Annotated in this window: 48 protein-coding genes and 1 pseudogene (2 of these 49 only partly in view); 17 read left to right on the forward strand and 32 right to left on the reverse strand. The window is 71.2% G+C overall.

The window, feature by feature from the left end:
- From IE325_RS08220 to IE325_RS08255, 8 genes are all read right to left on the reverse strand, one after another.
- Window positions 1-121: the start of a non-ribosomal peptide synthetase gene (locus IE325_RS08220; RefSeq protein ID WP_190069048.1), read on the reverse strand. Its footprint begins 5,477 nt before the window's first position; only the first 121 of its 5,598 coding nucleotides appear in the window; its start codon is at window positions 119-121; its stop codon lies off the left edge, out of view.
- Window positions 118-3,765, reverse strand: a complete 3,648-nt coding sequence (locus IE325_RS08225) for an ATP-binding cassette domain-containing protein (protein WP_190069049.1) — start codon at window positions 3,763-3,765, stop codon at window positions 118-120. The genes IE325_RS08220 and IE325_RS08225 overlap by 4 nt, the downstream gene beginning before the upstream one ends.
- An 11-nt stretch (window positions 3,766-3,776) precedes the next feature.
- Window positions 3,777-4,337 (reverse strand): DUF6817 domain-containing protein, encoded by a 561-nt coding sequence (locus IE325_RS08230; protein ID WP_190069050.1) that lies wholly within the window; start codon window positions 4,335-4,337, stop codon window positions 3,777-3,779.
- Window positions 4,334-5,317, reverse strand: coding sequence for a TauD/TfdA family dioxygenase (locus IE325_RS08235; protein WP_190069051.1), 984 nt, complete (start codon window positions 5,315-5,317; stop codon window positions 4,334-4,336). The genes IE325_RS08230 and IE325_RS08235 overlap by 4 nt, the downstream gene beginning before the upstream one ends.
- A gap of 34 nt (window positions 5,318-5,351) precedes the next feature.
- Window positions 5,352-14,576, reverse strand: a complete 9,225-nt coding sequence (locus IE325_RS08240; protein ID WP_190069052.1) for a non-ribosomal peptide synthetase — start codon at window positions 14,574-14,576, stop codon at window positions 5,352-5,354.
- Entirely contained in the window at window positions 14,573-14,812 is a 240-nt protein-coding gene (locus IE325_RS08245; protein ID WP_190069053.1) for an MbtH family protein, read from the reverse strand. Before IE325_RS08245 ends, IE325_RS08240 begins: the two co-directional genes overlap by 4 nt.
- Window positions 14,813-14,899: 87 nt before the next feature.
- Window positions 14,900-15,070, reverse strand: a complete 171-nt coding sequence (locus IE325_RS08250; RefSeq protein WP_190069054.1) for a hypothetical protein — start codon at window positions 15,068-15,070, stop codon at window positions 14,900-14,902.
- 375 nt (window positions 15,071-15,445) lie between these two features.
- Window positions 15,446-15,679: a hypothetical protein gene (locus IE325_RS08255; RefSeq protein ID WP_190069055.1), complete on the reverse strand. Its 234-nt coding sequence runs from the start codon at window positions 15,677-15,679 to the stop codon at window positions 15,446-15,448.
- 324 nt (window positions 15,680-16,003) lie between these two features.
- Here IE325_RS08255 and IE325_RS08260 point away from each other — a divergent pair, with 324 nt between their 5' ends.
- Window positions 16,004-16,993, forward strand: a complete 990-nt coding sequence (locus tag IE325_RS08260) for a helix-turn-helix domain-containing protein (RefSeq protein ID WP_229911711.1) — start codon at window positions 16,004-16,006, stop codon at window positions 16,991-16,993.
- Between the two features lie 18 nt (window positions 16,994-17,011).
- On the opposite strand, the gene IE325_RS08265 is transcribed toward IE325_RS08260, so the two are convergent.
- Window positions 17,012-17,257 carry a DoxX family protein gene (locus tag IE325_RS08265; RefSeq protein ID WP_229911712.1) on the reverse strand — a complete coding sequence of 82 codons (246 nt, stop codon included), beginning with the start codon at window positions 17,255-17,257 and terminating at the stop codon, window positions 17,012-17,014.
- A 42-nt stretch (window positions 17,258-17,299) separates the two neighbouring features.
- A complete protein-coding gene (locus tag IE325_RS08270; protein ID WP_190069056.1) occupies window positions 17,300-17,905 on the reverse strand; it encodes an NADPH-dependent FMN reductase in 606 nt (201 codons plus the stop codon).
- A gap of 114 nt (window positions 17,906-18,019) precedes the next feature.
- Between IE325_RS08270 and IE325_RS08275 the strand changes: the two genes are divergently transcribed.
- Window positions 18,020-18,679, forward strand: coding sequence for a TetR/AcrR family transcriptional regulator (locus tag IE325_RS08275; protein ID WP_190069057.1), 660 nt, complete (start codon window positions 18,020-18,022; stop codon window positions 18,677-18,679).
- A 22-nt stretch (window positions 18,680-18,701) separates the two neighbouring features.
- On the opposite strand, the gene IE325_RS08280 is transcribed toward IE325_RS08275, so the two are convergent.
- Window positions 18,702-19,499, reverse strand: a complete 798-nt coding sequence (locus IE325_RS08280; protein ID WP_190069058.1) for an SDR family oxidoreductase — start codon at window positions 19,497-19,499, stop codon at window positions 18,702-18,704.
- A gap of 14 nt (window positions 19,500-19,513) precedes the next feature.
- Window positions 19,514-20,428, reverse strand: a complete 915-nt coding sequence (locus tag IE325_RS08285) for an NAD-dependent epimerase/dehydratase family protein (protein ID WP_190069059.1) — start codon at window positions 20,426-20,428, stop codon at window positions 19,514-19,516.
- Window positions 20,429-20,539: 111 nt separating this feature from the next.
- On the opposite strand from IE325_RS08285, the gene IE325_RS08290 reads away from it, so the two are divergent.
- Window positions 20,540-21,499, forward strand: a complete 960-nt coding sequence (locus tag IE325_RS08290; RefSeq protein WP_190069060.1) for a D-2-hydroxyacid dehydrogenase family protein — start codon at window positions 20,540-20,542, stop codon at window positions 21,497-21,499.
- A 6-nt stretch (window positions 21,500-21,505) separates the two neighbouring features.
- On the opposite strand, the gene IE325_RS08295 is transcribed toward IE325_RS08290, so the two are convergent.
- The 4 genes from IE325_RS08295 to IE325_RS08310 form a co-directional block, all read right to left on the reverse strand.
- Window positions 21,506-22,366 (reverse strand): tyrosinase family protein, encoded by an 861-nt coding sequence (locus IE325_RS08295; RefSeq protein ID WP_190069061.1) that lies wholly within the window; start codon window positions 22,364-22,366, stop codon window positions 21,506-21,508.
- Entirely contained in the window at window positions 22,350-22,841 is a 492-nt protein-coding gene (locus tag IE325_RS08300) for a tyrosinase family oxidase copper chaperone (protein ID WP_190069062.1), read from the reverse strand. The genes IE325_RS08295 and IE325_RS08300 overlap by 17 nt, the downstream gene beginning before the upstream one ends.
- A gap of 107 nt (window positions 22,842-22,948) precedes the next feature.
- The gene (locus IE325_RS08305) at window positions 22,949-23,488 is read right to left on the reverse strand and encodes a vitamin K epoxide reductase family protein (protein ID WP_190069238.1); all 540 of its coding nucleotides are present in this window, start codon (window positions 23,486-23,488) and stop codon (window positions 22,949-22,951) included.
- A 60-nt stretch (window positions 23,489-23,548) separates the two neighbouring features.
- A complete protein-coding gene (locus IE325_RS08310; RefSeq protein WP_308437642.1) occupies window positions 23,549-24,316 on the reverse strand; it encodes a glycoside hydrolase family 16 protein in 768 nt (255 codons plus the stop codon).
- Window positions 24,317-24,463: 147 nt separating this feature from the next.
- Here IE325_RS08310 and IE325_RS08315 point away from each other — a divergent pair, with 147 nt between their 5' ends.
- From IE325_RS08315 to IE325_RS08330, 4 genes are all read left to right on the forward strand, one after another.
- Window positions 24,464-24,856, forward strand: coding sequence for a hypothetical protein (locus IE325_RS08315; protein ID WP_229911713.1), 393 nt, complete (start codon window positions 24,464-24,466; stop codon window positions 24,854-24,856).
- Between the two features lie 382 nt (window positions 24,857-25,238).
- Window positions 25,239-25,598 carry a hypothetical protein gene (locus tag IE325_RS08320; RefSeq protein ID WP_190069063.1) on the forward strand — a complete coding sequence of 120 codons (360 nt, stop codon included), beginning with the start codon at window positions 25,239-25,241 and terminating at the stop codon, window positions 25,596-25,598.
- 62 nt (window positions 25,599-25,660) lie between these two features.
- A complete protein-coding gene (locus IE325_RS08325; RefSeq protein ID WP_190069064.1) occupies window positions 25,661-25,981 on the forward strand; it encodes a hypothetical protein in 321 nt (106 codons plus the stop codon).
- A 63-nt stretch (window positions 25,982-26,044) separates the two neighbouring features.
- Window positions 26,045-26,365, forward strand: a complete 321-nt coding sequence (locus tag IE325_RS08330) for a hypothetical protein (RefSeq protein WP_190069065.1) — start codon at window positions 26,045-26,047, stop codon at window positions 26,363-26,365.
- A gap of 334 nt (window positions 26,366-26,699) precedes the next feature.
- Here IE325_RS08330 and IE325_RS08335 read toward each other — a convergent pair whose 3' ends face one another.
- Together IE325_RS08335 and IE325_RS08340 are read right to left on the reverse strand one after the other, a co-directional pair.
- A complete protein-coding gene (locus IE325_RS08335) occupies window positions 26,700-27,005 on the reverse strand; it encodes a hypothetical protein (protein ID WP_190069066.1) in 306 nt (101 codons plus the stop codon).
- A gap of 182 nt (window positions 27,006-27,187) precedes the next feature.
- Complete coding sequence (locus IE325_RS08340) at window positions 27,188-27,952, reverse strand: hypothetical protein (protein WP_190069067.1); 765 nt, start codon at window positions 27,950-27,952, stop codon at window positions 27,188-27,190.
- Between the two features lie 351 nt (window positions 27,953-28,303).
- Here IE325_RS08340 and IE325_RS08345 point away from each other — a divergent pair, with 351 nt between their 5' ends.
- The 8 genes from IE325_RS08345 to IE325_RS08380 are packed head-to-tail and all read left to right on the forward strand — an operon-like array spanning window position 28,304 to window position 37,641.
- A complete protein-coding gene (locus IE325_RS08345) occupies window positions 28,304-29,443 on the forward strand; it encodes a glycosyltransferase (protein ID WP_190069068.1) in 1,140 nt (379 codons plus the stop codon).
- Window positions 29,440-30,891, forward strand: coding sequence for an exopolysaccharide biosynthesis polyprenyl glycosylphosphotransferase (locus IE325_RS08350; protein WP_190069069.1), 1,452 nt, complete (start codon window positions 29,440-29,442; stop codon window positions 30,889-30,891). The genes IE325_RS08345 and IE325_RS08350 overlap by 4 nt, the downstream gene beginning before the upstream one ends.
- A gap of 6 nt (window positions 30,892-30,897) precedes the next feature.
- Window positions 30,898-32,250, forward strand: a complete 1,353-nt coding sequence (locus IE325_RS08355; RefSeq protein WP_190069070.1) for an O-antigen ligase family protein — start codon at window positions 30,898-30,900, stop codon at window positions 32,248-32,250.
- A complete protein-coding gene (gene murJ / locus IE325_RS08360) occupies window positions 32,247-33,923 on the forward strand; it encodes a murein biosynthesis integral membrane protein MurJ (protein ID WP_190069071.1) in 1,677 nt (558 codons plus the stop codon). The genes IE325_RS08355 and murJ overlap by 4 nt, the downstream gene beginning before the upstream one ends.
- Window positions 33,913-34,698 (forward strand): polysaccharide deacetylase family protein, encoded by a 786-nt coding sequence (locus tag IE325_RS08365; protein ID WP_190069072.1) that lies wholly within the window; start codon window positions 33,913-33,915, stop codon window positions 34,696-34,698. Before murJ ends, IE325_RS08365 begins: the two co-directional genes overlap by 11 nt.
- Window positions 34,695-35,837 (forward strand): glycosyltransferase, encoded by a 1,143-nt coding sequence (locus IE325_RS08370; RefSeq protein ID WP_190069073.1) that lies wholly within the window; start codon window positions 34,695-34,697, stop codon window positions 35,835-35,837. The genes IE325_RS08365 and IE325_RS08370 overlap by 4 nt, the downstream gene beginning before the upstream one ends.
- Entirely contained in the window at window positions 35,834-36,490 is a 657-nt protein-coding gene (locus IE325_RS08375) for a YveK family protein (protein ID WP_190069074.1), read from the forward strand. The genes IE325_RS08370 and IE325_RS08375 overlap by 4 nt, the downstream gene beginning before the upstream one ends.
- Window positions 36,487-37,641, forward strand: a complete 1,155-nt coding sequence (locus tag IE325_RS08380; protein ID WP_190069075.1) for a GNAT family N-acetyltransferase — start codon at window positions 36,487-36,489, stop codon at window positions 37,639-37,641. The genes IE325_RS08375 and IE325_RS08380 overlap by 4 nt, the downstream gene beginning before the upstream one ends.
- Here IE325_RS08380 and IE325_RS08385 read toward each other — a convergent pair.
- The 4 genes from IE325_RS08385 to IE325_RS08400 form a co-directional block, all read right to left on the reverse strand.
- Window positions 37,604-38,812, reverse strand: a complete 1,209-nt coding sequence (locus IE325_RS08385) for a glycoside hydrolase family 26 protein (protein ID WP_190069076.1) — start codon at window positions 38,810-38,812, stop codon at window positions 37,604-37,606. The genes IE325_RS08380 and IE325_RS08385 overlap by 38 nt on opposite strands.
- A gap of 95 nt (window positions 38,813-38,907) precedes the next feature.
- Complete coding sequence (locus IE325_RS08390; protein WP_190069077.1) at window positions 38,908-39,309, reverse strand: hypothetical protein; 402 nt, start codon at window positions 39,307-39,309, stop codon at window positions 38,908-38,910.
- Window positions 39,310-39,395: 86 nt separating this feature from the next.
- Window positions 39,396-41,051 carry an FAD-binding oxidoreductase gene (locus IE325_RS08395; protein ID WP_229911714.1) on the reverse strand — a complete coding sequence of 552 codons (1,656 nt, stop codon included), beginning with the start codon at window positions 41,049-41,051 and terminating at the stop codon, window positions 39,396-39,398.
- Window positions 41,052-41,205: 154 nt separating this feature from the next.
- Window positions 41,206-41,613, reverse strand: a complete 408-nt coding sequence (locus IE325_RS08400; RefSeq protein WP_190069078.1) for a DUF3224 domain-containing protein — start codon at window positions 41,611-41,613, stop codon at window positions 41,206-41,208.
- A gap of 131 nt (window positions 41,614-41,744) precedes the next feature.
- On the opposite strand from IE325_RS08400, the gene IE325_RS08405 reads away from it, so the two are divergent.
- Entirely contained in the window at window positions 41,745-42,338 is a 594-nt protein-coding gene (locus IE325_RS08405) for a dihydrofolate reductase family protein (RefSeq protein WP_190069079.1), read from the forward strand.
- A 137-nt stretch (window positions 42,339-42,475) separates the two neighbouring features.
- Here the strand turns inward: IE325_RS08405 and IE325_RS08410 are convergent, their stop codons facing one another.
- On the reverse strand, window positions 42,476-44,395 hold the full coding sequence (locus IE325_RS08410) for an AMP-dependent synthetase/ligase (protein WP_190069080.1): 1,920 nt from the start codon (window positions 44,393-44,395) through the stop codon (window positions 42,476-42,478).
- A 135-nt stretch (window positions 44,396-44,530) separates the two neighbouring features.
- On the opposite strand from IE325_RS08410, the gene IE325_RS08415 reads away from it, so the two are divergent.
- Complete coding sequence (locus IE325_RS08415; protein WP_190069081.1) at window positions 44,531-45,142, forward strand: chorismate mutase; 612 nt, start codon at window positions 44,531-44,533, stop codon at window positions 45,140-45,142.
- Here IE325_RS08415 and IE325_RS08420 read toward each other — a convergent pair.
- From IE325_RS08420 to iolC, 9 genes and pseudogenes are all read right to left on the reverse strand, one after another.
- Window positions 45,133-46,653, reverse strand: a complete 1,521-nt coding sequence (locus IE325_RS08420) for a vWA domain-containing protein (RefSeq protein ID WP_190069082.1) — start codon at window positions 46,651-46,653, stop codon at window positions 45,133-45,135. The two genes, IE325_RS08415 and IE325_RS08420, sit on opposite strands and share 10 nt — an antisense overlap.
- 148 nt (window positions 46,654-46,801) lie before the next feature.
- Window positions 46,802-47,665, reverse strand: coding sequence for an ABC transporter permease (locus IE325_RS08425; protein WP_190069083.1), 864 nt, complete (start codon window positions 47,663-47,665; stop codon window positions 46,802-46,804).
- Window positions 47,662-50,316, reverse strand: coding sequence for a CocE/NonD family hydrolase (locus IE325_RS08430; protein ID WP_190069084.1), 2,655 nt, complete (start codon window positions 50,314-50,316; stop codon window positions 47,662-47,664). Before IE325_RS08430 ends, IE325_RS08425 begins: the two co-directional genes overlap by 4 nt.
- A 212-nt stretch (window positions 50,317-50,528) precedes the next feature.
- Window positions 50,529-51,926 carry an APC family permease gene (locus IE325_RS08435; RefSeq protein ID WP_190069085.1) on the reverse strand — a complete coding sequence of 466 codons (1,398 nt, stop codon included), beginning with the start codon at window positions 51,924-51,926 and terminating at the stop codon, window positions 50,529-50,531.
- A 198-nt stretch (window positions 51,927-52,124) separates the two neighbouring features.
- Window positions 52,125-53,627: a CoA-acylating methylmalonate-semialdehyde dehydrogenase gene (gene mmsA, locus IE325_RS08440; protein WP_190069086.1), complete on the reverse strand. Its 1,503-nt coding sequence runs from the start codon at window positions 53,625-53,627 to the stop codon at window positions 52,125-52,127.
- Between the two features lie 14 nt (window positions 53,628-53,641).
- A complete protein-coding gene (iolD, locus tag IE325_RS08445; protein ID WP_190069087.1) occupies window positions 53,642-55,525 on the reverse strand; it encodes a 3D-(3,5/4)-trihydroxycyclohexane-1,2-dione acylhydrolase (decyclizing) in 1,884 nt (627 codons plus the stop codon).
- 112 nt (window positions 55,526-55,637) lie between these two features.
- A pseudogene (locus IE325_RS46990) lies at window positions 55,638-55,742 on the reverse strand (5-deoxy-glucuronate isomerase); the annotation flags it as partial.
- Between the two features lie 118 nt (window positions 55,743-55,860).
- Window positions 55,861-56,739, reverse strand: a complete 879-nt coding sequence (locus IE325_RS08450) for a Cgl0159 family (beta/alpha)8-fold protein (protein WP_190069088.1) — start codon at window positions 56,737-56,739, stop codon at window positions 55,861-55,863.
- Window positions 56,736-57,671, reverse strand: the 3' portion of a protein-coding gene (iolC, locus tag IE325_RS08455; protein ID WP_190069089.1) for a 5-dehydro-2-deoxygluconokinase. 15 nt of this gene lie beyond the right edge of the window; the window shows 936 of its 951 coding nt (coding positions 16-951); its start codon lies beyond the right edge, outside the window; its stop codon occupies window positions 56,736-56,738. Before iolC ends, IE325_RS08450 begins: the two co-directional genes overlap by 4 nt.

The raw sequence follows: 57,671 nt of genomic DNA on the forward strand, positions 1-57,671 counted from the left end.
GCCGCCGTACGGTCGCGGCGTCGAGCCGGATCTGGAGGGCCTCCACGGTCTGTCCCGGGTGGGCGGGACGGGCCCGGTCGGTCACGAGTTCCGGTGCCAGTGGCTCGGTGTCGTGGGTCATCGCACGCTCTCCCCCATGAGGGCGGCGGCGTGGGTCGCCGTCGCCACCTCCGTCACGCGCCCCGCGTCGAGGGCGACCACCCGGTCGGCGTCCGCCAGGGTGTCCCGGCGGTGCGCGATGGTGAGCACGGTCGTCTCGGCCAGTTCGCCGGCGAGGATGCGCTGGATACGCGCGTCGGTCTCGGCGTCGAGGTTCGAGGTCGCCTCGTCGATCAGCACGATCCGCGCCTGATGCAGCAACGCCCTTGCCAGACACAGCAGTTGGCGTTCTCCGGCACTGAGCCGGGCCCCGCCGCCGGACACAGTGTGGCCGAGCCCGTCCGGGAGCCGGCGGAGCCGTTCGGCCAGGCCGACCTTGTCCAGGACCGCCTCGACGTCGGCGTCCGGGAAGGCCCCGTAGGGGTCGAGGTTCTCGCGCAGGGTGCCCGGCAGCAGCACCGGGTCCTGGGGCACCACGGCGATCGCGGAGCGCAGGTCCGTCAGCCGCAGGGTGGCCAGGTCCACGCCGTCCACGAGGATGCGGCCCTTCTCGATGTCGACGAAGCGCAACAGCGCGGCGAAGAGGCTGGACTTGCCGCTGCCGGTGCGGCCGACGATGCCGACCTTCTCCCCGGCGGGGGCGTGGAAGGAGATGGCGTCCAGGGCGGCCGGGCCGCCGTCCTCGTAGCGCAGGGTGACGTCCTCGAAGCGAACGTCGCCGGTGCCGGGCCAGCCCTCGGGGGCGGCCTCGCCGGCCGTGGGTTCGGTGGGCAGCCGGGTGTACTCGTCGACGCGTTCGAAGCTGGCGAGCGCCAGGTCCATGGTCTGTACGGTCATCAGGCTCATGGCGAGCGTCTCGATCAGCGTGTACACGAAACTGATGCCGACACCGACGGTGCCCGCGCCGACCCCGCCCTGGACGACCAGCAGCGCGGCGAACCCGAACAGCACCGCCGCGCCGACCAGGTCGAGGCGCAGATTGAAGTAGCGGGACAGGGAGTTGACGGTGTAATCGGCGTAGTGCGCGGTGCGGACCCGCTCGCGGAAGGCGGCCTCGTAGCCCCGCACGCGTGCCGGGCGGCCCTCGATCGTGGTCACCCCGTCGACGGCCTCGGCGATCAGGGAGAGCACGGGCTCCCTGGCCTGCTTCGCCAGCCGTGACGACTCGACGGTGCTGGAGCGGGTACGGCGCTGCCAGCGTACGTAGAGCAGCAGCACCAGCGGGGTGAAGACCAGGGTGACGGGGCTGGTGACGCTGAGTGCGAGGAGCGGGATCACCATGCCCACGGCGATCTTGAGCGTGTCCATGGTGTATTCGGGCAGTTCGAGGTCGATCGTCTCGGTGTCCGCCGAGAACCGGCTGAGCACCCGCCCGGAGGGGTTCTTGTCGAAGAAGGACACGGGCGCGTGCAGCACCTTCTGCAGCATCCCCTTGTGCAGGGTCTGCCCGGCCCTGACGCCGCGGGAGAAGCCGAAGCTGAACAGGCCGCGGTCCAGCCACAGGGTGAGCAGGCCGATTCCGGCGAAGACACCGGCGTACAACAGGGTGTCCTCGCCCGCCCGTTCGGTCCACAGGCCGAGCCAGAAGGAGGTGGCGCCCAGCGCGCTCTGGCCGAGGACGGCCAGCGCGATCAGCGCCACGAGCAGCACACCGGGGGTCAGCACCCGCAGATAGCCGCGGTAGGTGTCGGCGAGCACCTTGCCACCCCGGATGGCCGGCTCGGCCTCGGCCACGGCGTCCTGGGTCTGCTCGACGTCCGGGCCGCTGTCCTCCGCGTCGGGTGTGTCGTGGGCGTGGGCGGCCTCGGTGATGGCGGGCAGCAGTTCCGGCATTCCGGCGGCCACCTCGTCGAACGGGCCCGCCGCGACCACCCGTCCCGCCTCCACCACGATGACGCGGTCGGCGCGGCGCGCGAAGTCGAGCCGGTGCGTGACGACGATCCGGGTGCGGTCGGCGAGGACGCCGGAGATCAGCTGGTCCAGGACCACGCCGGCCACCGAGTCGTCGACGGCGCTGGTCGGGTCGTCGACGAGGTAGAGGTCGGCGTCCTCGTAGGCGGCGCGGGCGAGGGCGATGCGCTGGCGCTGGCCGCCGGAGAGGTTGGTGCCGCGTTCGCCGATCACCGTGGCGTCGCCCCTCGGCATGGCGGCCAGGTCGGCCTCCAGTGCGGTGGCCCGCACCACGGCGGCGTACCGCTCGGGGTCGTGCGGCGAGAAGCAGCGGATGTTCTCGGCGACCGTGCCCTGCATGATCCAGGCCTTCTGCGGCAGGTACACCACGCTGCCGGACACGTCGGCGGTCCCGGCGACCGGCCGCATCGTCCCGGCGAGCGCGGCGAGCAGCGCGGACTTGCCGCTGCCGACGCGGCCGAGGACACACACCAGTTCACCGGGGGCGATCCGCAGATCGACCTCGCTCAGACAGGGTTCGGCCGGCTCGGAGGCCGGCCAGGCGAAGGCCGCGCCGGACAGCTCGACGCCGCCCTCGGGTGCCGTGGCGGCCGGTGCCGGAGCGGTGTCCGGTGCCGTGAGGAAGGCGGTCATCCGGCCGAGGGCGACCCGCCACTCGTTGCGCATGTCGAGGTAGCGCACCAGCTCGGGCAGCTGGGAACGCAGCACGGTGAGCACGGCGACGGCGGAGAACACATCGGCCGCGCGCAGTTCATGGCCGAGGGCCACATAGGTGATCAGGGTGATGCTGACCATCAGCACCGGTACGGCCGCGTTGACCAGGTAGAGCGTCGCGAGCCGCTTCTGCCGGCGCACCAGCAGTTCGCCCAGCACCGACCGCTCCCGGGTCACCGCCCGCTCCGCGACGTCCTCCCAGCCGTGCGCGCGCAGGGTGCGCATCGCGGCGAGGAACTCACCGACCAGGCCGATCCGTACGCCGTTGGCGTCCCGGATCCTCGGCACCAGCGCGTAGACCCGCTCGTTGGCGACGTGCGACAGGGCGAGCCCCGCGATCAGGACGGCGATCCCGACCAGACCGGCCCAGCCCAGCAGCACGCACAGGATCACGCTGGAACCGGCGATGCCGAGCGGCACGGCCCACGCCATGTGCACAAACCCGAGCCGTCCGATACGCATCGAGTCGGAGGCGACCAGGGTGATCACCTCACCGGCGGGATGGCCGGCGCGGGCCCCGCGGTCCATGCGCAGGTACTTGCGCAGCACCTGGTCGCGCAGCAGCGCGTTGACGGAGTGGGCGGACTTCCACGCCTCGGACCACTGGTGCTTGTGCGCCAGGGAGTCCACGAGGTGGAAGGCGCCCAGGCAGGCGGCGACGAGCAGCCCCTGGACCATGGCGTCGCGCCGGCCCTGCTCGAACCACTGGATCAGCTCGCGCACCAGCAGCGGCCCGAGGGTGGCGCAGGTCTGGTAGGCGAGGAAGATCAGAGCCGCGGCCCAGAAACGCCGCCGGTAGGTCCGGTACAGCGCCCCGCGCAGCCCGTCCGGCCGGTCGCTGCGCTCCGCGTAGGCCTCCTCGAAGCGCGGTGCGACGCGTTCGAGGTGGTCGTACGACGGCGGCGTCAGCGTGTCGGCCGCGGTGAGCCGGCGCTGCAACCCCGCCTTCACCAGGGGCGCCGGCCACCGGATGAAGAGGCGGGAGAGGAGTCCCGCGCCGCCCTCCTCACTGGGGCGGCCCGGGGTGTCGGTGAGTGCCACGTCGCCTCGTCTCAGATCGCGGGCAGGGTCAGCGGGTCGAACCCGTAGGCCTGCTCCAGTGCGTGCCGTACGGCATCGGGCAGATGGCGGCGCATCTCGTCGAACTCACGGGCCCGGCTGAGTTGTGCCGACTCCGGGAAGCGGGGCCGCTGTTCGAGCCAGTTGGCCACGGTGAGCGCGGCGAGGTCGGTGTACTGCCGGTCGGTGACGCCGATGTGCTCCCCGGTGCGGGTCTCCAGCAGGAAGGGCGCCCCGTCGAAGGCGGCGTCGAAGATGCTGCCGCGCGCCACGGTCCCGAAGAGATGGACCAGCAACTCGGCTTCGTCGCCGATGAGTTCACGGACGGCGGGCCGCAGCTCCAGGGGTACGGCGCCGGTCGGGAAGATCTCCGTGCCGTACACCGAGTGGAAGAGGCCGGCGTCGCACAGCGCGTCGCCGCAATCCCAGGCCCGCAGCAGGTCGTGGACGCCCTGCAGATGCGCCAGCAGGTCGGCGCCGGAGTGGGCGAGCGCGTCGGTGCCGTGCCGCTCCAGGAAGGCGATCTTGTCGGTGTGGCCGACGGGGGCGGTCATGACCGGGCCCCGTCGGTGGCGAGGGTGTCGATCGTGCCGGTCATGGCGACGAGGATCTTGCGGGGGCCCTCGAAGCTGGAACGCCCGTGGGCCATGGCCATGTTGTCGACCATCAGCAGATCATCCTGCTGCCAGGGGAAGGCGAGGGTCTCCGCGTCGTAGGCGGCCCGTACGGCGGCCAGGTCGGCCTCGGGGATGGGGCTGCCGTCGCCGTAGTAGGCGTTGCGCGGCAGGTCCGCCTCGGGCATGAGGTCGAGGAGGGCCTGGCGGGTGGACTCCTTGAGGTTGGAGATGTGGAACAGGTGCGCCTGGTTCATCCAGCCGGTCCGGCCGGTGACGGGGTGCTGGGCGACGGCCTGGCAGATCTCGGTGGTGCGCAGCGCCCCGTCGTCGAGCCATTCGAAGGCGATGCCGCGTTCCCGGCAGAACCGCTCGACGGCCGCGCGGTCGGACGTCGCGAAGGCGTCCTCCCAGGAGATGCCGAGCCCCGCCCGGTAGTTGCGGACGTAGCGCACCCCGTGCCGCTCGAAGCGCTCCCGCACCTCGGCGGGGATGCGCTCGTACACGGCGTGGCTGTCGGCGAGCGGGGTCTCCCCGCCCACGGGTGCGGCGACGGCGGCGTAGAACCAGATCCGCTCCGGCCAGAAGCTGGTGTAGCTCATCTCGTTGTGGAGCGGGATCACCTCGCTCGCCGGGTACTCGGTGGAGGTGTAGACGTCGCCTACCTTGCTGCGGGGTGTGGAGCCGTAGGTGTACTCGCCGAGTTCCTCGCCGAAGACGCGGACGAACCGGGAGAAGGCCGAGGGGTCCGGGGCGTCGAAGCCGCGCAGCAGACAGGCGCCCGCCTCCAGCAGCCGTGCCTTCAGCCGGTCGGCGTTCTCCGCCGCCCAGGTGGCGGGGTCGAGGCCCGGTTCGGTCGCCTCGTGGACGGCCACCCGGTCCCGGTCCGGGAACAGGCACCATTCCTTGACGTAAGACATGTGACGGGAGTTCCAATCGTTCGCAGGGTGGGGGTCAGACGCCGTCCGGCCGGACGAACGACCTGAGGGCGCGCGCCACCAGGTCCGCGAGGCGCTCGACCGTGGCGCGGTCGTGCAGCCGGGAGCTGTAGCGGATGGTGAGGCCCAACTCGCCGTCGGCGATACCGACGTTGACGATGAGGCGGTGCATCCGGGCCAGGTCCGGCACAGGTGCGAGCTCGCCCATGGCCGGCCCGAGCAGCGGTGACTCGTCCTGGCTCGCCTCGTACTCGCCCCAGTTGCTCAGCAGGATGTCCGGCTCGCCGAGCGGCGCGAGTTCCTCGGCGACCCGGTGACGGGCGCCGCCGTAGCGCAGCAGGCCGTAGCCGAGGCCGCCGCGTGGTACGGCCCTGACCTGTTCGGCGACCGCGTCGAGCACGGCGCGCGGGGAGGTGTCCGCGGGCAGCTCCAGCAGCCTCGGCGAGGTCGTGGAGAAGCGGCCGATGGCGCGGGACAGGTCCAGGTCCTCGCCGCCCGCCTCACGCCCCCGGGAGACCAGGTCGAGCAGGATCGACGTCTGCCCGGACCAGTCGGCGACGCCCTTCAGCAGGGCCGCCTGGAGGGCGTCGTTGAGGGAGAGCCGGTAGGTGCGCGGCATCATGCGGCGCAGTTCGGCCGTGGTAGCCGCGTCGAGGGCCACCTCCACCGATTCCTCGGAGGCCATGCCTCCCGTGCCGTCCTCGTGGTCCAGCGGCAGACGCGGCACGGGGCGCTCGGCGATCGCCGTCCAGTACGCGGCGTCCTCGTCGAGCTCCGGCGAGGCCGCGAGGCGGTCCAGGCGCCGCGCCCACTCGACGAAGTGCGCGGTCTGCGCGGGGAGTTGGGGTTGCCGCCCGGCGGCGAGGGCCAGATAGGCGCTCTGGAGGTCCTCCAGCAGGATGCTCCAGGAGCTGTTGTCCATCAGCTGGTGGTGCACGATCGCCACGAGTACGTCGGGCCGGTCCTGGCCCTGCTTCACCAGCGCGAAGTGGAGCAGCGGCCCGTTGCCGTAGTCGAGTTTGCGGTGCAGGGACCGGTCGAGCCGCCCGAACGCGACGCCGAGGGCGTCCGGTTCGAGCGCGGAGAGGTCGACGCTGGTGAACGGCGCCTGCTCGAAGCGCTCCTGGACCCGGACCGTGTACCGGCCGTCCTCCATCGGGAAGCAGATCCGCAGCGCGTCGTGGTGGTCCACGACCTGCGTCACCGCCTGCCGCAGGAGTTCGGGGTCGAGGGGCTGCTTGGTCTCGAAGGTGAAGACATGGGTGTAGAGATGCTGGTCGGTGAACTCCCGCCGCAGGAAGGCGTGGTGCGAGGGCACCAGCGGGATACGGCCCGGACGCCCTTCGTCGTGCGTGTCCTCGCCCCGTGCCGCCGTCAGGTCCGTGGCGACGGCGGCGAGCCCCGCGATGGTCGGGTTGGCGATGAACTGCGCGGGCGTCACATACACACCCGCCTTACGCGCCCGGTCCACCACCCGGATCACATGCAGCGAGTCACCGCCGACCGCGAAGAAGTCGTCGTCCGTCCCGACCTCCGGCACCCGCAGCACCTCGCACCAGATGGCGGCGAGGGTGCGCTCGACCGGGCTCATGGCCTCGCCTGTCGGGGCGGGCGCTGCCGGGAGGTCGTCGCCCAGCCGCACGAAGCTGCGCAGGCTGTCCTCGACCAGGCCGGCCAGGCGCTCGATGCTCGCGCGGTCGTTGAGGTTCCGGCTGAAGCGGAACCCGACCTTGAGAGCGCCGCTGTAGACCCGGCAGTCGATCATGAGGCGGTGCATGCGCTGGAGCTCGGGCATCGGCCACGCGTCCTCGACGGGCGGGCCGAGCACCGGTGAATCGGCCACGACGTTGTCGAAGTCGCCCCAGTTGTTGAGCAGGATGTGCGGCTTGCCCAGGGCCGCCAGGGCCTCGGAGACCTCCGGCCGGGCACCGATGTAGCGCAGCAGGCCGAAGCCGAGCCCCTTGCGGGGAACGGCGCCGAGCTGTGCGGCGACCGAGTCGAGCAGGGCACGCGGGCCGTCCTGCGACGGGGCTTCGAGCAGCCGTGGGGAGGTCATGGAGAACCGTCCGATGGCGCGCGAGAGGTCGAGGCCGGTGTCGCCGAGTTCCCGGCCGCGGGCGACCAGGTCGACGATCACCGAGCTCTGTCCCGACCATTCGGTGAAGCCCCGGAGGGTGGCCGCGAGCAGGGCCTCGTTCACCGACAGGCGGTACCCGTGCCGCATGGCCAGACGCAGGGCCGTCGTCTCCTCGGCGTCGAGTCCGATGACCACCGACTCCTCGGTGGACATGCAGTCCTCGCCGCCCTCGTGGTCCAGCGGCCACTCCGGTACGGGGCGTTCGGCGAGGGCGCTCCAGTAGGCGGCGTCCTCGTCGAGCTCCGATGAGCGGGCGAGCCGGTCGAGGCCGCGCGCCCAGGACGCGAAGGACCCGGTCGCCGGCTTGAGGTCCGGCTCCCGACCTGCGGCGAGGGCGACGTAGGCGTCCTGGAAGTCCTCCATCAGCACGTCCCAGGAACTGTTGTCCATGAGCTGGTGATGGACGATCACGATCAGCGTGTCGGGCCGGTCCGGCCCGAATCTGACGAGCGCGACATGCAGCAGCGGCCCCTGGGCGAAGTCGAGCTTGCGGTGCAGGGCGGCGTCCAGCCGCTGGAACGCCACGTCCTGGGCGGCCGGTTCGAGCGCCGACAGGTCGACACTGGTGAACGGCGTGCGCTCGAAGCGCTCCTGGACCCGCACCCGGTAGGTGCCCCCGTCCTCCGGGAAGCAGATCCGCAGCGACTCGTGGTGCTCCAGCACGCACGCCACGGCACGCTCCACGAGCGCGGGGTCGAGGGGATCGTTCGCCTCGTAGATGAACGGGTGGGTGTAGATCTCCTTGTCCGCGAAGTCCCGTTCGAGAAACGCGAGATGCGACGGCACCAAGGGCACCGGCCCCCCGTCGGCGCCCCGGTCCTCGACCGTGCGCACATCGCCGAGCGCGGCGAGTCCGGCGATGGTCGGATGCGCGATGAACTGCGCCGGCGTCACCGCCACACCCGCCTTACGCGCCCGGTCCACCACCCGAATCACATGCAGCGAATCACCACCCAGCGCGAAGAAGTCATCCTCAAGCCCGACCTCCGGCACCCGCAGCACCTCACGCCAAATACCGGCCAGGATCTCCTCGGTACGGCCGTGCGGTCGTCCGCCCCCGGCCAGCGCCGCCAGCCCAGCGACGGTCGGATGCGCGATGAACTGCGCCGGCGTCACCGACACACCCGCCTTACGGGCCCGGTCCACCACCCGAATCACATGCAGCGAATCACCACCCAGGGCAAAGAAGTCATCCTCAAGCCCGACCTCCGGCACCCGCAGCACCTCACGCCAGATCCCGGCCAGGATCTCCTCGGTACGGCTGTGCGGCCGTTCGCCAGACGTCGGCGTCGGTCCGGTGGCCGGGGTGGTCAGTGCCGCTCGGTCGACCTTGCCGTTGGGCAGTCGTGGCAGGGCGTCGACGAGGACGAGCGTCGGCACCATGTAGTCCGGCAGTGTCTCGCGCAGTGCGGTGCGCAGGGTGTGTGCCGTGGCCGGGGAACCGGCGCGGAGAGCCACGTGGCCGACCAGGCGGCGTTCGTCGACGGCGTCCTCGACGCACAGCACGGCGCACTCGGCGACGCCGTCCAGCGCGGACAGGACCGAGGTGACCTCCTGCGGCTCCACCCTGTGCCCACGGATCTTCACCTGGTCGCCGATGCGGCCGAGGAACTCCACCCGGCCGTCGGCCAGCAGCCGTCCCCGGTCGCCGGTGCGGTAGAGCCGGCCGCCCTCGGGCCCGAAGGGGCTGGCGACGAACCGTTGCGCGGTGAGCGCCGGGTCGCCGAGATAGCCGAGCGCCAGTCCGGTGCCGCCGATGACGATCTCGCCGGGGTGGCCCAGCGGCACCGGCCGCAGCCACTCGTCGACGACATGGACCTGGGCACCGCCGATCGGCCGTCCCAGCGGCACGACCGCGCCGCGCCCGTCCCGGCCGCCCACGACCGGTGCCACGGCGACGATGCCCGTGGTCTCGGTCTGGCCGTACATGTTGACCAGCCGGGGCGTCCGGCCCGGCGCGGCCCGCAGCGCCTCGGGCAGGTCGTACGACAGGGGTTCGCTCGCGGTGAGCACCAGCTCGGGCCGCCACCCCTGGTGCCGAGCCAGCGCGGGCTGCACCACCCGCAGATAGGACGGTACGAGGTCCAGCACCTGCACCCCGTGTCCGGCGGCGTACTCCAGCAGCGCCTCCGGCGAGGCGATGCGCTCCCGGTCCGCGACGACGACCCGGCCGCCGTGCGCGAGCGGCACCGCGAACTGCCGTACGGACGAGGAGAAGGCGAAGGACGCGGTGTGCAGATACACCGGTTCCGCGGGCAGTTCCACGGCCTCGGGCAGTGCCGTCAGATACGCGGCAAGGGCCCCGTGGGTCAGGACGACGCCCTTCGGCAGCCCCTGGGTGCCGGAGGTGTAGACGACGTACGCGGGCATGTCCGGCGACGGCTCGGTCAGCGGCGGCGCCGGTTCCGTGAGCGCGGGCGCCCCGGCCTCCGCGTCCTCCAGGACGAGCAGTTCCCCCGCCACCTCGGGTGCCGAACCGGCCAGCGCACGGGAGGTGAGGACCAGCGCGGGCCTGGCGTCGGCGACGATCGCCGCCCGGCGCTGCGCCGGATAGGCCGGGTCCAGCGGCACATACGCGCCGCCCGCCTCCAGCACCGCCAGCACGGCGACGAGGAAGTCCACACCGCGGTCGAGGTACACGCCGGCCATGGCCCCGGGGCCGACCCCGGCGGCGGCGAGGACCCGGGCCAGCTTCCCGGATCTGGCGCGCAACTCCCCGTAGGACAGGGTCACTTCACCGCCGGTCACAGCGGGTGCGTCGGGGCGCCGCGCGGCCTGCTCGACGAAGCGCCGCACGAACGTGTGCGCCTCGGTGTCCTCCGGCAGCCGCGCGCCCCGGGCCAGTGCCTCGATGCCCTGCCGTTCCTCCGTCGGCAGGATGTCGAGGCCGCCCAGGACACGCTGACCCGGGTCCCGTACGAGCCGCTCAAGGAGCGTCTCCAACCGGTCCGTCATACGCGCGACGGTGTCCGCGTCGAACAGGTCGGTGCTGTACTCGACATGGCCCGCGAGCCCGTCCTCGGTCTCCCACAGGTCGACGACCAGGTCGAAGCGGGCGGTGTGCTGCTCGCCGTCCAGTTCGGTGAGGCGCAGTTCCGCGCCGGGGTCGGGCAGCGAGTCGCCGTTGTTCTGGAGGGCGAAGCGCACCTGGAACAGCGGCGAATGGCTGAGGCTGCGGCGTGGCGCCACGGCGTCGACGACCATCTCGAAGGGCACGTCCTGGTGGGCGTAGGCCCCGTGCGCCGCCTCCCGCACCCTCTGTAGCAGCTCGGCGAAGGTCGGGTCGCCGGAGAGGTCCACGCGCAGGGCGAGGGTGTTCGCGAAGAAGCCGACCAGCGGCTCCAGTTCGGTCATGGTGCGGCCGGCGATCGGTGTGCCCACGGTGATGTCCGTCTGGCCGCTGGAGCGGGCCATCAGCACGTCGAATCCCGCGAGCAGCACCATGAACAGGGACACGCCCTCGCGCCGCGCGAGCTCGGTGAGGGACCGTGACAGCTCCCGGGACCAGCGCATCTCGTGCCGTGCGCCCTTGAAGCTCTGCGCCGCGGGCCGGGGCCGGTCGGTCGGCAGCTCCAGCACGGGTACGTCGGCCAGGGTCCGCTTCCAGTAGTCGAGCTGACTGTCCAGTTCCGCGCCCTTCAGCCACGAGCGCTGCCATCGCGTGTAGTCGACGTAGGTGAGCGGGAGCGGTGCCAGCGGTGAGGGCTCGCCGGCGTGGAAGGCGCGGTACAGGGCGACGAGTTCGTCGAGCACGACGTTGACGGACCAGCCGTCCGACACGGCGTGGTGCAGGGTCAGCAGGAGGACGTGCGCGTCCGGGGCGAGGCGCAGCAGCCGGCAGCGCACCAGCGGGCCCTCGCCCAGGTCGAACGGGGTCCGGGCTTCCTGGTCCACCAGCGCCTCGAAGAGCTTGCGCTGTTCCGCCTCGCCCTCCAGGGAGATCTCCTCGAAGGGCACCTTCCGGGCCGGAAGGATGGCCTGCATCGGCTCGCCGTCGAGCGAGGGGAAGTACGTCCGCAGCCCCTCGTGCCGGGCCCACAGCGCCTCGAAGGCCTGCCGCAGCGCGGCCCGGTCCAGCGTGCCGTCCAGCCGCAGGGCGATGGGCACGTTGTAGAAGGAGCTGTCCTGGGCGAGCCGGCTCAGGAAGTACAGCCGGCCCTGCGCGTACGACATGGGCGCCGGGGTGGTGCGGGGCGTCGGCACGACCCGTGGCCGCTGCCGTTCGCCGCCGAGGTTCTCGATCTGTGCGGCGAGGTCGGCCAGGGACGAGGCCCGCAGGAAGACCCGTAGCGGAATGTCCATGGCCAGCGCGTCCCGCAGCCTGGCGACGGCCTGCGTCGCCAGCAGCGAATGTCCGCCCAGCGCCAGGAAGTTGGCTTCCCGGCCGACCTCGGGCAGCCCCAGCACCTCGGCCCACACCTCGGCGATGGTCCGCTCCAGCGCGGTCACGGGCAGCTCGGCCGCGCCGTCGGACCCGGTCGCGCCGACGTCGGCCGGGCGGGGCACGGCGGGCCAGTCGATCTCGCCGCCGGAGGTGCGGGGCAGGGCGGGCAGCACGATCAGGTCCGCGGGCACCGCGCACCCGGGAAGCTCCCGGGCCAGGGCGGCGCGCAGGGCGTCGGCCGACGTGCCCTCGGGGTCCGCCACGGCGACACAGGCGACCATGGCACTCCGGTCGGAGCCCTCGGCGACGGCTGCCTCCCGCACCTCGGGAAGCCGCTCCAGGGCGGCCTCGACCGCCGCCGGTTCGACGAGCCGCCCGCCCACCCGTATCCGGGAGTCGACACGGCCGACGTACTCGATACCACCGCCCGGACCGACCCGGACGAGGTCACCGGTACGGAACATCCGCGCACCCGGTGTACCGGCGAACGGGTCGGGCAGGAACCGCCGCGCCGTCAGTTCGGGCCGGTTCCGGTAGCCGCCCGCGACACCGGCGCCGCCGAGCCAGAGCTCCCCGACGGTGCCGGGAGCGGCGGGCCGCAGCGCGGCGTCGAGGACATGGTGACGGGTGCCCCGCGGTTCTTCGGTGGTGAGCAGTGCGCGGAGCGCGTCGGCGACGGTGGGTCCGTCGTCCCCGGCGCAGTACCGGGCCAGGTCGCGATGGGTGACGACCAGCCCTTCAGGCCGCGCGGTGGCACCGGCGCCGTACAGGACGCAGCTCGCGCTCAGCGGATGCGGCGCCGACGGGTCGACGGCGGGCAGGGACCCCGGATCGTCGTCCGGACGCACCCACGCCCGTCCTTCGGCGAGCGAGTCGTGGCCCTTGTCCGTCAGTACGACGGTGACGTCGGCGTCGTCCAGCACGCTCGCGATCCCGGCGGCCGGGCCGGTCGGATCGACGGGCACACAGACCGCGCCCGCCTTCAGGGTGCCGAGCGCACCGGCGACCAGGTCGGCGCCCGGTTCGAGGAGGAGCGCGACGCGTGTCCCGGGCCCGGCACCGGCCGCGCGCAGCGACCGCGCGAGCCGATCGGCACGCCGGTCCAACTCGGCGAAGGTCGGGCCGGGTTCGACGGTGGCCATCGCCGGGGCGTCCGGGGTACGGCGCACCTGCCGCTCGAACTCCTCGTGCGCACACCGCCCTTCGAACGGCACGGCCTCCTGACCCTCCCGCCAGGCCTCGGCCATCGCCCGGGTCTCGTCGGCGGACAGGAGAGGGGCCTGTCCGACGGCCGTGTCGGGCTCGTGGGCGAGAGAGGCGAGCAGGGTGCCGAGGCGGAAGATCAGCGCGGTGGCGGTCGGCTCGGCGAAGAGGTCGGTGGCGTATTCGAGGGTGCCGTGCAGATCACCCGCGGCGTCCGGCCACAGCTCCAGCGTCAGGTCGTACTTCGCCGTACCGGTGTGGTGCTCGACGGTGGTGACCCGCAGGCCCCCGGTCTCCTCGTCCATCGCCTGGTCGTCCAACAGCGCAAAGCTGACCTGGGCCAACGGGGCGTGGGCGAGGCTGCGGGCCGGGTCGACCACGTCGACCACCCGGTCGAAGGGGACGCCGCTGCGGGCGAGGCCCTCCTGGGCGATGTCGCGGACCCGGCGGACGAGTTCGCGGAAGGTGGGGTCGCCGGAGGTGTCCACCCTGAGGGCGATGGAGTTGACGAAGAAGCCGACGACGTCCTGGATCTCGTCCTGCGGCCGGTTCGCGACCGGCGTCGCGACGGTGACCTCGCCCTGCGTCGAACATCGGGACAGCAGGGCGCAGTACGCGGCGAGCAGCACCATGAACGGGGTCGCCTGCTCGGCGCGGGCGACCTCCCGCACCGCCGGCCAGACGCCCGACGGCAGTGTGAACCGGTGCAGCGCGCCCCGGAAGCTCTGTACGGCGGCCCGCGGCCAGTCGATCGGCAGGTCGATGGCTCCGGGCGCCCCCCGCAGCGTCCGCCGCCAGTAGTCCAGCTGAGGCGCGAGTTCACTCTCGCGCTCCGGCTTGGCCTCCCAGGCCGTGTAGTCGGCGTACTGCACCGGCGGCGCAGCGAGTTCGGCCTCGTCTCCGCTGACACCGGCCGCATAGAGCTTCATCAGCTCGTCGATCACGATGCTCATGGACCAGCCGTCGCACACGCTGTGGTGGATGGCGAGCAGCAGCACATGCTCCGCGGGACCGAGCCGGAAGAGCCGGACGCGGGCGAGCGGCCCGTGCTCCAGCGAGAAGGGCCGGGCCGCCTCGGCCTCCAGCGCGGCGATGAGCGCGGTGTCGTCGGCGCCGTCCGGCAGGGTGAGGGGCGTCAGGCCGACCTCGATCTCCGGCAGGATCCGCTGCACGGGGCTGCCGCCGGGGGCCGGGAACACGGTCCGCAGCGACTCGTGCCGCGCGAAGACCCGCTGTACGGCCGTCCGCAGCGCCTCGGTCTCCAGCGGGCCGGTGAGCCGCAGCGCCACCGACAGGTTGAACACCGGGCTGCCCGGGGTGAGTTGGTCCATGTACCACAGGCGTCGCTGCGCGGCCGAGACCGGCGGCTCCCCGTCGCGGGGCACGGGCACCACGGTGTCGGCGGCCCGGCCGCCGCGTCCGGCGAGGCGCTTGGCGAGAAGCGCTCGCTTCGCGGGGGACATGGCGTCGAGGCGTGCCTGCGAGACGAGCTGCCCCGCGGGACCAGTTGCGCTCATCGGGCGGATTCCCTCTCGGACGACGCGGTGCGCGCCATGTGGGCGACAAGACTGAGTGGCCTCATATCCGTCCAGTTCGCGTTGATGAAATCAATGCAGGACGGGCGATCGGCCGCACCGTGGGACACCGTCCAACCGGCCGGCACCTGAGCGAACTCGGGCCACAGGGAATACTGTCCTTCGTCGTTCACCACCACGAAGAAGCGGCCATTGGGGTCGTCGAGCGGATTCGACATAAAGCCTCACTCTTTGCCTGGGTTCATTTATCGATCAACAACACGTCGGCCGATTGCACGGAACGGATCCGAGTGAAGTGCGGGGGCTCAGTCCCACGCCCAGTTGTCCTGCGTGGTGGCCGTGATGACCTCGGAGGACACCGCGCCGGCGGTCGTCTGCGGCGCCGCGTCGGACGCTTGGGCGGCCGATATCGCGGGAAGGGTGAGAATCACGGAGAGGAACGTCGCGCTCAGGACCTGCTTGATACAGCGGTTCATCTCGACCTCACGGTTTTCGGGCGTGCCGAAGCAACGCGGATGGGTACGCGACTTCACAGGAAGGGGATCGCGTCATTCCGGAAAGCCCCCCTTCGTCGGGAGGGAATCTCCGGTCGACTGGCTAGATCCTGACCCGCGTGAAGGCCTTGTGTCAGCGCTGTCCGATGGCAGCAGGCGGACATGACCTAGAGATGCCATCACCGCCGGATCCATATCCGTACGGAAATTCCCTGGTCAATGCGGGAAGAAAGCGTCGGCGGGCAATCGCGAACGCCCGCTGGACCGCCGTGAGTCGGCGGCAGGGGTCAGCGATGCGGAAGCGGGGGCGAGAGAGAGGGGGGGGCCGAAAAGAGGGGGCGGGGGCGAGGGCGGGGTTCAACCGGCCTCGGAGACATCCCCGTCCGGGAGGAAGGACGCCTGGGCCGCCCATACGCCGAGCGCCATGTCGGCCGTGCACGAGGCGAGCCGCCAGCCGTCGAAGCAGCTCCGGGTCAGCCACTCCGCCCAGGCGGAGGCGGCCAGTCGCTCGGCCCGGACCAGATCGGCGGCCACCACGAAGGTCATGGCCATCACCACGGGCGGGCTGGGGACGAGGCTGACGTGTTCCACACCTGGTTGCTCGTCATTCCGGATCTGTTCGGAGGCCATCTCACAGAGCTGCTGAGCAGTCTGTGAGGCCCCGCGATCCGGGTGAAGGACAACCTTGATGGCGTACATGAGGAGAACATACGCAGCTGGGGTGCCTTGGAGCGATTGTGCGCACGACCGCTTGCGGACATGACATGGAGCTGCCACAGGTTTGTTACAACCCCCGGGCGGCGGGAGGGCGTCCACACTCCCGGCGGGGCTGCAAATTCGATCTGTTGATCGCAACAACCCTGCCAGTATGATGCGCCAGAACCGCGGCATGGCACCGCCGCGGGAAACGGGGGGATGACCGGGATGCTGGAGAGCGTCGGGCTGGCCACGCAGGATCAGGACGTCTATCGGACGCTGCTCCTGCACCCCGACTGGGGTATACGCGACATCCAGCAGGATCTCAGCCTGCCGGAGGACAAGGTCCGCGGGGCGCTCGACCGACTCGCCCGGCTGTCCCTGTTGCGTCCCAGCGCGGACGCCGATCACTTCATCACGGCCAACCCCGAGGTCGAGCTCAAGCCCCTCCTCGAACGGATGGAGGCCGAGCTCGACGAGCAGCGCGCGAGACTCACCCGGGACCGGGCGACGGTGGCCGCGCTGGCCGCCGAGTACACCTCACTGCGCATCCAGGCCGGGTCGCAGGGCGTGGAGCGCCTCGAAGGCCTGGACGGCGTCCGCGTCCGGCTGCAGGAACTCGCGCAGAGCGCCACGTCCGAGGTCCGCGCCTTCATGCCCGGCGGCGCGCTGAGCCCGGGCGCGCTGGAGGCGGCCCGCCCCCTGGACGAGGACACGCTGACACGCGGTGTCCGGATGCAGACGGTCTACCTCGACAGCGTGCGCAACGACCACGCCACCGTGGAGTACGCCGCCTGGTTCACCGCACGGGGCGGCCAGGCCCGTACGGTTCCCTCCCTTCCGATGCGCCTGATCCTGTGCGACCGCTCCGTCGCCGTCGTCCCGGTGAACCCGGACGCCAGCCGGGAGGGCGCGTTCGTCATCCAGCTCTCCAGCGTCGTCGCGGCCCTCAACCAGCTCTTCGACCTGGTCTGGGAGCGCGCCGCACCGCTGGGAGACGTCCCGGCGCCCGACTGCGAGGGCCCCAGCGAACGCGACCTGGCCCTGCTGAAGATGCTGGAGGACGGCCTCACCGACGAGGGCGTCGCCCGCAAACTGGGCGTCTCCATCCGCACGGTCCGCCGCCTCATGGCCGACCTGCTCAAACGCCTCAACGCCCAGAGCCGCTTCCAGGCCGGCGTGGAGGCCGTACGCCTGGGCTGGCTCTGACACCGACGGCCGTCCGGATCACAGGTTGACGAGGCCCAGCACCAGCGGGGCGGCCGATACCGGTACCAGGACGAACGGCACCGGAACACCCTTGACGTCCTTGACGCGCAGATGCGAGACGACCGCGCCGAGGAAGAAGCGCACCACCCTGACGGCGGCCGCGATGCCCAACGGCCGGTAGAAGATGTCGGCCAGCAGGCCTGCGGCACCGGCGAACTTCAGCAGCGCCGGCATCGTGTGCCAGCTGCCCGGGGCGCCGAACACGACTTCTCCGGACCATCGAAGTGGAAGTGGGACCGGAAACGCTCAGGCCTGCGGGTTGTAGGGAGACTTGGCGCGGGCCTCGTGCAGTGCGGTGCCCCACCAGGCGAGTTCGTCGAGCATCACCTTGAGGGCGCCGTTCGTGCCCTCGGTGTCGCGGGGGGTGCCGTCCTCACCGAAGGCCTCCCAGTAGAAGGGGAAGGCCAGCCCGTCGCGGATGGTGACGGCGTGCATCTCGGCGAAGATCTGGCGCAGTTGCTCGACGGCGCGCAGGCCGCCGCTCTGGGCGCCGTAGGAGACGAAGCCGACCGGCTTGGCCTGCCACTCGGTGAAGTGCCAGTCGATGAGCGACTTCAGGGACGCCGGGAAGCTGTGGTTGTACTCGGGTGTCACCACGACGAACGCGTCGGCGGCGGCCAGCTGCGCGGAGAGCGGCAGCATCCGCACCGGCCGCACCTCCTCGGTCGCCATGGCGGGCGGCGTCGCGGGCAGGGCGAGCGGCAGGTCCGTCTCGGCGAGGTCGACGACCTCGACGTCGAAAGCGCCGTGCTCCTTGGCCAGGCCGGCGAACCAGCCGGTCACGACTTCACCGAACCGGCCCTCACGGACCGAGCCGAGTATGACGGCGAGCTTCAGGGTGTTCGTGGACATGCTGAGGTGCTCCTGATCGAGAACGGTGTCGAGGGTGTCGTTCGTGCCGCCGGTAAAGTACAACGTGCATTGCACCGTGTAAAGTGACCGTTGTAATCGACCAGGAGGTGCCAGATGACCAGTGCGGACAGCGGGCGGGGCAGGCCGCGCAAGGGGTTCCCGGAGAAGCGGCGGGCCATCCTGGACGCATCGCGGAAGGTGTTCGGCCGGGTCGGCTACCAGGGCGCCAGCATCGACATGATCGCCACCGAGGCGTCGGTGTCGACGCGCACGATCTACAACCACTTCGAGAACAAGGAACAGCTGTTCTCCACGGTGCTGATCGAGAGCTCGGAGCAGGTGGCCGCCGCCCACGAGGCGATGGTCGAACGATGTCTCGGCGCCACGTCCAGCGCGGCCGGTCTGGAGGCCGACCTGGTCGCCCTGGCCGAGGACTGGGTGCGGCCGCGCCCGGAGTTCACCGACCACTTCGCGATCGTCGCCCGCATCAACGCCGAGGGCGAGAACTTCCCCGGCGACCTCCACGACGCCTGGCAGAAGGCCGGCCCGCTACGGGTGCAGCGCACTCTCGCCGCCCGGATGGCCCGGCTCGCCGAACTCGGGCTGCTGCACGTCCAGGACTCGGAGCTGGCCGCCCAGCACTTCGTCGTCCTGGTCACCAACACCTGGGGCCGGGGCCGGGCGGGCGTGGACGCGCTGTCCGACGCCGAGACGCACGAGATCGCGGCGGCCGGCGTCCACGCCTTCCTCCACGGCTACCTCCCCCGCAGCTGAACTCCCGCCTGCCGTACGGGAGTCACAGATCGGTGCCGCCGCTGACGTCCAGGCACTGCCCCGTGATCCAGCGGGAGTCGTCGGAGGCCAGGAACGCCACCACGTCCGCCACATCGGAAGGCTCACCGATCCGGCCGAAGGCGGACCGCGCGGCGAGGGCGGCCCGCGCCTCGGGCGTCGTCCTGCGCCGGGCGTTCATGTCCGTCGCGATGAACCCGGGCCTTACGGAGTTGACGGTGATGCCACGCCCGGCGAGTTCCTTCGCCAGACACAGCGTCATCGTGTCCAGCGCCCCCTTCGACATGGCGTACGCCATCGACTCGGGGAAGGCATGGCGTGCGGCCAGCGAGGAGACGTTGATGACACGCCCGCCGTCCCGCAGCCGCGGCAGCGCGCCCTGCACCAGGAAGAACGGCGCCTTGGCGTTGACGGCGATCATACGGTCGAAGACCTCGGGCGTGGCCTGCCCGATCGGCCCCGAACCGCTGACTCCCGCGTTGTTCACGAGAATGTCGAGCGGGCACGCGCCCTCGGCCGCCGCGCCCGTCTGCTCCCGCACCCCGGCATCGAAGGCCGCGAAGACGGCATTGACGTCACCAGGCACCCCGAGCTCCGCCCCGACCGGGAAGGCCCGACCGCCGTTCTTCCGTATTCCCGCGACGACTTCGAGCGCGGCGGCCTCACTACGGCCGTAGTGCACGCCGACCAGCGCCCCGTCACGGGCCAGCCGCTCGGCGATGCCTCGGCCGATCCCGCGGCCGGCCCCGGTGACGAGGGCGATCTTGTCCGTGAGCGCGCGTCCGGTGGCCAAGCCAGTCATGCCATTTATGCCAGTCATGTCATGAACTCCCTGTACCACGGCGCATGTTCGGCCAGGCTCTCCGCAAACCCGGCACCAGGATCGACACCGACCCGCGCCCAGAAGCCACCGTCCGCGAACCAGTGGTCCACCGCGAGCAGCCCCAGGTGATGGTGCAGCGCACGCGACCGCCCGACGAGCCGCGCCCGCGCCTCACCGAGATCGACCCGCCCACCCGCCAGCGGCAGCCCGAACCGCCCGGCCACCGCATCGAGCAGTTCCGAACTGCCCACCGGCTCGGGGTGGTTGACGTGATGCACGCCCGCCAGCCCAGGGTCGTCCGACAGCCCGGCCGCGACCACCGCACGCCCCAACGCCCGTACGTCGACGACCGATTGCCGGGCCCCGCACCCCTCCACCCCCGCCGACAACGCGCCCAGCAGCGCCACGAGCCCCGGCACCACCCACCGATCACCGGTCCCGAGCACGAGATGCGGGCGCAGTACGACCCCGCCCGCGTCCAGCACATGCCGCTCGGCGGCGGCACGGGAACGGCTGGTCGGCGAGGCGGGCGCGGGCACCGATTCCCCCGGGAGCAGGTCGGTGAAGGGCCCCCGGCCGTACACGGCCGCCGTACTCACGTACACGATGCGCCCCACCCCCGCCCGCGTCGCCTCCGCTACCAGGGCGCGGGTGCCGCGGTCGTTGACGGCCTCGGCGAGTCGCTCGTCGCCGCCGATGTGGGAGGCGCAGTGCAGGACGACGTCGATGCCGTCGCAGACGCCGCGCAGGGACGCCGGGTCGGTGAGGTCGGCGCGTACGACGTCCGCTGCCGGGGACAGTCGCACGGGGTCACGAAGCAGCAGCCGGTGACCGGGTTCCCGCAGCGCCGCGACGACATGCCCACCGATGAAGCCGCTGCCCCCGGTGACAAGGATGCGTGCCGACAAGCGCGAGTACCCCCTCTCGACCGTCGGGCCGCACGTCGCGGTCCGTGATCACCGTACAGTCGTTCCCGTCGGTCCTCCCGGCCATGGAAGGCACCACGGAAAGGAACCACCGTGCGGCTGCGCTGTGCTGTGCTCGACGACTTCCAGAACGCGGCGGTCCAGGCCGCCGACTGGTCGCCGCTCGCGGACGACGTGGAGGTCGTCCCCTTCACCACCCATTTCCCCGACGAGGACGCGCTGGCCGTGGCCCTCGCCGACTTCGACATCGTGGTCACCCTGCGGGAACGCGTCCCCTTCCCCGCCTCCCTGATCGCCCGTCTCCCCCGGCTGCGGCTGCTGATCGCCTCCGGCATGCGCAACTCGGTGATCGACTACGCCGCCGCCGAGGCGCACGGCGTCACCGTCTGCGGCACCGCCAGCTCCTCCACCCCGCCCGTCGAACTCACCTGGGCCCTGCTGCTCGGCCTCGCCCGCGGCCTGGTCCAGGAGAACAACGCCCTGCGCGCGGGCGGCCCCTGGCAGAACACGGTCGGCGCCGATCTGCACGGCCGCCGTCTGGGCCTGCTGGGCCTCGGCAAGATCGGCAGCCGTGTCGCCCGGGTCGGCATCGCCTTCGGCATGCACGTCAGCGCCTGGAGCCAGAACCTCACCAAGGAGTACGCCGACGAGGTGGGCGTCGAACTCGCCGCGTCCAAGGAGGAGTTGCTGGGCGGGAGCGACTTCGTCTCCATCCACCTCGCCCTGAGCGACCGCACCCGGGGCCTGCTCGGCGCCCCCGAACTGGCCCTGCTCAAGCCCACGGCGTATCTGATCAACACTTCCCGCGCGGCGATCGTCGACCAGGACGCCCTGCTCACCGCCCTGCACGAGGCCCGTATCGCAGGGGCGGCGGTCGACGTCTTCGACACCGAGCCCCTCCCCGACGACCACCCGATGCGCACGGCCCCCCGCCTCCTCGCCACACCCCACCTGGGCTATGTCTCCCAGGCCAACTACGCGACGTACTACGGCCAGGCGGTGGAGAACATCCAGGCGTATCTGACGGGCGCACCGGTACGACGGCTGCCCTGAGGTCCGCTATGCGTACCGGTAGATCTGGGACACGTCCTCCAGATCGTCCGGCGTCATGTCCCACGGCGGCATCCGCTCGTGCCGCGCGACGATCCGCCGGTACTGGTCGCTGCCCTGCGCGGGCGGCTTGTCCGGCAGGTAGCGGTGATTGCGGTGGCGCTGCTGCCAGCGGGACCACTGCATGTCCACGAAGGCGTGGTGCAGCCAGAACACGGGGTCGTTGACGGAGGCGCCGCCGAGCATCGAGCCCCCGACCCAGCGGTGCACGCGGTTGTGGTTGCGCCAGGGGTCCCGGCCCCGGCTCCACCCCTCCAGCCGGTTGCGGAAGCCTTTGGTGACCGTCGAGTTCCACGGGGCGACGTCATAGACGGGGTCGTCCAGCGCCTGCCGCAGATCGGCCTTGGTGGGCAGGTCGAGCGGGCTGCGGGAGCGGCCCAGGTCCCGGGTGAGGAAGTCGCCGGCGGTGACGTTCGCCCTGATGGTCCAGTTGCCCGTCGCATGGGCGAACGGCCCGGTCATCACCCGCCGGTCGCCGGGCCGCCCGTTGCCGCCGAGGAGATCGTCGGTCCAGGGCAGCGCGGTGGCCTTGCGGTCCTTGGTCCAGTCCCAGTACGGCACCGTCACCGAGTCGTCGACCCGGCGCAGGGCCTCCTCCAGGTCCAGCAGGAACATCCGGTGCCAGGGCAGGAAGGAGGGCGCCATGTGCGCGGCGCGCAGGCCCCGTGAGCCGTCGCCGATGAAGTGCGCGATGTGCAGCCGTACGAACTCGTCGTAGACCCCGCGCCGTTTGATCTCCAGCAGCGCCTCGATGAACCGCCGCCGCTCGGTGCGCGTCAGCTTGCTCACGTTCTTACGCACGTACACCATGCTCTGCCTCCCTGTGCGGATGCCCGCCGTCGAACGGACCAGGGGCCAGGTCGCGCAGCCGCTCGCGGGGCCCGAGTTCGTCGACGGCCGCGCGGGTCGCCTCCAGCGGGGTCCGGTGCCAGCCGTAGTGGTCGACCATGCTCAGCCAGGTCCCGTCGGCCCGGCGCATCAGATGCAGCGGCCGGCCGTCCACGGTGACGTGCCAGGCGACGTCGAGGGCGCTGAGGCCGTCGTGGGAAACCGGAACGCCCTGGATGTGGCGGCCCCGATAGGTCTCGTCGAAGGGGCCCTCGACGCCGGCGCCCAGCGGCCGGTCGGCGGACCGCGAGGGCCGTGAGGCGGTGATCACGGGGGCGAGCGCCACCGCGGACGAGGCCAGCAGCATCCGCGCCGCCTCCCGCCGCGTCCAACTGCCGGACCCGGCGCCCGCGCCCTGGACCCCGCCCACCGAAACGCCACTCGCGCTGACGGCCATCGCTCACTCCTCGTACGGTTCGGTGTTCGTACGAGTAGCAGTTCAGAGCGCCGGGCGGTCACCACCGAAGCGCCGGTACGGCCGTGTCGCCCCGGGTGCAGCAATGGTCAGCTTGTCCAGAAGTCCCACCAACGGGTCAGGATCAGCATGCCGACGACGCCGATGTGCAGCACCGGGAGCACCCAGGTGAACTCGTCGAGGAAGGACCGCACCGGGGCCGGCGCGGGCAGGAAGCCGACGCGCACGAGGAGGGCCGTGACGTACCAGAACAGCGGGATCGTCGCGAGCCAGGCCAGACAGCACCACAGGCACAGGGCGTTGATCCGATACAGCGACTCGAACTGCAGCCAGGAGACGAACCCGATCCCGAAGACACAGCCCGCCTCGAAGGTCAGCCAGTACCAGCGCGGGAACTTGACCCCGGTCAGCAGGCTCACCCCGACGCAGAGCACGATGCCGTAGGCCACCAGGCCGAGCATCGGATTGGGGAACCCGAAGGCCTCGGCCTGGTCGCTCTTCATCACGCTGCCGCAGGACACCACCGGGTTGAGGCTGCAGCCCGGGACGAAGCCGGGGTCCTCCAGCAGCTTGAACTTGTCGAGGGTGATGACCCAGGACGCCACCAGACCGGCCGCCCCGCAGACCATCAGCAGCAGGGCGAACGCCCGGCTGCCACCCGCGCGTGCGTCAGTGACCACCGCGCGACCTTATCGACGGCCCGAGGCACTTCCGCGGTAGACGCGCACATGGCCGACCTCGAAGGTGATCGGTTCCGGTCCGCACGGAGCCGGGTGATGCGCGCCGGCGCTCACCGACAGGTTCAGGATCAGATACGCCGACCAGTCGGGTCCGACGCCGGTGCCGTCGCGGAAGACGCAGCCGCCGTCGACATACCACTCGACACACCGTTCGCCGTAGCGGGTGCCGAGGGTCACCCACCTGCCGGGGGCGACGGCACGCTCGTCGGTGAAGTAGCTCGCCGCGTGGTTGACGTGGTTGGACAGCTCCAGCAGATGCGGGTTGTCCGGGTGGTACTCGAAGGTGTCGACCTCGTTGCCGCCCTCGTCCCAGGTCCACAGGGCGGGCCAGGCCCCCGTCCCGGCGGGCAGCCTGACGCGGGTCTCGATGAGGTCCCCGGTCCGCACCCGGAACTCGTCGGCGGAGTACTCGGTGGTCAGCAGCCCGGTGTGCCAGGCCTGCATTCCGTTCTCCAGGGTGCGGCCGGCCGGGGTGGCGGTGAAGGTGGCCACACCGTCGGAGACGGTCACACAGGCGGGGTCGAGCCAGTCGAGCTTGTTGTCGTCCGGGTTGTGGTCGCAGTGGCGGAACGCGCTGGTGCGGTCGCCGACCCATCGGGTGCCCCAGGCGATCGGGGCGTCGAACTCCTCCGCCCAGACCAGTGATCCGGCCGGGGTCGGGGACGGCGTGAATTTCTCACCGCCGGTGATCATGTCGAGGAGAGCGCTGAATTTCATATTTCCGATGATGCGAAAGCTTCTGCGCATTGCATTCTTCCCTCCTCGACTTTCATGCGTATGGAGCAACGCACCGCATTTACAGGGTCGATGGGCTGCTATGTTCTCCAACCGTTGGATCAGAGGTACTTTCAAGTGAGGTGAATCATGAAGAAGGCAGTTTTCACCACTGCGGCGTTGGCGATCGGTGCGGGTCTTGTGGGCGGTTCCGCCGCTGCGGCGTCGGCGGCGGGCGGCGGTTCGGGGATCAGCCCGATCGGCGGGCTCATGTCCCCGACCAAGGTGAGCCCGGCGGTCGTGCCAGCCGCGGACGTCGTGTCGAATCTGGCCCGGGACGGCGGTATCGCCAAGGGCAGCGCGTTCGACAAGAAGGGCCCGGGGCAGCAGATGTCCGGCATCTACCTGGACGGCATGGACCCGGAGGCGGTCAGGAAGCCCACTATTCCGGTGAAGAACCCGGCCGGCAGCGGCAACGTCCAGGTGCGTCCGCTGAAGGCGCCGACCGCCGCCGGACTCGGCACGCTGCTCCCCAACAAGTGACGACCCGGCAGCCTTACGCATCGGCCGTACCGGCGTATACCGGCCCCGGAATTCCGAGTCTCTGATCCGGTTCTCGGCGGCCGGCGACCGTCGGCAGGCCCGGACGCTGGACCGGGACCCGCAGTTCCAGCTCCGCGCACGGCGGGCCCACGCGCCCACCGGCACCCGTGAACCATCGTCCGGCCCACCGGCCCTCCCCTCGCCGGTGGGCCGGACGCATGTCATCCGGAATCTATTCCACACAACCGCCCGGCCATTTCCCCGCGTTGCGCCATCCGAAGGAATCTGCCCGCGTTTGAATGTTTTCGCCGTGACTTATGCGTGCATATACGGGTTTCCTTTTCGTAAGCGTGCGCAACCGTGAATTCAGGAAGGAACCGAGTTGCCCAAGAAGTTCGCGGTCATCACGGCCCTCGCCCTCACCACCGTCGTCAGCACCGCCGGCATCGCCTCCGCAGGGGGCTACGGCAACGGCGGCAACGGCGGCTCCAACGGAGGCGGCAAGACCACGACGGTCAAGGGCGGCGACGGCTTCTCGTCGTCCCCGGTCGTCGTGAACGCGCCGCAGCAGGGCGTTCTCATCGTCAACGGCACCCTCATCGACGGGCGCTGCCTCGCTCCGTGGTCCAACGGATCCGTGCTCGGCGGTGTCGCCGCGCCGAACTCGAAGTACGCCTCCTGCAACACGGCCAAGGTCGAGCAGGGACGGGGCGCGCTGCACGAAAGCGGCTTGCTCATGTGACCCCTGCTCCGAGCCATTCGCAGCAGGTGAACCCCCAGACGCCACCCGGAAAGGCGCAACTCATGCGTAAGAAGGTTACGGCCATCTCCGCCCTCGCGGCAGGCATCGCCCTCGCGACCGGGGGCACCGCCGCGGCCGACACCAACACCACCACCGTCAAGGGCGGTAGCGGTTTCTCGTCGTCCCCGGTCGTCGTGAACGCACCGCAGCAGGGCATTCTCATCGTCAACGGCACAGTCGCCGACCTCCGCTGTGCGGTGCCGTGGTCGAACGGCGCCGTCCTGGCCGGCACCGTGGCCCCGAACTCGAAGTACGCCGCCTGCAACACGGCGCATGTCGAGCAGGGGCGGGGCGCCCTCCATCAGAGCGGCTTGCTCATGTGACCTCCTGCTCCGAGCGATTCGCAGCAGGTGAATCTCCCAACGCAGCCCGGAAAGGCTCAACTCATGCGTAACAAGGTTACGGCCATCTCCGCCCTCGCCGCGGGCATCGTCCTCGCCACCGGGGGCACCGCCGCGGCCGACACCGACACCACCACCGTCAAGGGCGGTAGCGGCTTCTCGTCGGCTCCGGTCGTCGTGAACGAACCGCAGCAGGGCATCGCCGTCGTCAACGGCGCCGTCCTCGACGCGCGCTGCCTCGCCCCGTGGTCGAACGGCGCCGTCCTGGCCGGCACCGTGGCCCCGAACTCGCACTACGCCTCCTGCAACACCGAGAAGATCGAGCAGGGCCGGAACGCCGTGAAGACGGCCGGCCTCCTCATGTGAGTTCGGCTTCACCCGAGTGGCGGTCCCCCGGAATTCCGGCGGACCGCCACTCGGCGTTCACACACCCGGCCACGCCAAAGCCTTGGGCCCTGTCCGCACTGAAAAGCGGACAGGGCCCAAGGCTGTGAAGAAGCGCCGGCAAGGAGGAAAGAGCGCCCATTCACCAGGACCAACGGCGCCGGCCCGGCCGCGGTCACTCCGAATCGTCCATTCGGCCCAACGCGCGGGCGAAAATAACACCCCGTCATGCACGGTCGTACCTGGTCGTACATACCGAAGGGCCGACTCCGAGAACTCGGAGCCGGCCCCGGTCATCAGCCGATGGGCGACGAAGTCACCTGTTGAGCGGAAGTCCGCCGAGCAGCTGGCCGTCGACGGGGTTCGGCAGGGTGCCACCGAATACCGGGGTCTTCACCATGCCCTGCTCGTTGACGCCCTTCTTCACGTTGTCCGCCGTGCGCTTCACATTGTTGCCCACGTAGCCGGTCGGCACCTTGGCGGCGGTGGGGAGGCTGCGGGCGACCGTCTTACCGTTCTCGACGAGGCCGTTACCCGACATGCCCACCGCGGAGGCGGGGACAGCGGCGCCGGCAATGGCAAGGGAGCCGGCGACTACGGCAGCAGCCTTCAGGTTCTTCATCGTGTTCCTTTCCAGGTAAACCCGTTCTTGATTCTCCTGGGCTAACGAGAGGGGCACCTGTCGGGAAACTCCGCGCCATCAAGTTCCAGGAACTCATACGAAAAGACCCGTTGTGCCGGCCTCGGCGGGCACAACGGGTCGTGAGGATCGGCGCCGCTTCGCCACGGGCGCCGGTCCCGCTATCAGGCGGGCGGCAGACCGGGCAGCTGTGCGGCGGGCAGGCCGCGGTCGAGCAGGGTGGCGACGGCGACGTTCACCAGGGCCTGGAGCAGGTTGTCCGCGGAGGCCTCCACCTCCTTGGTGGCAGCGCCCGCCTCGGCCTTGGCGTCGGTCTCCACCTTGGCCGTGCTCTCCTTCTTGGCCGCGGTGTCCTCCTTCTTCGCCTCGGTCTCGCCGTTGAGCTGGAGCACGCCCAGCAGGGCGTTGATCGCCTCGCCGAGACCGTCGAGCGCGCCGCCCAGGAGGTTCGTCGAGGTGGTCGGGGCCGTGCTGGGCGTCGTGGTCGGGGTCGCCGTGGACGGAGTCGTCTTGGCCGCCTCGATCTCGGCGAGCAGTTCCTTCCTGATCTCCTCGGCCTCCTTACGGGCCTCCGCCCTCGCCGCGTCGGCCTCCGCGAGGGCGTCCTTGCGGGCCTGTTCGGCCTCCTTCCTGGCCTGGGCGATGGCCTCGTTCGCCTCGTCGACGAGTTCCTTCAGCTCCGCATCCGTCAGCGGGTCGTCGTCCGCCTTGAGCGCGCGGTTCAGCAGAGTGGTCACCGGGGTCAGCACGGTGCCGAGCTCGGTCAGCGCCCGTGTCTGGTCCTGCAGCACGGCCCGTTTCTGGGCGGTCGCCCGGGTCTCGTTGCGTGCGGAGTCGGGCGGGGCCGCGAGCGCGGGGGCCGCGGTCCCGAGGAAGAGTGCCGCGCACAGGGCGGAGGTCGCGATGTGCCGGATGGTCGGTGCAGGCATCGAATTCCCCTCGTGAGTTTCGGGATCGTGCGATCACCGTTGAACCGGCTCGGCGCGCTCGCAACAGATCGCCTGCATCTGGCCGCCCGGAACCACACCCCACGCCGACTCCGAACGGGTGGTCCCGCGCGGGAAACAAGTCGGAAGCCGTCGCCGTTCCCACACTGTTGACCGGATAGAAGATAAATATGGATAAGTGGCTGGTACTGCTTATCCGTTGAATCCGCTGGGCCCAGGAAGCCGGTTGAACCGAAGACCCTCCCGAAAAGGTGCGGGATCTTATCCCGGGAACGCGAGCCACACATCGTGTCACTGGTTCGGTCTCATTTCTTCGGAAGGGCAACCACGGTCATGCGCATCGCGCCGCACATCCTGCATGTCGCCCAGCCGGTCGAGGGCGGTGTCGCACGGGTCGTGACGGACCTGGCCGCGGCACAACTCGCCGCGGGGCTACGGGTGACCGTGGCCTGTCCGCGGGGCGGCACCCTCGCCTACGACCTGCGTGAACTGGGCTGCCGGGTACTGCGCTGGGACGCGGCCCGCGCACCGGGGCACCGGCTCCCGGCGGAGGTACGGCGGCTGGCCTGGCTGGTGCGCGAGGTACGCCCTGACCTGGTGCACGCGCACAGCGCGAAGGCGGGGCTCGCGGCCCGGCTGGCGCTGCGCGGCGGTATGCCGACCGTCTATCAGCCGCACGCCTGGTCGTTCGAGGCCGCGCACGGCGTCATGAAGCAGCTGGCGCTGGGCTGGGAGCGGTTCGGGGCGCGCTGGGCGACCCGGGTGCTGTGCGTGAGCCAGGCCGAGCGGCGTACCGGGCACCGGTCCGGCATCTGGGCACGGTGGCAGGTGGTCCCCAACGGGGTGGACACCGACCGGTTCCGGCCGGAGGGGGACGTCGCGCCGTCCGGGACGGGCCCGCTGGTGGTGTGCGTGGGACGGCTGTGCCGGCAGAAGGGGCAGGACGTGCTGCTGCGGGCCTGGCCCGAGGTGGCGCGGCAGGTGGCCGGGGCGCGGCTGGTGCTGGTCGGCGACGGTCCGGACGCGAAGCGGCTGCGGGCCCTCGCGCCCGCGGCGGTGGAGTTCGCCGGCGCGACGGCGGACACCGCCACCTGGTACCGGCCCGCCGATGTCGTGGTCCTGCCGTCCCGCTGGGAGGGCATGGCGCTGGCCCCGCTGGAGGCCATGGCGTGCGGCCGGCCGGTCGTCGTCACGGATGTGAACGGGGCGCGCGAGAGCCTTCCGGCCGACCATCCGCCGGTCTGCCTGGTGCCGCCGGAGGACCCGGCCGCGCTGGCGCGGGCCCTTCTGGAGCTGCTGCGGGACGAGCCGCTGCGTACCGCCCTGGGCGCGCAGGGCCGTGCGCATGTGCTCCGGGCGCACGATCTGCGGCAGGCCACGGAGGCAGTGACCGATGTGTACCGCGAGCTGCTCGGCCTCGGCACCGCGCAGTTCGCCGGACCCGACGAGGGCAGGAAGTGCATCACCACATGACCGCGGAAAGCACCGTTGCCTCACCGGCGGCGCACCAGCCCGTCCTCGTCCTCGCCCCGCGCGGCCCGGCCACCGGACGCCGGCAGGGCCCCGGCCGCGGAACCCGCCGTCCGCGCCACGTCACCCGACCGGCACTGTGGCTCGTCGACGGCGGCGCCGCCCTGCTGGGCACCCTGGTCCTGCCGGCCCCGCACCGCCACCCGCTGGTCGTCGTCCTGCTGGTCGCCGGAGTGATCGGGCTGAACCGCCGGGCCCGGCTGTACGACATCTCCGTCGTACCCGGCGCGCTCGACGAACTGCCCGCCGTCTGCGGCCGGATCGCCGTCGCCTGGGCCGTCCTCGCCGCTCTCTCCCCGCTGCGGTCGCTGCCGTTGACCGTGCTGGTCGGCGCTTTCGCCGTGCACTGTGCGGGGGCCTGCGCGGGCCGGGCGACGGTGCATGTGCTGCGCCGCCGGGCGCTGCGGCGCCGCCCCTCGCCCGCCCTGGTGGTCGGCCCGCTCGCGGCGACCCGGCGGGTGTCGGCGGCGCTGCTGCGCCGGCCGGACTGCGGGGTACGGCCGGTGGGACTGGTCGCCGACGACCCCGAGGTGCTCGGTGAGGCCGACGACGAGTCGGGGCTGCCGGTGCTCACCACCGTGCACGAGGCCCGGCGGGCGCTCATTCAGAACGGTGTGGACACGGTGCTCGTGGTGGGCGCCGCGACCCGTGTGGAGAAGGCCGCCGTGCTGCGCGGGCTGGCCGCGCACGGCTGTGCCCTGTGGCAGCTGGACGCGGACCCGCCGTCGTACGGCATGGGCGGGCACCGCCGGGACGCGGGGCATCTGGCCGGCTTCTCGCGGACGATGCTGCGGCCGCACGGGGCTCTGCGGTTCGGGGGCGCGGGCAAGCGGCTGCTCGATCTGACGCTGTCCGGGTCGCTGCTGGTGCTGGCCGCGCCGGTGCTGCTGGTGTGCGCGCTAGTGCTGCGGGTCATGGACGGGCCGGGTGTGGTGTTCCGGCAGGAGCGGATCGGCAAGCACGGGCGGCCGTTCACGATGCTGAAGCTGCGCACCCACCGGCCGGCCAGCGCCCATGAGGCGGCGACCCGCTGGTCCGTGGCGAACGACCAGGACATGAGCCGCTTCTGCCACTTCCTGCGGCGCACCTCGCTGGATGAGCTGCTACAGCTGTGGAACGTCTTCCGCGGCGACATGAGCCTGGTCGGGCCGCGGCCCGAACGGCCCTTCTTCGTCGCCGAGTTCAGCCAGTCCCACCCGGGCTATCCGGCCCGGCACCGGATGCTGACCGGGATCACCGGGCTCGCCCAGATCAACGGGCTGCGCGGGGACACCTCGATCGAGGACCGGTGCCGTTACGACAACGCCTACATCGACAACTGGTCGCTGTGGCAGGACATCTGCATCCTGCTGCGCACGGCGGCCCAGTTCGTACGGCCGACGGGGAGCTGAGCGCCGGTGAGCACTGTCCTGCCGTTCCTGCCCGTGCTGCCGGTCGCGGCGGTCGTCGTCCTGCTGGGGCTGCCCGTCGCACCGGGCTCGACCACGCCGGCCGATGCCGCCTCGGGGCTGCTCGTGCTGTGGGCTCTCGCCGACACCCTGCTGCGGGCGCGGCGACCGCTGACGCGGACCGCGGTGATCGTGCTCGGGCTGCCGGTGCTGGGCATCGCGGTCGCCGCGGTGGGGGCGGTGACCACTGAGGACGCGCTCACCGGGCTGGCCCGCCATCTGCAAGTGTTCGTGCTGGTGCCGGTGGCGGTGCTGCTGCTGGTGCGGGACCGGCGCGGGGTCCGGCTGGTGGTGTGGTCCGTGGTCGGTCTCGCGCTGTGGCAGGGCGCGATCGGGGTGAAGCAGTATCTGACGGCGACCGGGGCCTCGTTCCAAGGGGCGAACATCCGGGCCGTGGGCACGTTCGGGCCGTCCGATGTGATGGGCATGGCGAGCGTCGTCGCGCTCGGGGTGGTGGCCGCGACCGGGCTCGCGCTGGGCGCCCGGCAGCGGCGGCAGCGCGTGGTGGCGGCCGGGTGCGCGCTGGTGCTCCTGGTGCCGCTCGCGCTGTCGTTCAGCCGGGGTGCCTGGATCTCCACGGCCGTGACCTGCGGGACGCTGTTGCTGCTGGTCGGGGTGCGGCGGGCGGCGAAGGCGGGCGCCGTGGCGGTCGCGGCCTCGGTGGTGCTGGTGGGCGGTTTCGGGGTGGGCGCCACGGCCCTCCAGGAACGGCTGACCAGCATCACGCAGGTCACCGACGCGCCGGACCAGTCGGTCGTCGACCGGTACACCATGTGGGCGGCGGCGCTAGACATGTGGCGCGAGCACCCGCTGACCGGCGTGGGCCTGAAGGGCTTCCCCGCGTACCGGGACGGCCATGCCTCGTTCGCCCTGTCATCGGGCAGCGACACGGAGGGGGCGGGCCAGGCCTACCGGCGCCAGCCGCTGCTCTCCCCGCACAACATGTACCTCCTGGTCCTCAGCGAACAGGGCCTGCTGGGCCTGGTCACCGTCGCGGGCAGCTGGTTCGCCCTCCTGGTCCGCGCACTCCGCCGACTCCGCCGAAGCGGCACCCCCGCCCGGGACTGTGCCCTCCCGATCTGCGGCCTGCTGATGTGGCAGCTCGTCAACTTCCTGTACGGCGACATCGGCGGGCCCTCCACGGCCCTGACGGCGATCTGCTTCGGCCTGACGGCGTGGTGGGCGCTGGCACGGGACGCGAGCCCGGTCCCGATCCCGGCTCCGGCTCCCGTGACGGCCCCAGCCCCGACTCCGACCACGGTCTCGGTCGCGGCCCCGCTGCCGGAATCGGACCGGCGATGACCCCCCACCCCACACCGCCCGGGCACATCCCGGCCCCGCAACCGGTCACGAAGGCCTCACCATCACCCGCGCACCACCCCGCCCCCACCACCCGCTTCCTGGCCCGCGCCACCCTCCTCTCCGCCGCGCTCTCCCTCGCCGGTGCCGTGCTGGGGCTCGGGCGGGATCAGGTGCTGGCCCAGTTCTTCGGGGCCGGGGCGGAGACCGACGCGTTTCTGGTGGCGTGGACGTTGCCCGAGATGGCGTCGACGCTGTTGATCGAGGACGGGATGGCGTTCGTGCTGGTGCCGGCGTTCAGTGTGGCGTTGGCTCGGCGGGCGCGTGGGGTCGGTTCCGGTGACCCTGTGCGTGCTCTGGTCGCCGCTTCGCTGCCGCGGCTGTTCCTGGCGCTCGCCGGTGCCGCCGCCCTGCTCTCGGCCGGGGCGCCGTCGCTGGTCTCGGTCCTCGCGCCGGGGCTGAGCGATCCGTCGCTCGCCGTGTCCTGCACCCGGCTGACCGCGACCTGCGTACTGAGCTTCGGGCTGGCCGGGTACTGCAGTGCGGCGCTGCGGGCGCACCGGAGTTATCTCGCGCCGGGCGCCATCTACATCGCGTACAACGCGGTCATCATCGCCGCGATGTTCGCGCTCGGGGCACGTTGGGGCGTACGGTCCGCCGCGCTCGGTGTCGCGCTCGGCGGCTGCGTGATGGCCGCCGTACAGGCACCGTCGCTGTGGCGGCGCGTCGCGGGGGCGACGAAGCGGGTGGCCGCCCCACACCGGTACGAGGACGACGGTGGCCGGGCGGTGGCGGTCGGGCTGGTCTGCGCGGTGCTGCTGTTCGCGCTGTGCCGGCAGTCGCAGGTCCTGATCGAGCGGTACTTCGCGTCGGGGCTGCCCGCCGGGGCGATCTCGCATCTCAACTACGCCCAGAAGGTGGCGCAGTTGCCGATGTCGCTGTCGATGATGGTGTGCGTCGTCACCTTCCCGGTGGTGGCGCGGGCCCTCGCGGAGGGCGACACCCGGCGGGCCGGGGAACGGGTGGAGCGGGATCTGGCGCTGATGGCGTGTCTGGTCCTGCTCGGCGCCGCCGTGGTCGTGGCGTGTGCCCCGCAGATCGTCCAACTGCTGTTCCAGCGCGGCGCGTTCACCGCCCAGGACACCGCCGCCACGGCCGCCGTGATGCGGGTGTACGCGCTGGGGCTGCTCGGGCAGACGCTGGTCGGGGCGCTGGTGCGGTCGTACTTCTCGACGGGCCGTACGACATGGTTCCCACTCGGCGCGATGGGCGTGGGCGCGCTGGTCACCGGTGTCGCCGGCGCCTGGGCCGTGGACCCCTGGGGCGCGCGGGGTATCGCCGCGGCCAACGCGGCCGGCATCACCCTCACCGCGCTGCTCCTGCTGCTCGGCCTCGGCCCGCGCACCGTGCCCGTGCACCCGGGCCGGGTCGTCGCGGAACTGCTCCGCCCGGTGCTCGCGGCCGTCGTCGCGACCGGCGCCGGGCTGCTCTGCGCGGGCCTGTTCGCCTCCCCGGCGGCGTCCCTCGCCGCCTGCTGCACCTGTGTGACCGCCGTCTTCCTGCTGCTGGCCCGCCTCCTGGACGCGGCCGGCACCCGCCGGCTGCTGTCCCTTCCGCTTCCCGTCACGCAGTCCGTCCGTTGCTCCCTCACCCGAAGGCTCCGCCATGGTCGCTGACATCTCCGCCGCCCCGCGCGCGGCCGAACCCGATCCGCTCGCCGAGGAAAACCCGAGGCGGCGGCCCGCCGCCTGGGTGGCCATGTACCACTCGGTCTCCAACTGCCCCGACGACCCGTACGACATCACCGTCACCCCCGGCCGCCTGGAGCGGCAGCTCGCCTGGCTGTCCCATCGCGGGCTGCGCGGGGTCAGCGTCCGCGAGCTCCTCGAGGCGCGTGCCCGCGGTCAGGAGCGCGGCCTGGTGGGGCTCACCTTCGACGACGGGTACACCGACTTCATCACCACCGCCCTGCCCGTGCTGCACCGCTGGCGCTGCACGGCGACCGTGTTCGTGCTGCCCGGGCTGCTCGGCGGCGAGAACGCCTGGGAGTCGACGGGCCCCACCAAGCTGCTGCTCGACGTCGACGACATCCGCCGCGCCGAGGCCGCCGGCATGGAGATCGCCTCGCACGGCCTCACCCACATCGACCTGACCAGGGCCGACGACCAGACCCTGCACACCGAGGTCATCGAGAGCCGCCGTCTGCTCACCGACATCACCGGCGTCGAGATCGAGGGCTTCTGTCACCCGTACGGCTTCGTGGACGAGCGCACCGTCGACGCCGTACGCCACGCCGGTTACCGCTACGCCTGCGCGATCAGCCCCGGCCCGGCCGGCTCCGGTGACTTCGCGATCCCCCGTATCCATATCGCACAGGCCGACTACCCGCTGCGCCTGGAGCTGAAGCGGCGCCTGGCCCGGGCCCACGGTCGCGCCCTGGAGGCCGTGTGAAAGCCCTGCATGTCATCACCGGCCTCGGCGTGGGCGGCGCCGAGCAGCAGCTGCGTCTGTTGCTGCGTCACCTCCCCGCGCAGTGCGACGTGGTGACCCTGACCAACCCGGGCCCGGTCGCCGCGGGCCTGACCGCCGACGGTGTCGAGGTCACCCACCTCGGGATGACCGGCAACCGCGATGTCGGCGCCCTCCCCCGGCTGACCCGGCTGATCCGCTCCGGCGGCTACGACCTGGTGCACACCCATCTGTACCGGGCCTGTCTCTACGGCCGTATCGCGGCGCGTCTCGCGGGCGTCGAGGCCGTGGTCGCCACCGAGCACTCGATCGGCGCCACCCGCCTGGAGGGCCGGCGGCACTCGGCCGGGGTGCGCGGGCTGTACCTGGCCGGCGAACGCCTCGGCAGCACCACGGTGGCCGTCTCGACGACGGTCGCCGAACGGCTGCGGCACTGGGGCGTGCCCGGGCAGCGCATCCGCGTCATCCCGAACGGCATCGAGGCACCCCGGTTCCGCTACGACGAGGCGCGCCGCAAGGAGGCCCGCGCGTTCCACGGGCTGCCCGAGGACGCGTACGTCGTCGGCGGCGTCGGGCGGCTCGCGCCGGGCAAGCGCTTCGACCTGCTGGTGCGGGCGCTGGCCCTGCTGCCGCTCGACGTATGGCTGTTGCTGGTCGGCGGCGGGCCCGAGGCGGAGGTGCTGCGGCGCACCGCCCGGGATCTCGGGGTGGCGCAGCGGGTGGTGCTGACCGGCGAGCGGCCGTATCTGCCCGCCGCCCGCGACGAGGCGCCCGACCTGGTGGCCCTGCTGTCCGCGATGGACGTGCTCGCCTCCCCGTCGCCGGAGGAGTCGTTCGGGCTGGCCGTGGTGGAGGCGCTCGCGGCCGGGCTGCCCGTGCTGTACGCGAGCTGTCCCGCCGTCGAGGACCTGCCGCCGGAGGCCGCGCCCGGAGCGCGGCGCGTCACGGGCGGCGCCGGGGCGTACGCCCGTGAGGTGCTGCGGCTGCGGGCGGCGGGACCGGGCGGGCGCGACGTCCCGGACGTGGTGCACCGCTACGACATCGCGGGCACCGCACGGCAGCTGATGGATCTGTACACGGCCACGGTGGCCGGCTCGAACCCGGAAGTGAGTTCCTCATGACAGACAACCCCGCCGACCGGTCACGCATCCTCCCGCCGTGGCTGCCCTCGTGGTGGTGGCTGCCGGCCGGCGCGCTGCTCGGTGCCGTGGCCGGTGGCGCGTACGGCCAGTTGAGGCCGCCGGAGTACACGGCGACGAGTTCCGTCGTCGCCGTACCCAACGGGAAGACCGATGCCGACTGCACCGACGCGCTCGGCTTCGCGCAGGCCTACGGCCGGGTGGCCACGCAGGTCGCGGTGCTCGGGGACGCCCAGATGTGGGCGGGTGTGCCGGTGTCGACGCTGCGCGAGAGCGTGAAGGTCGCCACCTCGCCGGACGCGCCGATGGTCGCGGTCTCGGCGACCTCGACGAACCCGGGCCAGGCCGTCGACATGGCCAACTCGGTGTCCCGCGCGCTGCTCACGCACGCGGACCTCACCAAGGACGACACCGGCATCAAGCTGGAGCGGCTGTCCCGTGCCCTGACGCCCACCGAGCCGTCGTCCGCGTCCTGGGCGCTGACGTCACTCGTGGGTGCGAGCGCCGGCGGGCTGCTGGGCGGGCTCACACTGCTGGCCCGGCCGCGGCGGCCCGAGGAGGACGACGACGACTCGGGCCGTGCGTCGGTACCCGGTCCCGCGGGTGCCGCCGACGCGCACGGGACGCTTGGATGACCGCCGCCGGGGGCGCCTTGTCGGCGGAGGTGTGCACCGACGAGCGCGCCTTCGCCGAGCTGGCCGGGGACTGGGACCGGCTGTGCCGGGCGTGTCCCTCGGCCACCGCGTTCCAGAGCCATGCCTGGCTGCACTCGTGGTGGCTGTCGTACGGCGGACCGGGCGCGCTGCGTCTCGTCCTGGTGCGCAGGGACGGTGAACTGGTCGCGGCGGCACCGCTGATGCGGGTGCGCCGTCCGCTGCCGGTGCTGGTGCCGATCGGCGGTGAGATCACCGACTTCTGCGATGTGCTGGTCGACGAGGCGGTGGGCGTGGCGGGCATCGCGGCGCTGGCGGACGCCATGGCCGACCTGGCGCGTACGGCCCTGGTCGACTTCGGCGAGGTGCGGCCGGGCGGCGCGATGGAGCGCGTCTACCTCTGCTGGCGCGGCCCGCGGCGGCGCATGCGGGACTCGGTGTGTCTGAATCTGCCCGCCGTACCGATGAAGGAGCTGGTGGGACGGCTGCCGGTGACCAGGGCCGGGCGGATCCGCCGCAAGGTCAACCAGCTCGGTCGGCTCGGCCTGGAGTGGCGTGCCGTACCGCACGACGAGACCGAGGCCGCGCTGCGCCGGCTCCTCGAACTGCACCGGCTGCAGTGGGCGGGCCGACAGGTCACGCAGGAGCATCTGCGGCCGCGGTTCCTGGAGCATCTGGTCCGGGCGGCGGTGCCGATGGCGCGCAGCGGTCAGGCCGTGACGACGGAGTTCGTGCACGAGGGCACGGTGGTGGCGGTCAACGTCATGCTGCTGTCGGGGACGATGGCGGGCATGTACATGTACGGCTTCCATCCGCAGCTGCGGGAGCGCAAGGTCGACATCGCGACGATGCTGATGCACGCGGCCACCGACCATCTGGAGGCCGGCGAACTGCTCACGTCGGGCGGGGTGCGGACGCTGAGCATGCTGCGCGGGGACGAGCCGTACAAATACCGCTGGTGCCCCGACACGGCCGTCAACCAGCGGTTCCTTCTCTCCCGCCGCCGCACCCACCCGCTCCTCGTGGCCGCCACCGCCGAGGCCGCGGCCCGTCACCGCGCCAAGCAGCTCCTGCGCAAGGACGCGGGCCCCGCCGTCACCGATAGCGCTTCGCCCACTGCAGACAGAGGGTGAGCTCGCCGCCGATCTGGTGCTCCAGCCAGTTCTCCAGGTCGACGGGGGTGCAGTTGGGGAGCGCGGAGGGCTTGGCGGTGGGCTTGGCGGTGGGTGGCTGCGACGGGGTGGGAGTCGGGGCCGGGGTCGGTGCCGGGGTCGGGGTGGGTGTGGCCGGAGCAGGGGCGAGCGGTGTGGAGAGCAGCACCCGGTACAGGGCGGAGGCCCGCGGATTGTCCGAGCACAGCCACACACCGTGCGGGCAGTAGTCGGTGATGGTGTTGTACAGCGGCTTGTACTGGTCCATCCAGGCGAGCATGCGCAGCATGTACCTGATGTTGTCGCCGTTGCGGAACAGTCCCCATTCGGGATACGAGATCGGCTTGCCGTGCATACGGGCGAAGTCGACGTGGTGCTGGAGGCCGTAGGGCTCGGAGACCTGCTGGTCGAAGGTGAGCCCCTGCGGCTGGTCGTAGGCGTCCATGCCGACGATGTCCACGAACTCGTCGCCGGGATAGCACTCGGTCCAGGGAATGGCGTCCATGCCCCGGCTGGGCGCGAAGTCGAACTTGAACTTCTGCCCCTCGACCGACCGCATCACCTTCACGATCCGCTGCCAGTACCGCTTCCAGCTGTCCGGGTCGGGCCCGCACCGATGCGTGTAGGTGACCCCGTTCATCTCCCACCCGAGCACGATGACCGTGTCCGGCACCCCGAGCTCGACCAGCCGCTCGGCGAGCACCTCGAAGTGGTCGTCGAAGTCACCGTCCGCCGCACCCCGCAGCAGCTCGCGCACGGCGGCGTCGGACAGATGCGCCTCGTTGCGCTCCATCATCGGCACATTGAGCACGAGCATCCGGTCGTCCTTGGCGCGCCGCCACTTGGCCCAGCTGTCGAGAAACCCGTGCCCGCCCTCGATGTTGCCCCACTTGTCCCCCGGCAGATAGGTGTGCCCCACCCGCGGCTCCTGCCCACCGAGCCAACGGGTGAGTTCCTTCATGCGCTGCACTCCGGCGGGGCCGTAGTGCAGGTAGGCGCCGAAGGCGGGCTTGCCCTGGGGAGAGTGGGCACCGCCGGGCGGGGTCGGGGAGGACGCGAGGGCGGGGAGGGCGAGGGCCGCCGAGGCGAGCGCCGAGGCGATGAGCAGGGCCAGCCCTCTGCGGGCGGCCCGGCGACGGTCTGGGACGGCCATGAATCCTCCTGGGTCCGACACTCCTCTCACGTCCTGACACTGATACGTAGTCACACCCGGCCCGCCCGCACCATTCGAGTGGGCCCGAACGGACCTCAGCCGCGACGGTGCCGCCACCAACGGCCCACGACCCCGAGGGTGAGCAACAGCACCACCACGCCGACCATGAGCCCGGTGGCCAGCAGCTCGCTGGACCCGCCCCGCCGCACCTCGAGAACTCCGGCGTACACAAACCCGGCCACGACACCGTCGAAGACCACGACGAAGCCCCATTCGACGGCTCCGGGCCGCCCACCCGGATCGACCTCCGGAGGCGGCCGACCCAGCCACTCCCGCACATCCGCGACCAGCAGCATGGCGAGCGGCCCCAGGAACATCACGGCGAGCAGCCCGGCCAACAGCCGCATCACAGGATCGTCGACATGTACGGCCAGAACCACCGACCCGACACCGGCCGCGGCCGTCCCCAGCCGCAGCATGACCTCGCTGAACAACATCCCCGCCACCCCCACGCCATGGATACCGTCCACAGCAGGGGACCCGTCCCGAAGCAGGACTACTCCGTCTACTCCGTCTGCCCCGTCTACTCCGTCCCCGGAAGCCGGATCGACTGGGCGTGATGGAAGACGTTCCGTGGGTCCCAGTGGGCCTTGGTGTGTTGGAGCCTGGGGTAGTTGGCGCCGTAGTACAGGTGGGACCAGGGCTGGTCGGAGGTGTTGAGGTCGGGGTCGGAGAGGTCGACGTCCGGGTAGTTGATGTAGCAGCCGTCGGTGGTGGGCGGCTCGGGCTGGTCCGGGGCAGGAACGACCGGAACCCCGCCGGTGCCGGCGTACATGCCCTCGTAGAAGCCGCGGATCCAGTCCAGGTGGGGCTGGGCGATGCCCGGGTCCTCCAGGGCGTCCTGGTAGTCGTACGCGCCGTCGCGGTTGGCGTCCTCGCCCCAGGTCCAGTACGCCTGGTACTGGAGTTTCAGCACGGACGAGCGCTGCGGGACCGCCGTCGCCGACGTGGCGGCGTCGTTGATCCGGCCGCCGTAGGAGTCCACCTGGAGCAGGGCCTGGTCGTTCTCGTACACCGGGTCGTTGAGGTGGTCGTAGATCGTGTCGAGCTGGGGTTCGGTGAAGTTCGCTGTGTGGTAGGCGGACTTGTACTTGCCGCACCGGCTCGGGCCGGAGTCGTTGAGGTTCTGGGTCGCCGTGAGCCAGGGCAGCCTGGTGGGGATGTAGTGCTCGTAGAGCGAGGGATGCTCGCCCATCTGCACGTCGAACGGGCTCTGGGGGTATTCGTCGGAGGGGGCGAGCCAGTGCAGAAACTGATTCAGCCGTTCGATCGAGTCCTCGCGGGTGCCGTCGAGCTGGAGGATGAGGCCGACCTTGCCGGCCGCGCGATTGGTCAGCTTGAGCAGCGTGAACATGTCGTCGAAGTCGAACTCCCGGAGAATGTCGGGCCCTTCACCGGTCCGCTCCCCCTCGAAGAACTCGCCGTAGCGACGCACGAGCGCCTTGAATTTGTCCCGGTCGTTCTCGAAGAGGCTCCATTTCCAGGCCAGCGCACGCGTGAGCACCTGGGCGGGCGGCTGGGGAAGGCCGCGGAACCAGTACCGGGTGACCACGCCGAAGTTGCCGCCCCCGCCGCCGGTGTGCGCCCACCACAGGTCGCGCAGCGCGGCCTCGGGTGAGTCCTTGCGGGCCACGGTGACCTCGGTGTGGGTCACATTGCGTACGGTGACCACCTCGACGGCGTAGAGGTAGTCGACGGTGAGGCCGTGCAGCCGGGAGAGCAGCCCGTAGCCACCGCCGCAGATGTGGCCGCCCGCACCGACGGAGTAGCACGATCCACCGGGTACGGCGAGGCCGTACCGGCGGTAGAGCTGGGTGACGGTCTGCCAGTTCGTCGCACCGGCCTCGACGCAGTACGCGTCCATCGCCGGGTCGTAGTAGACACCGTCCATGGTGCTGACATCGATGATGACGCCGACGTCGTCGCCGCAGGCGAAGTTCTCGTAGCAGTGCCCGCCGGAGCGGACGGTGATCCGACCGGGTGCCGCGCCCGCGGCGGTGCGGGCGAGATACGTGTCGAGGGCGGTGACGACATCGCTGGTGCTGGAGGCCACCACGATGTAGTCGGGGTCCGCGATCCAGCGCTGGTTGAACCCCCGGCGCAGCGCCTGATAGCGCGGATCACCGCGCCCCACTTCGGTCGGTCCGACGGGCCGGGAACAGGCGGATTCGGTCGTCACGGGCGACACCCCTACGGCAGTTGGCAACCATCGGTCCCCGCCAGGCTCGCGCGCGAACGGACCTCGTGACTCCGCCAACCGGGTGACGACCACGGGCGCAGGGAGGCAGCGAGGGCATCGCCCCGGGCGCCGGTGTGCGCGATGCGCGGGGCGTTCAATCGAGCCCGTACTCGAACCAGATGCGATGCGTGCCGTCGACGTCGACAGCCAACCCCCCGCCACCAGTGATCCCGGCCAGCTCGCCGGTGCCGCTCGAAGGCACGATGGTGAAGAACTCCGCCGTACGGTCACTGCCGGACGTCGTCGCCGAGTGCACGAAGTTGAAGGCCCCCTCCCGCCCTTGCAGCGACCCTTCGAACGACTCCATGGCCACATACGTGCCGACGCCGGTCGACTGGTCGTACGCGGCGGTGAACAGGGTCGCCGAGCGCCCCACGACGTCCCCCTCGAATTGCTTCTCCATCGTCGCGACCCCCACCGGCAGCCCGGTGGCCACGGCAGGCTCGGGTTTCAGTTCAGTCGGGACGAACGCTTTCACGGTGAAGGTTCCCGTAGCTCTCATGCACCGACCGTACCGAGGGGGTCTGACAAACAGGGCTGACCATCGAACGCTCCGAGAGCACCGGACCGGCGCGTCGGGCCGATGAGTTCGCCGGTTGTCCGAAGTCTTCCTTGTGAGAGAGGGAGGCCAGGATGAAGAATCCGATTCGGCTGTACATGTCGATGTCGCTCGACGGCTATATCGCCGGCCCGGACGATCGGCCGGGGCAGGAGCTCGGACGCGACGGTGGACGGCTCTTCAACTGGCTCGACGACCGGGAGTCCGACGGTCCGAGCGGCCAGGTCTACCGCGAGGCGTTGGCGACCGGCGCGGTGATCTCCGGCCGTCGGACCTTCGAACTCGCCGGGCGCTGGCAGGGCGATCACCACGACGGCGTGCCGATCTTCGTCCTCACCCACCAGGTGGATGACGGGGACGTGCCACCCGGTCACGCGCGTTTCGTCACCGATGTCGAGGACTGCGCCCGTCAGGCACGCGCGGCCGCAGTGGACCGGCCGGTCATGGTCCATGGGGCGGGGGCGGCCCAGGCACTTCTCCGAGCCGGGCAGCTGGACGAGATGGAGATCCACCTGGTCCCGGTCCTCCTCGGGGAGGGCCGACGGCTGTTCGACCACCTGGGTGGCGATCACATCGAACTCGACCTGGTCCGACGGCTCGAGGACCGGGACGTGACGCACCTCCGCTACCGGGTGCACCGACCCGAGGAAGAATTCAGAGCCGCGTGAAGACACCACCCTGCGGACGCTGACCGACGCCGGCCTGAGTCCGGGACCTGTCCGCTCCGAGGCGTAGGGCCGGATGGATGTCCGCAGGTGCTCGTAGGCGGCGCGAGGCCGTCCTGGAACCTGCCCGTCTGAGGGCCTCAGTTGCCGTACAACCCCTCGATCTCCCCCGCATAAGCCGCCATCACCGCACCTCGCTTCACCTTCAGCGACGGCGTCAGCATCCCGTTCTCCTCGTTGAATTCGCCCTCGACCAGGGCGAACGCGCGGATGGACTCGGCGCGGGAGACGGCCTCGTTGGCGTAGTCGACGGCCTTCTGGACGTCGGCGCGTAGACGGGGGTCCCGGATCACCTCCGCCGTCGGTGTATCGGCCGGCATCTTGCGTACCGCCAGCCAATGTGTCACCGCCTCCGGGTCGAGGGTGATGACGGCCGCGATGAAGGGGCGGTTGTCGCCGACGACGAGACACTGGCCGATCGGTGAGCGGCTGCGGAGGCGGTCCTCCAGGATGGCCGGGGAGACGTTCTTGCCGCCCGAGGTGACGAGGATGTCCTTCTTGCGGCCGGTGATGGTGAGGTAGCCGTCCTCGTCGAGGGAACCGAGGTCGCCGGTGGCGAACCAGTCGTCGGTGAGGACCGCGTCCGTCGCCGCCGGGTTGTTCCAGTAGGAGCCGAAGACGATGCCGCCGCGGATGAGCACCTCACCGTCCTCGGCGATGCGGACGGCCGTGCCGGGTACCGGTTGGCCGACCGTGCCGGGGCGGGGTTTGAGGGGCGGGACGATCGTCGCGGCTGCCGTCGTCTCCGTCAGGCCGTAGCCCTCGTAGACGATGATGCCCGCCGCGTAGAAGAACAGGTTGAGGTTGCGGTCCAGCGGGGAGCCGCCGCTGATGGCGTAGCTCATGCGGCCGCCCAGTTCCTTGCGGACCCGGCGGTAGACCAGGAGGTCGTACAAGGCCCACGCCGCGTAGAGGCCCGGCCCCGGGCCCTTCCCCGTGCCCAGGAACTTGTTCAGGTACGCCTCTCCGAAGCGGACCGCCACCCGGTCGGCCCGGTCGAACGACGCCGCGCGGCCCATCTTCTCCGCCGTCGCACGGCCGGTGTCGTGGATCTTCTCGAAGAGGTACGGGACGCCTACGAGGAACGTGGGGCGGAACTCCTTCAGCGCCGGGCGGAGTTCATCGGGCTTGATGCTCGAGCAGTGGCCGATCTCGATACGGGCCAGCAGGCAGGCGATCTGGAGGGTGCGGCCGAGGATGTGGGCCAGGGGGAGGAAGAGGAGGGTTGACGCCGTCTGGCCGGTCACCTCCTTGAAGATCGGGTGGAGCAACTCGACCGTGTTGGCCGCCTCCGCGTGGAGGTTCGCGTGGGTGAGGACGCAGCCCTTCGGCTTGCCGGTGGTGCCTGACGTGTAGCAGATGGTGGCCGTCGTGTCGGGGGTGAGGGTGGTGCGGCGTTTCGTGACCTCTTCGTCCGGGAGGTCCTCCCCGAGGGTCGTCAACTCGGTCAGCGCTCCGGCTTCCAATTGCCATATGTGTGGCCGATGTTGGTGGCCCGCCGTGCCCCTCGCCACCGTCTCCGTGTTCTCTTCCGTCTCCGTGATCACGAAACGCGCGTCCGAGTCCCGGACTATCCACTCCACCTGCTCGGCGGACGACGTGGCGTAGATCGGGACCGTCTGGCCGCCCGCCGCCCAGATCGCGAAGTCCAGGACCGTCCACTCGTAGCGGGTGCGGGACATGACGGCCACGCGGCCGCCCGGTTCGAGCCCCGCCGCGATCAATCCCTTGGCCGCGGCCGTGACTTCGCGGGCGAAGGCCCTGGCTGTGACCGGGTGCCAGGTGGTGCCTCGCTTACGGCGGAGGACCACCGCCTCCGGGGCCTCGGCCGCGTTGGTGTACGGGAGGTCCGCCGTGGTGCCGGAGGTGGGGTGTGGTGCGAGGGGCGGGGTGCGGGCCTCGCGGACCACGCCGTCGGCGTCCTTGACGATCTCCACCCTGGTGCGGTCCATCAGATCGGCGCGCTGCTTCGCCCGCTTCAGGTCCTTGCGTACGCCCATGTCGGCTCCCGTTGCCAGTCGGACTTACTGGAGAGTCAACTTACTCACGCGTAAAGGAAGGTCAATGGGGCGGGCCGTACTCGGCACAAGTGCGCCGGTACGTTGAACGCACCCCCCAGCGAAAGGACGGGCCCTGTGCGAATCCGACGTACGCGGACCCTCTTGGTGGCCGCCGTCTCCACGGCGGTACTGCTCTCCGGAGCCGCCCCCGCCGTGGCCCTGAGCGATGCCCCGGCAGCCACCTCCGCCTCCCCCCATCTCCATGGACTCACCCCGCTGACCGACCTCTTCGCCGAACGGCTCCTCGTCGCCGACAAGGTCGCCGCCGCCAAGTACGGCACCGACAAGCCGATCGACGACCCGGTGCGCGAGCAGCAGATCCTGGACGACGTCGCCGCGCGCGCGACCGCGCTCGGGCTGGACCCGGAGGACACGCAAGCCGTCTTCCGGGACCAGATCGAGGCGAACAAGCTCGTGCAGCGCGGCCTGTACGCGCGCTGGGACGCGCACCCCGACGAACGGCCCACCGAGCGCCCCGACCTGGTCAAGGAGGTCCGCCCGGTGCTCGACCGCATCACCACCGAACTGCTGGACGCGCTCAAGGACACCGGGCGGCTGCGCACGTCCCCTTCGTGCGAGCCGCGACTCGTCATCGCCGCGGCCAGGTCGGCATACGGCCATGACCTCGACGTCCTGCACCTGAAGGGACTCCGGCGCGCGGTGCCCTCCGTGTGCGCTCAGCCCTGAAGGTCGCTCGCCCGGTCGATGGCCCGAGCCAGGTCCCGTACCGCCTCGTCCTCCGTCGTGGACGCCAACCTGTGCGCACGGTCGGCGAGTTCGGAGAGCCCCTCCGAGCCCGGCAGCGCACGGTCGTGGTCCCGGCGGAGGGCGTCCGCGAAGTAGGCCGCCGTCGCCGTGACCTGGAAGCGGGAGCCCGCGTCCCAGACCGAGGAGCGCAGGGCACCGGTCACCACCTCGCCCGACTCCTCGTGCGGGGCCCGCGTCCTCGGGTCCAGCCAGCGGACGTGCGCCGTGGCGAGGTGGCCCTCGGTGCCGGGCTTGGTGCGGACGGCGTAGAGGGCGGTCACCGTGTGGCCGGGGCCGACCTCGCCGCCGTCGACGCTGTCGTCGCGGAAGTCGTCGTCGGCCACCGCACGGTTGTCGTAGCCGATGAGGCGGAACTCGGAGACCGTCGCCGGGTCGAAGGCGATCTGGGCCTTGGCGTCGCGGGCGGTCAGGTCGATGTTGCGGGGGAGGTCCTCGCAGAAGGTCTTGCGGGCCTCTTCGTCGGTGGACACATAGGCCGTGTGGCCGTCGCCCTTGTCCGCGAGGCGTTCCATCAGCGCGTCGCCGTAGTCGCTGCCTACGCCCACCCCGAAGAGGGTGATGCCGTGCTCGCGGCGTTCGGAGGCGATGCGTTCGAGGATGGTGTCCGCGTCGGTGTCGCCGGTGTTGGCCAGGGCGTCGGACACCAGGACCACGCGGTTGGTGGCACCCTCGCGGAGGCCGTCGACGGCCGTCTCGTAGCCCGTCTCCACGCCCGCGCCGAGATTGGTGGAGTCGGTGGGTTCGAGGGTCTCGATCGCGTCGTGGATCTCGTCCCGGTTGGAGCCCAGACGGGTCATCGGCAGCACCCGCTCCGCCTCGTCGCTGAACGTGACGATCGCGACCGAGTCGTCGTCGCGCAGCTGGTTCGTCATGACGTCCAGGGAGTCCTTGGCCAGGTCGAGGCGGCCCGGTTCGGCCATCGAACCGGAGATGTCGATGACGAAGGTGAGGGCGGCCGGCGCGCGTTCGCCGGAGTCGCGTTCGGGGCGGGTCGCCAGGCCCACGCGGACCAGGGACCAGTCCTCCTCGGACGTACGGGCGCCGTCGACCGTGATCGAGAAGCCGTTGCCGTCGGGGCGGTCGTAGTCCTGGCGGAAGCTGTTGACGAACTCCTCGGGGCGGACCGTCGAGGGGTCGGGCAGCCGGCCCTCGGCGAGGGTGCGGCGGGCGTAGCCGTAGGAGGCGGTGTCGACGTCGAGGGCGAAGGTGGAGAGGTAGTCGGGGGCGGGCGCGAAGTCGCGGGACTCCGAGGGCTCGTCGTCGCCGTTCTTCTGCTCGCCGGTGCCGCCGCCACTGTTGCCGTAGCGATGGTCGGGCGCGGGGTAGCTGCTGTTGTCCGCCGACGAGCCTCCGCCACCCGCGCATCCCGTGAGCAGCAGCCCCGCCCCTGCCACCACCGCGAACACCCCACGTATGCGATGTCGATCCATCTTCCGTGCCCCCTTGGTCCGTTGACGTCGGCTTTCTGTGACTGTGACGGGCCAGGGGGCCGGAACGTGCGCTACAAAGCGTTGCGGATGGGTCTCGAAGCAGCCACGGTGGCCGGTTCCCGAGACCGGTAGGTGATCTTCCGGTGACCTACGACACCACGTCCTTGCGCGCGAAACCCCGGAAGGCCAGCGCGAACAGCACAAGTGCGTACGTTATGGAAACCGCCGTGCCCTGGATCATGCCCGACCACTCGGCATTGGGCTGTACGGCGTCCGCCCAGGCGAACTGCCAGTGCGCGGGCAGGAAATGGCGCCAGTCGCCGAGCGCCGTCACCGCGTCGAGGACGTTCCCGACGATGGTCAGGCCGACCGCGCCGCCGACCGCGCCGAGCGGGGCGTCCGTCTTGGTCGAGAGCCAGAACGCCAGGCCCGCGGTGACCAGTTGGGACACGAAGATGTACGCCACGACCACCAGCAGCCGCTGCGCCGCCGTCCCTGTGGCGAGCGAGCCGCCGGTGGGGATCTGGAGCGGGCCCCAGCCGTACGCCGCCGTGCCGACCGCCAGCGCGACGACGGGCAGCAGGACCATCGCGGCCAGGCTGAGGCTCAGGGCCACCACGAGCTTGGACCACAGCAGGCGCGCCCGGGGCACGGGTGCCGCCAGCAGATAGCGCAGGGAGGACCAGCTGGCCTCCGACGCCACCGTGTCCCCGCAGAACAGGGCGACGGGGATGACCAGCAGGAAGCCCGCGGAGACGAACAGGTTCACGGCGGCGAAATTGGCGCCGGACGCCGTGGCCGTGTCCATCAGGGTGATGCGGTCGCCGCCGGCGTCCGGCTCGCCACCGATCGCGAAAGCCGCGACCAGGACGAAGGGGAGGACGGCCAGGATGCCGAACATCACCAGCGTGCGGCGGCGCTTGAGCTGGCGGGCCAGCTCGACCCGGAGGGGCAGCGTACGGCCCGCCCGGTAGCCGGAGGCGACCTCGGTGGGCTCGGTGAGCGTGCTCATGCGGAGCCTCCGATCAGGGTGAGGAAGGCGTCTTCCAGACGGCGGTGCGGGCCGACCGACTGGACGGGCACTTCGAGGCGGACGAGTTCGGCGACCAGGCGCTGTGCGCTGCCGTCGGGGTCGAGGCGGACGAGCAGTCCCTCCTCGGTGCCGATCGCCGAGGCGATGCCGGGCAGCGCCGCCACCTTCTCCACGACCGGCTCCTCGACCGGTACGGCCGTGCCGACCAGCAGCGTGTCACCGGAGCCGATGATCTCGGCGACCGGGCCCGCCTGCACGAGGCGGCCGCGGTCCATCACCACGAGGTGGGTGCAGGACTGCTCGACCTCCGCGAGGAGATGGCTGGAGACGATCACGGTGCGGCCGGCCGCCGCGTAGCGGATCATCACCTGGCGCATCTCGCGGATCTGTGGCGGGTCGAGGCCGTTGGTCGGTTCGTCGAGGATGAGCAGGTCAGGCAGGCCGAGCATGGCCTGGGCGATGGCGAGGCGCTGGCGCATGCCCTGGGAGTACGTCCGTACCGCGCGGGCCAGTGCGTCGCCGAGGCCGGCGATCTCCAGGGCCTCGTCGAGGTGGGCGTCCTCGGGCGGGCGGCCGGTGGCCTGCCAGTACAGCTCCAGGTTCTCCCGGCCGGAGAGGTGCGGCAGGAAGCCCGCGCCCTCCACGAAGGCGCCGACGCGGGAGAGGACGGGGGCGCCGGGGCGGATCGCGTGACCGAAGACCCGGATCTCACCGGCGTCCGGCTTGATCAGGCCCATCAGCATGCGGAGGGTCGTGGTCTTGCCCGCGCCGTTCGGGCCGAGCAGACCCAGGACCTGGCCCTTCTCCACGCGGAAGGACAGGTCCCGTACCGCGTACCGGTCCTGCGAGCCCGCGTACCGCTTGCTCAAGTCCGTGATCTGGAGCGGGACTTCGGCCTGCTCGGGATCGGGCGCGGGGGTGGCGGTGCGGCGGCGGGCCGTCAGCAGCAGGGCGAGAGCGATACCGGCGCCGACGATCGGGAGCCACCACACCCACGACGGGAGCGGGGCGACGGCGGTACCGACGCCGGGGGCCGTGGGGACCGTCAGATCGCCCTTGAGGGAGACGGTGTACGTCGCCGGGGAGACCGGCGAGGCATAGCCGAGGTCCGTGGAGGAGACGACCAGGCGCAGCCGGTGGCCGCTCTCGATGTCATGGTCGATGGCGGGGAGCGTGAGCGTCACGTCCTTGCCGGCCTTGGCGCCCTCGACGCGCAGGGGCGTGACCAGCTGCGACGGCAGCACCTGCTGGCGGCCGTCGGGGCCGACGTCGTAGACCTTGGCGAAGAGGACCGCGTCCTCGCTGGTCGACCTGACGTGCACGGTCGCCTTCGGGGAGCCGGTGATGTGCAGATTGCCGGTGACCGGCGCCGATTCGAAGGCGGCGAACTGGCCCGGGAAGTCCAGGGACACCCCGACGCCCAGCGAGGACAGCTGGGCGAGTCCGCCGGAGCCGCCGAGTCCGGGCAGCGCCGAGACGGCGGGCGGGCTGGCGCCGGCCGGGTTGGCGAAGCTCTGCTCGCGGCCGGTGAGGCGGAAGGCCTTCGGGCCGCTCTCCAGGCCCGGGTAGGTGTCCGCGCTCGCGCCCCGCAGCAGGGCCTGGCCGTCGGTGGAGTCGACGCCTCCGGTACGGGTGACCCGGAAGGCGGGACCGGTGTCGGCGCCCTTGTCGTCCTTCAGATACCGGTCGAACCAGGACTTCACACGCCCCTGGATACGGCCCGTCTCCATGTCGCCGCCGTCATGGCCGCCGGAGATCCAGTCGACGTCGACGGGGGCGCCGTTGGCCTTGATCGCCTTGGCTGCCTGGTCGGCCTGGCCGAGCGGGAAGAGGGAGTCGGACTGGCCCTGCATGAGGAGGGTGGGGACCTTGATACGGTCGCCCACGGCCGACGGCGACCGCTCCTCCAGCATCTTGCGCGCCTGTGCGTCCGGGACGCCGGACTCGGCGACCCGGTCGTACATCGCGCAGATCTGCTTCTCGAACTTCTCGCAGCCGCCGGCCGAGTTGACGAAGATGCCCGCCCAAAGCTTCTTGAAGACACCGTTCGGGAACAGCGCGTCCGCGAGGTTCCAGTAGGTGATCGCCGGGGCGATGGCGTCCACACGGTCGTCGTATCCGGCGGCCAGGAGGGAGATCGCACCGCCGTAGGAGCCGCCCGCCATGCCGACGCGCGGGTCGCCGGTCTTGTCCAGCTCGACCTGTGGCTGCTTCGCCAGCCAGTCGAGCAGCTTCGACACGTCGGCGACCTCGCCCTTCGGGTCGTTCAGGCCGACCTCGCCGGTGGACTTCCCGAAGCCGCGGGCCGACCAGGTCAGCACCGCGTAGCCGTCTCCGGCGAGGTCCTGGGCCTGCTCCCGTACGTCGTCCTTGCTGCCGCCGAAGCCGTGCGCGAGGAGGACGGCGGGGCGGGCTCCGTTCGTGGCCGACGTGAAGTACGAGGTGTCGATTCTTACCCCGTCTCCCATGTCCATGACCCGGTCCGTACGGCGTATCTGCGGCGCGTCCTCGCCGGCGACGGCCGTCCATGTCCCGGCACCGGCGAGGACGACGACGGAGGCCGCGGCGGCGATCCACCGGCGCGGCCTCTTCACTCGCCCTCGCAGCAATGCGGGCAGTCGAAGATCCATGGTTCAACGGTACGGGGCGAAGCTGTCGGTCAGTTATCGACCGGGGGCTGAATCGGGGGACCTTCCAGGGGGGTACGGCGGGGGGTTTGTCTACCGCGTTCGTGGTACGGCGGGGTTGAGCTCGGGGGGTTCTGTGGGCTGCCGGGTGCGGGTTCGTTGTGGTTGATCGCGCCCGCGCGGCGGAGCCGCAAATTGATACAGCCCCGCGCCCCTTAGGGGGTTTCATCGACCGGGATTGTGACCAGCCAGCGCGTCTCCCTTCGCGGCCGGAGATACAGCGCCCAATACAGGGTGGCTACCCCCGTAATACCGCCCGTCCACAGCAGATAACTCGTCTCCTGCTGGCTCAGGATGTACACCAGGACCACGATCAGCAGGACCGGCATCGCGGGCCACAGGGGCATGCGCCAGGCGCGGGTGTGCCTGTGGGTGCCGCGCCTTGCGAACAGCGCTGCCACCGCCACCAGCAGGTACATCCCCGTCACCGACACCCCCGTCACGCCGTACAGCGTGTCCAGATTGACGAAGCACAGGGCCGCCCCCGGTACGCCCACCGCGAGGGTCGCGACCCACGGGGAGCCGAAGCGGCCCAGCTTGGCGAGGACGTTGTTGACGGGTGTCGGCCAGGCCTTGTCGCGGGCGGAGGCGAAGAGGACGCGGGAGTTCTGGATGACCATGACGATGCCCGCGTTGATGATCGCGAGGGCCACGCAGAGGCTGACGAAGGTGCCTACGGCGGAGTTGGACCAGGCGGTGACCATGGTGCTCAGATCACCGGCGGTGAGTGCCTCGATGTCCGATGCGCCGAGCGTGATCGCGATGACGGGAACGAGGATGATCACCGCCGAGATGGCGAGGGTGGCGAGGACCGTGCGGGCGACGTTGCGGCGTGGGTTCTCCAGTTCCTCGGAGAGGTAGACGGCCGTGGAGAAGCCCTGGGTGACGAAGAGGGCGATGGCGAGGCCGGACACGATCAGCAGCGCCGTCACCGTGTCCGTACCGCCGTCCGCGCCGGCCACCTCCATCGAGACCAGGCTCCCCGGGCCGCGCTCGGCGTGGGCGAAGCCCAGCACCGCCACGACGGCCGCTGCGATGACCTCCAGGACCAGGAAGACACCGGTGATCCAGGCGTTGGCGCGCAGGTCCAGCAGACCGGCGAGGGTGGCGAGGAGCATGACGCCGGCGCCGGTCATGGCGGGGTCGAGGTGGACGATCGGGGCGAGGTAGTCGGCGGTGCCCATCGCGATCACCGGCGGGACGACCATGACGACCAGGAGAGAAAGGACGAAGACGAGCCAGCCCGCCAGCCGTCCGGCCAGCGTGGAGACCATCGCGTACTCGCCGCCCGCGCTGGGGATGAGGGTGCCCAGCTCCGAGTAGCAGAACGCCACGGCGATGCAGAGCAGGGAGCCGATGGCGATCGTCAGGGCGGTGGCGGTGCCGAGCGAGCCGAACAGGTCGGGGACGACCACGAACAGGGTGGAGGCGGGGGTCACGCAGGACAGAGTGAGCAGGGTGCCGCCGACCACGCCGATGGAGCGCTTGAGCTTCTGGGGGCCGTCCGACGCCTCGACTGCGGCGCCCTCGACGGGGGTGAGGGTGTCGGTCACGAGGGGGATGCAACATCGACGGAAACCATCGCGTCAATGGGTGTTCACCTACGGAATTCGTGGCGATCACCGCTCGCGGCGCGCGTTAACGTCGTATCAAGGCCGTATACGGGGGCCTGACACGCGTGCGGGAATCGCAGCTCGGGGCCGCAAAAAAATGGGGCCGTCCGCGATGCGGACGGCCCCTCATGCCACTCGTCAGTGGTTGCGCGGGAAGCCCAGGTCGACCCCGGACGGGGCGTCGGCCGGGTCCGGCCAGCGGGTGGTGACGACCTTGCCGCGGGTGTAGAAGTGCGTGCCGTCGTTGCCGTAGATGTGGTGGTCGCCGAAGAGGGAGTCCTTCCAGCCGCCGAAGCTGTGGTAGCCGACGGGGACCGGGATCGGGACGTTCACGCCGACCATGCCTGCCTCGATCTCCAGCTGGAAGCGGCGGGCGGCGCCGCCGTCCCGGGTGAAGATCGCGGTGCCGTTGCCGAACGGCGAGCTGTTGATGAGGGCCACGCCGTCCTCGTACGTCTCGGCGCGCAGCACGCACAGCACGGGACCGAAGATCTCGTCCTGGTAGGCCTTGGCGCTGGTCGGCACCTTGTCGAGGAGCGAGATGCCGATCCAGTGGCCGTCCTCGTAGCCGTCGACGGTGTAGCCGGTGCCGTCGAGGACGACCTCGCAGCCCTCTGCCGCCGCGCCGGCCACGTACGACGCCACCTTGTCGCGGTGCACGGCCGTGATCAGCGGGCCCATCTCGGACGTCGGGTCGTTGCCGGGGCCGATCTTGATCTTCTCGGCGCGTTCGCGGATCTTCTCCACCAGCTCGTCGCCGATCGAGCCGACGGCGACGACCGCGGAGATGGCCATGCAGCGCTCGCCCGCGGAGCCGTAGGCGGCGCTCACGGCCGCGTCCGCCGCCGCGTCCAGGTCGGCGTCGGGCAGGACCAGCATGTGGTTCTTGGCGCCGCCGAGGGCCTGGACGCGCTTGTGGTTGGCGGCGGCGGTGGTGTGGATGTAGCGGGCGATCGGCGTCGAGCCGACGAAGGAGACCGCCTTGACGTCGGGGTGCTCCAGGAGGCGGTCGACGGCCACCTTGTCGCCGTGGACGACGTTGAAGACGCCGTCCGGGAGGCCGGCCTCGGCCAGCAGCTCGGCGATCTTGATGGACGCCGACGGGTCCTTCTCGCTCGGCTTCAGCACGAACGTGTTCCCGCACGCGATGGCCATCGGGAACATCCACATCGGCACCATCGCCGGGAAGTTGAACGGCGTGATGCCCGCGACCACGCCCAGCGGCTGCCGGATGGACGACACGTCGACGCGGCTCGCGACCTGCGTCGACAGCTCGCCCTTCAGCTGCACATTGATGCCACAGGCCAGGTCGACGATCTCCAGGCCGCGCGCGACCTCGCCGAGGGCGTCGGAGTGCACCTTGCCGTGCTCGGCGGTGATCAGCTCGGCGATGGCGTCCCGGTTGGCGTCCAGCAGGGCGCGGAACTTGAACAGGATGGACGTGCGCTGGGCCAGCGAGGACTGGCCCCAGGTCAGGTACGCCTCCTTGGCCGCCGCCACCGCCGCGTCCACCTCCTCGACGGAGGCGAAGGCGACCTTCGTGGTGACCGCGCCGGTGGCCGGGTCGGTGACCGGCCCGTACGAGCCCGACGCGCCTTCGGCGGTCTTGCCGCCGATCCAGTGGTTGACGATCTTCGTCATGACCGGTTACTCCTTCACAGATGGCGGCGTCGGGTCGAGACGTGCCGTTCGTACAGCTCACGTGCCTTGACCGCGGATGCTCGGGTCGCGGTCTCGGCCACGGGAACATCCCACCAGGCCTGTGCGGGCGGCGCGCCCGACACTGTGTCTGCCGTTTGGGTCTCGACGTAGACACATGTGGGAGTGTCGGCCGCGCGGGCCTCGGCGAGCGCCTCACGAAGATCGCTGACGGTCTTCGCCCTCAGCACCCGCATACCCAGGCTCGCGGCGTTGGCGGCCAGGTCGACGGGGAGCGGGGCACCGGTGAACGTCCCGTCGTCCGCGCGGTAGCGGTATGCGGTCCCGTAGCGCTCGGCACCCGCCTCCTCCGACAGGCCGCCGATGGACGCGTACCCATGGTTCTGCACCAGCAACACCTTGATCGCGACGCCCTCCTGCACGGCGGTCACGATCTCCGTCGGCATCATCAGATACGTGCCGTCCCCGACCAGCGCCCACACGTTGCGCTCGGGCGCGGCCAGCTTCACGCCGATCGCGGCCGGGATCTCGTAGCCCATGCAGGAGTAGCCGTACTCCAGGTGGTACTGGTCGCGCGAGCGCGCCCGCCACAGTTTGTGCAGGTCACCGGGGAGGGATCCGGCCGCGTTGATGATCACGTCCGACTCGTCGACGAGCGCGTCCAGGGCGCCCAGCACCTGCGGCTGCGTCGGCCGTACGTCGGGTTCGTCGGCCTCGTAGCAGGCGTCGACGCGCTGCTCCCAGCGCTCCTTGTCCTCGGTGTACTCGGCGATGTAGCTGTCGGCGACCCGGTGGGCGTGCATGTCCAGGGCGGCGGTGAGCTCGATCAGACCGCTGCGGGCGTCCGCGATGAGCGGCATCCCGGCGAGCTTGTGGCCGTCGTAGGGCGCGATGTTGAGGTTGAGGAAGCGGACGCCGTCGCCCGCGAAGAGGGTGCCGGAGGCGGTGGTGAAGTCGGTGTACCTCGTCCCCACGCCGATCACCAGGTCGGCGGTGCGGGCGAGTTCGTCGGCGGTGGCGGTGCCGGTGTGGCCTACGCCGCCGACGTCCTGCGGGTGGTCATGGCGCAGGGAGCCCTTGCCTGCCTGCGTGGAGGCGACCGGGATGCGGGTGACCGCCGCGAACTCGGCGAGGGCCTCCTCGGCGCGGCTGTGGTGGACGCCGCCGCCCGCGACGACGAGGGGACGGCGGGCGGCGCGGATCGCCCGTACCGCCTCGGCGAGTTCGGTCGGGTCGGCGCCGGGCCTGCGCACCACCCAGGTGCGCTCGGCGAAGAGCTCGTCCGGCCAGTCGTACGCCTCGGCCTGTACGTCCTGCGGCAGCGCGAGCGTGACGGCGCCGGTCTCGACGGGGTCGGTGAGGACACGCATGGCTTGGAGTGCGGACGGAATCAGGGCTTCCGGGCGCGTGATCCGGTCGAAGTACTTCGACACCGGACGCAGACAGTCGTTGACCGACACATCGCCCGCGTACGGGACTTCGAGCTGCTGGAGGACCGGGTCGGCGGGGCGGGTGGCGAAGATGTCGCCGGGGAGGAGCAGGACAGGGAGGTGGTTGATGGTGGCGAGGGCGGCGCCGGTGACGAGGTTGGTCGCGCCGGGTCCGATGGAGGTGGTCACGGCGTGGGTGGAGAGACGGTTGGACTGCCTCGCATATCCGACGGCCGCGTGCACCATCGCCTGCTCGTTGCGGCCCTGGCGGTACGGCATGACATCGCCGTACTCGACGAGCGCCTGGCCGATCCCGGCGACATTGCCGTGGCCGAAGATGCCCCAGGTGGCGCCGATCAGACGGTGCCGTACGCCGTCGCGCTCGCTGTACTGGGCGGACAGGAAGCGGACGAGCGCCTGTGCGACCGTGAGCCTCGTCGTTGAGGTCATCGGTAACCCCCTGTGCCTTCTACGTGTGCCGGAAAGAATTCGTATGCCGGCAGGAATTCGTGTGCCGGATGGAAGGGGAATACGCGCCGAGTGCCGGATCCGTTCGGTACCGCTCGACAAGGACCTCCGGCGCGGGGCCGTAGCGGGCGGGGAGTCTTCGCTCGCACTTCGCTCCTGCCAAAGCAAAGCGGCCACCCGCGCCGGAGGCGATCTGGGCACCGACGCTCCACTCGGAGCGCCGTGCTGTGCCGGTCGCGTCCGCACCGCCGAACCCCGAGGCGGTGACGCCTCGTTGTCCCCCGGGACGGAACGTCCGGCTCGTCGTCATGGAAACCTCACAGCAGTCCTACGGCCGTGTCGACGGCGGCGGCCACATCCCCGTCCGCCGGGTAGAGCAACGACCGCCCCACCACCAGCCCGCGCACGGTCGGCAGCTGGAGCGCACCCCGCCACTTCTCATATGCCCCGTCCTGGTCGTCGCCGACCTCACCGCCGAGGAGGACGGCCGGAAGGGTCGAGGTCTGCATGACCTCGGCCATGTCGTCGGGGTTCTCGGTGACGGGGAGCTTGAGCCAGGTGTAGGCGGAGGTGCCGCCGAGGCCGGAGGCGATGGCGATGGACTTGGTGACGGCCTCGGCGGACAGGTCGTTGCGCACCTTGCCGTCCAGGCGACGGGACAGGAACGGCTCGACGAAGACGGGGAGCCGGCGGGCCGCCATGTCATCGATGGCGCGGGCGGTGGACTCCAGCGTGGTGAGGGAGCCCGGGTCGTCGTAGTCGATACGCAGGAGCAGCTTGCCCGCGTCGAAACGCAGCCGCTCGATGTCCTCGGCGCGGTGACCGGTGAAACGGTCGTCCATCTCGAAGGACGCCCCGGCCAGGCCACCGCGGTTCATCGAGCCCATGACGACCTTGTCGTCGAGCGCGCCGAGCAGCAGCAGGTCGTCGAGGATGTCGGCGGTGGCGAGGACGCCGTCGACACCGGGGCGGCTGAGCGCGAGGCAGAGGCGTTCCAGCAGGTCGGCACGGTTGGCCATGGCGAACTTGCGGTCACCCACGCCGAGCGCGCCTCGGGCGGGGTGATCGGCGGCGACGATCATCAGACGGCCGTTGTCGTTGAGAAGCGGGCGGCGTGTCCGCCGCGCGGCGGCCTCGGCGACGGCTTCGGGCTGGTGGGCGCGCAGGCGGACCAGTTCCGAGATGTCGACGCTCATTTGACGGCCCCCGCCGCGATCGCCGCCTCGATCTCCGCCGGCGTCGGCATCGCGGAGGAGCACTCCAGGCGGGAGGCGACGATGGCGCCGGCCGCGTTGGCGTGGCGCATGATCTTCTCCAGGTCCCAGCCCTCCAGCAGCCCGTGGCAGAGCGAGCCGCCGAAGGCGTCACCGGCGCCGAGGCCGTTGAGGACGTTCACGGGCAGCGGCGGGACCTCGGCCTGGTCGCCCTTGCTGTTGACGGCGAGGACGCCCTTGGGGCCCTGCTTGACGACGGCGACCTCGACTCCGGCGTCGAGGAGTGCGCGGGCGGCGGCGTGCGGTTCGCGTACACCGGTCGCGACCTCCACCTCGTCGAGGTTGCCGACGGCGACGGTGGTGTGTCGGAGCGCCTCCGCATAGAAGGGGCGGGCCTGCGCCGGGTCCTTCCAGAACATGGGGCGCCAGTCGAGGTCGAAGACCGTCGTACCCGACTTCGCGCGATGGGCCAGCGCCGCGAGCGTCGCCGTACGGCTGGGCTCCTCGCTCAGACCGGTGCCGGTGACCCAGAAGATACGGGCGTCCCGGATGGCGTCGAGGTCGAGCTCATGGGCGTCGATCTCCAGGTCGGGGGCCTTGGGCTGCCGGTAGAAGTACAGCGGGAAGTCGTCCGGCGGGAAGACCTCGCAGAAGGTGACCGGGGTGGGCAGGCCGGGGACCGGGGTGACCCAGCGGTCATCGACGCCGAAGCCCTGGAGGGCCTCGTGGAGGTAGGTGCCGAAGGGGTCGTCGCCGGTGCGCGTGATCACCGCGGTCCGCCGTCCCAGCCGGGCGGCGGCGACCGCGACGTTCGTCGCCGAACCGCCGAGGAACTTGCCGAAGGACGTGACCTGCGGCAGCGGGACGCCGGTCTGCAGGGGGTAGAGGTCCACTCCGATCCGCCCCATGGTGAT

The organism is Streptomyces lanatus (genome assembly GCF_014655715.1).
GTDB classification, from domain to species: domain Bacteria; phylum Actinomycetota; class Actinomycetes; order Streptomycetales; family Streptomycetaceae; genus Streptomyces; species Streptomyces lanatus.

Bases quoted from the DNA above. Each gene is read 5' to 3' on its own strand.
- IE325_RS08230 (WP_190069050.1), bottom strand. From the start codon at position 4,337: ATGACCGCCCCCGTCGGCCACACCGACAAGATCGCCTTCCTGGAGCGG.
- IE325_RS08235 (WP_190069051.1), bottom strand. From the start codon at position 5,317: ATGTCTTACGTCAAGGAATGGTGCCTGTTCCCGGACCGGGACCGGGTG.
- IE325_RS08240 (WP_190069052.1), bottom strand. From the start codon at position 14,576: ATGAGCGCAACTGGTCCCGCGGGGCAGCTCGTCTCGCAGGCACGCCTC.
- IE325_RS08245 (WP_190069053.1), bottom strand. From the start codon at position 14,812: ATGTCGAATCCGCTCGACGACCCCAATGGCCGCTTCTTCGTGGTGGTG.
- IE325_RS08250 (WP_190069054.1), bottom strand. From the start codon at position 15,070: ATGAACCGCTGTATCAAGCAGGTCCTGAGCGCGACGTTCCTCTCCGTG.
- IE325_RS08260 (WP_229911711.1), top strand. From the start codon at position 16,004: ATGACCGGGATGCTGGAGAGCGTCGGGCTGGCCACGCAGGATCAGGAC.
- IE325_RS08270 (WP_190069056.1), bottom strand. From the start codon at position 17,905: ATGTCCACGAACACCCTGAAGCTCGCCGTCATACTCGGCTCGGTCCGT.
- IE325_RS08275 (WP_190069057.1), top strand. From the start codon at position 18,020: ATGACCAGTGCGGACAGCGGGCGGGGCAGGCCGCGCAAGGGGTTCCCG.
- IE325_RS08280 (WP_190069058.1), bottom strand. From the start codon at position 19,499: ATGACTGGCTTGGCCACCGGACGCGCGCTCACGGACAAGATCGCCCTC.
- IE325_RS08295 (WP_190069061.1), bottom strand. From the start codon at position 22,366: ATGGTGTACGTGCGTAAGAACGTGAGCAAGCTGACGCGCACCGAGCGG.
- IE325_RS08300 (WP_190069062.1), bottom strand. From the start codon at position 22,841: ATGGCCGTCAGCGCGAGTGGCGTTTCGGTGGGCGGGGTCCAGGGCGCG.
- IE325_RS08305 (WP_190069238.1), bottom strand. From the start codon at position 23,488: ATGGTCTGCGGGGCGGCCGGTCTGGTGGCGTCCTGGGTCATCACCCTC.
- IE325_RS08310 (WP_308437642.1), bottom strand. From the start codon at position 24,316: ATGAAATTCAGCGCTCTCCTCGACATGATCACCGGCGGTGAGAAATTC.
- IE325_RS08315 (WP_229911713.1), top strand. From the start codon at position 24,464: ATGAAGAAGGCAGTTTTCACCACTGCGGCGTTGGCGATCGGTGCGGGT.
- IE325_RS08325 (WP_190069064.1), top strand. From the start codon at position 25,661: ATGCGTAAGAAGGTTACGGCCATCTCCGCCCTCGCGGCAGGCATCGCC.
- IE325_RS08330 (WP_190069065.1), top strand. From the start codon at position 26,045: ATGCGTAACAAGGTTACGGCCATCTCCGCCCTCGCCGCGGGCATCGTC.
- IE325_RS08335 (WP_190069066.1), bottom strand. From the start codon at position 27,005: ATGAAGAACCTGAAGGCTGCTGCCGTAGTCGCCGGCTCCCTTGCCATT.
- IE325_RS08340 (WP_190069067.1), bottom strand. From the start codon at position 27,952: ATGCCTGCACCGACCATCCGGCACATCGCGACCTCCGCCCTGTGCGCG.
- IE325_RS08345 (WP_190069068.1), top strand. From the start codon at position 28,304: ATGCGCATCGCGCCGCACATCCTGCATGTCGCCCAGCCGGTCGAGGGC.
- IE325_RS08350 (WP_190069069.1), top strand. From the start codon at position 29,440: ATGACCGCGGAAAGCACCGTTGCCTCACCGGCGGCGCACCAGCCCGTC.
- murJ (WP_190069071.1), top strand. From the start codon at position 32,247: ATGACCCCCCACCCCACACCGCCCGGGCACATCCCGGCCCCGCAACCG.
- IE325_RS08365 (WP_190069072.1), top strand. From the start codon at position 33,913: ATGGTCGCTGACATCTCCGCCGCCCCGCGCGCGGCCGAACCCGATCCG.
- IE325_RS08375 (WP_190069074.1), top strand. From the start codon at position 35,834: ATGACAGACAACCCCGCCGACCGGTCACGCATCCTCCCGCCGTGGCTG.
- IE325_RS08380 (WP_190069075.1), top strand. From the start codon at position 36,487: ATGACCGCCGCCGGGGGCGCCTTGTCGGCGGAGGTGTGCACCGACGAG.
- IE325_RS08385 (WP_190069076.1), bottom strand. From the start codon at position 38,812: ATGGCCGTCCCAGACCGTCGCCGGGCCGCCCGCAGAGGGCTGGCCCTG.
- IE325_RS08390 (WP_190069077.1), bottom strand. From the start codon at position 39,309: ATGTTGTTCAGCGAGGTCATGCTGCGGCTGGGGACGGCCGCGGCCGGT.
- IE325_RS08400 (WP_190069078.1), bottom strand. From the start codon at position 41,613: ATGAGAGCTACGGGAACCTTCACCGTGAAAGCGTTCGTCCCGACTGAA.
- IE325_RS08405 (WP_190069079.1), top strand. From the start codon at position 41,745: ATGAAGAATCCGATTCGGCTGTACATGTCGATGTCGCTCGACGGCTAT.
- IE325_RS08410 (WP_190069080.1), bottom strand. From the start codon at position 44,395: ATGGGCGTACGCAAGGACCTGAAGCGGGCGAAGCAGCGCGCCGATCTG.
- IE325_RS08420 (WP_190069082.1), bottom strand. From the start codon at position 46,653: ATGGATCGACATCGCATACGTGGGGTGTTCGCGGTGGTGGCAGGGGCG.
- IE325_RS08425 (WP_190069083.1), bottom strand. From the start codon at position 47,665: ATGAGCACGCTCACCGAGCCCACCGAGGTCGCCTCCGGCTACCGGGCG.
- IE325_RS08430 (WP_190069084.1), bottom strand. From the start codon at position 50,316: ATGGATCTTCGACTGCCCGCATTGCTGCGAGGGCGAGTGAAGAGGCCG.
- mmsA (WP_190069086.1), bottom strand. From the start codon at position 53,627: ATGACGAAGATCGTCAACCACTGGATCGGCGGCAAGACCGCCGAAGGC.
- iolD (WP_190069087.1), bottom strand. From the start codon at position 55,525: ATGACCTCAACGACGAGGCTCACGGTCGCACAGGCGCTCGTCCGCTTC.
- IE325_RS08450 (WP_190069088.1), bottom strand. From the start codon at position 56,739: ATGAGCGTCGACATCTCGGAACTGGTCCGCCTGCGCGCCCACCAGCCC.